This is a genomic window from Rathayibacter sp. PhB127, from assembly GCF_003751665.1.
Lineage (GTDB): Bacteria > Actinomycetota > Actinomycetes > Actinomycetales > Microbacteriaceae > Rathayibacter > Rathayibacter festucae.
The window spans coordinates 1-55,698 of record NZ_RKHW01000004.1 but is presented as its reverse complement, the minus strand read 5'-3'; the positions used below and the strand labels follow the sequence as shown (position 1 = coordinate 55,698).

Genomic DNA, 55,698 nt, shown 5'->3' with positions numbered 1-55,698 from the left:
GCAGGTACGTCTCGACGGTCGTGATCGCCCGCGAGGCGTGGCCCGTGAGGCCGCGGACGTCCCAGACGCCCAGCCCCGGCAGCGCCCACTGCTCGTCCCCGATCCGCTCGACGAGGCGGAGCAGGGCGCCGGCCGAGGCGGCGAACATCGCGGTGCTGTCCATGGACCTCATGCTGGCACGCGTCCTGGACCCCTCAGCGGGCCGAGGTGGCCCCAGAATGTCCGGATGAGCAGCCCCGCCTCGCCCGATCGTCCCGGCCGCGCCGTCCGCCCGGCCCCCACCGTGCTGACCGGCCGTCTCGTCGTCCTCGAGCCGCTCACCGAGGAGCACCTGGAGCCGCTCCGGGCCGCGATCGGCCGCCCCGAAGTGTTCGCCGCGGGCTACGGCGGCGGGCCCTCGGGCCTCCCCGACGGCGCCGAGGCGTTCCGTGCCTTCGCCCGGCGCTACTACCCGTGGGAGACCGGCAACCCCTGCGCCGTGCTCGTCGACGGCCGGGTCGTCGGCACCTCCTCGCTGACCGACTTCGACGAGCGGCGGGAGGCGGCGCACCTGGGCTGGACCGCCTACGCCCCCGAGGTCTGGGGCACGGCCGTGAACCCCGAGACGAAGCTCCTCCTGCTCGGCCTGGCCTTCGACAGCGGCTTCTCGCGGGTGAAGCTGCAGGCGGACGCGGCGAACGCGCGCTCCCGCGCGGCGATCCTCCGCCTCGGCGCGGTCTTCGAGGGCGTGCTGCGGCACGACCAGCGGCGGGCGGACGGCTCCTGGCGCGACACGGCGGTGCACTCGATCCTCGTGGAGGAGTGGCCGGCGGTCCGCGAGGGGCTCGAGCGGAGGATCGAGGCGCTATCAAGCCCGGTCCCGCCGCGCAACCCGGATGCTCCGATCGGGCGCTGAGCGGTAGGAAGGACGCATGGAACGCATCCACTACGCCGGCAGCTCGGTGCTCACCGGCAGCCGGATCGCGCACTCGCTCGTCGGCTACGCGGAGGCCCTCGCGCTGCGCAAGGGCGCGATGTCGGTCGACATCCCGATCCGGCGCTCCACCGGCGAGCTCGGCCGGGCGACCCTGCTGATCGGTCCGGCCAGCCAGCTCTTCTCGGAGACCGAGGACGACGGCGGCGAGGAGATCGTGGACGCGGCCCTGGTCGAGAGGCTCGCGAAGGAGACGGCGCGGCTCGGAGTGTCCCAGCCGCTGGCCGAGGAGGGCGACTCGTCCTCGCCGCACCTGTCCGACCTCGAGATCCCGCACTTCGATTCGGATGACGATCGACGCTGAGCGTCGGCCCCGGGGCGGTTAGAATCGCCCCGTACCGTCCGGCCGTGCCCCCGCCGGCTGGACTGCACTGCGAACGGAGACCGCCCTCATGGGCCGATTGATCTACGACTCGACTCTCGAAGCCGACTTCGACGACCGACTGCTCGCCCATCTGCAGATCGTCATCGGCTCGAAGCTGTCGCGCAACGAGTCCTTCTACCTCTCGTGGAAGGACTCGCAGTCCGTCGGCGACGGTCGCACGTCGATCTGGCTCCACCCGGCGATCCCGCTGCGCTTCAAGTACCACGGCGGCCGAGCCCCGGCCATCAACCCCGACTGGATCCGCCAGCTCCTGGCCGATTCGCACAGCGCCCACGGCCTGCGCATCAGCGAGGAGCCGCACGGCGGGGCCCGCCAGAGCGAGGAGGGCCTGCTGTGAAGCGCGTCGAGCTGATCAACGGCGGCACCCCCTACAGCCTGCACGACACCACCGCCGCGGACGTCCGTGCGAGCGTCGAGCAGGCGCTCGACGGCACCGCCTCGCGCTGGCTGACCGTCAACCAGGGCGAGGGCCAGCCCCGCGAGACGTCGATCCTGATCACGCCGGGAGTGGCGTTCTCCGTCGCCGACGTCGCGCAGTGACCGCCGCCGGCTGAGCCGCCGATCCTGAGCCACTGATCCTGAACGGCGCGTCCTGAGTCGCACGTTCCGAGCCGCCGTCCCGCACCGCTCCCGCGTCAGCCTGCGAGCAGCGGCGGGAACTCGCCCGGGATCTCGCGCGCGAGGTAGCCGGCCGGGCCGAGCCTGCGCACCAGGACCGAGTCGGCCTCGGTGTGCAGGAAGGCACCCCACGCCGCGGCGCCCTGCGGGTCGAGGCCGCGCGCGCGGAGACCGGCCGTCGCGCCGGCGAGGACGTCGCCGCTGCCCGCCGTCGCGAGGCCGGGGTGCTCGCCCTCGATGCGCACGGCGTCGCCGTCGGGCGCGGCGATCACGTTGAAGAGGCTGACGACCGCTCCGTAGCGCTGCGCGACGGCGATCGCGGCGGCCTCCACGTCGTCCACCTCCGCGCCGAGCAGCCGCGCGGCCTCCTCCGTGTTCGGCGTCAGCAGCAGGCGGCCGGCGAGGGCGCGAGCGACGCGCCGCTGCCCCGGCAGCACGCCGAGCGGGAAGGCGTCCAGGTGCACGGCGGGGACGTCGGCGAGCAGCGGAGCGATCGCGCGCAGCGTCGCGGCGGTCGCCTTCGGGTCGTCGAGCCCGGGGCCGATCAGCGCGACGTCGGCGGAGCCCAGCTCGCCCTCCAGCGCGGAGAGCCCGCGGCCCGAGATCGAGCCGCCGCGGGTCTCCTCCAGCGGCACGACGCCGCACTCGGGCAGCGCGACGGCGGTGGCGGAGGCGACGGACTCGGCGACGCAGAGGGTGATCCGGCCGGCGCCGACCCGGAGGGCCGCGATCCCGGCGAGGATCGCCGCTCCGGGCGTCTTGCGGGCGCCGCCGACCACGACCACGTCACCGCGGGCGTGCTTCGATCCCGCCGGGTCGGGCAGCGGCCAGCGCCGCTCGAGCAGGGCGCGGTCGACGACGGCGCTCCTGTGCGCGGGCTCGCTCCTGTGCCGGGTCTCGCTCATGAGTCGGTCCTTCCTCGCGGGTCGGCGACGGCGGTGTCGACGGCGGTGTCGTCCCCGGTGTCGTGGCGGGTGACCGGCGCGCTCGACTCCTCGAGGTGCGCGGTCTCGTTGAAGCGCTCGAGCGTCCAGGCGTCGCCGTCGCGGACGAGCCGGGTGACGGAGGCGTTCGCGACCGGGGTCGCCCGGCCGATGTCGAGCAGCTCGCGCTCGGTGAGGCCCTCGCAGACCGAGCGGATGATCAGGACGACGGCGTCGTGGCAGAACAGCGCCACCGGGCCGGCCGGCGCGACGACGTCGAGGTGGTCCAGGAACGAGCGCACCCGCTGGGCGAGGTCGGTCCAGGACTCGCCGCCCGGCGGGCGGTAGTAGAACTTGCCGAGCCAGTCCCGCCGCGCCGCCTCCTCGGGGAATCGCGCGCGGAAGCCCGCGGTGGTCAGGCGATCGGCGATGCCGAGATCGCGGTCGCGGAGTCGCTCGTCGAGGCGGGGCACGAGGTCGAGGCCCGCCTCCTCGAAGGCCAGCTGCGCCGTCGAGGACGCGCGCAGGTACGGCGAGGACCAGGCGGCGACCGGGGCGTTGCCGTCGGCGAGCCAGCGGCCGAGCGCGCGGGCCTGCTCGCGGCCGGCCGGGGACAGCTCGACGTCGGGGTCGCGCCGGTCGACGGCGATGTCGTGGGCGCCCTCCGCCTCGGCGGCGCTCGCCGCGATGTTGGCGACGCTCTCGCCGTGGCGCACGAGGAGGAGCTCGGTGGGGCCGGAGGTGCGCGGGCCGGTGCTGGTGGAGGAGCTCATCGCTCCATGCTCCGCTCCGCGGCCCGCCCGGCCGAGGGGGTTCCGCGCGGTGCGGAGCAGTTGCTACGCGGCTAGGGTCGGTCGGGTGAAGCTGCTGCGGACCCGACCGGCCCCGACGACCTCCCCGGCCCGCGCGACCCCGCCGGCCCTGCTGCTCGGCGCGGCGCTGGCGGTGCTCGCGCTCGCCGGCTGCACCGCTCCCGCGCCGGACGTGGTCGTGTCGAACGACGTGGCACCCCGCGAGGAGTCGCGCGACCGCGTGCTCGCGCTCGTCTCCTCCCTCGCCGGGCCGCAGGACGACGCCTTCGGCTACGCCCGGCTCGCGAGCGACCAGGCCGTCGAGGGCGTGGACCTGATCGGGATCGAGTCGTACGACGCGCTCAGCGAGGGCGGCGAGTTCGGTGCGCTGTCGTTCCGCACGCCGGTCGACGCCGCGGCCTTCCCGGACGTGGCCGATCTGCCGGAGGCCTACTGCTTCCGCGCGCCGTTCGCCGCGGCGGGTGCCGTGGTCGACGACGCCGGCGGCGGAGGCGTGGCGGTCATCGAGTGCCCGGCCGACGCCGAGACGATCACTCCGCCGGCCGAGTAGGCGCGTCCACCGCGGCGACGACCGCCGCGAGCGTCTCCGGTTCGCTGAGGATGCGGAAGTGCCCGCCGGTCTCGATCCGGACGTTCACCGCGCCCTCGAGCATGCTGCCCTCGGGGATGTGCGGGTCGAAGAGGCCGAAGACCGAGGTGATCCTCGCGTTCGCGCCCGCCCGGCTGGAGAGCAGCAGGGTCGTCGCGTCGCGGGGCGAGAAGGAGCGGAGGCTCTTCAGCAGCAGGTAGGGCGCATAGCGCGAGCCGCCGAACGGCGTGGCGACGGCGACCATCCGGTCGACGCGGCCGTCGGGGTCGAGCTCGGTCATCACGTACTTGCCGATCAGGCCGCCCTTGCTGTGCGCGACGATCACCACGTCGCGGAGGTCGTGCTCGGCGAGGTAGGCGGCCACGTCCTCCGCGGTGCTCGCGACCGGGCGGCCGTTCCAGCCGAGGCTGGTGAGCACGTGCATCGGGTGGCCGCGGCGGTGCAGCGGGTCGATGATCGGGCGGAGGAAGGCCCAGGTCTCCCAGATGCCGGGCAGCACCACGATCGGCCGCTCCGTGCCGTCGAGGTAGTCGTCGGGGGCGCGGCGGGAGACGAAGGCGCGGACCTGCCAGGCGACGGCGTAGGCGTAGTCGCGCATCCACCAGACGGCGTCGCGGACGAGGTGCGTCATGCGGGCACCGGGGACGGGTCGGCGTCGGCGGCGGGGCTGGGCCCGGCGTCGGGGGCGGAGTCGGGCGCGGCGTCCGCCGCGGGGTCGGCGTCGGCGTCGGGGGCGATGTCGGCGGCGAAGGACGCCAGCGCGAGCGCGAGCGACTCCGGCTGCGTGCGCGGGACCACGTGGCGGGAGCCGGCGAACTCGAGGAGGTGCCCGTCGGCGGCGTGGGCGAGGAGGCGCTCGCACCAGTCGCGGGTGGCGATCGGATCGTCCCGTCCGCGCACGACCAGCACGGGCGCGGTGACCGCGGCCAGCCGCCGCTGGATCGGGTAGTGCAGCATCTCGGGCAGCTGGCGCAGGTACCAGGCGAGACCGCCGCGGACGTAGTCGGCGAAGAGCAGCGCGTCGACGCCGAGCGGCTCGCCCAGGCAGTCGCGGGCGAGCGCGAGGCCCTGGCGCACGGCACCGGGGCGCTGCGGGTCGACGACCGGGCCGATCAGGACCGCTCCCGCGACGAGGCCGGGCGCGCGGGCGGCGAGCTCGACCGCCACCTGGGCGCCCATCGAGTGGCCGACGACGACCGCCCGGGTGGCGCCCTGCTCCGCCAGCGCTCTCTCGACCAGACGTGCGTGGTCGGCGATGCCGACACGGCGGCGGGGCGAGCGGTTGGCGCCGAAGCCGGCGAGGTCGACGGCGACGACGCGGCCGTGCGCGCGGAGGGCGACGGCGAGGGTCGAGAAGGTGTGGTGCGACATCCCGATGCCGTGGATCAGGACGAAGGTGCGCTCGGCGTCGGGGCGACCGGTCGCGAGGGTCCGGAGCTCGATCCCGTCGATCCGGTGGCGGACGACGGGCGAGGGGCGGGGCATGCCTCCCAGGCTAGGCACGGCGGTGCCGGCGCGCGCGGGGGTGCGCGGCGCCGGTCGGGTGGGCTAGGCGGTCGGGCGGGGCGGTCGGCGGGGCGGGGAGTGTCAAGCGGCTGCTGCTGCGGGGGAGCGGTGCCTAGCCTCGGAGCAGGACGGCGGACGCCGCCCGCGGAGGGACATCATGCGGATCGCGATCGTCGGAGCGACGGGCAACCTGGGCACGGCCCTGCTGAGGCGCCTCCAACGGGAGGACGCGGTGACGGAGATCGTCGGGATCGCCCGGCGCGAGCCGCGACCCGGAGCGGACGAGTACCGCGACGTGCGCTGGCACGAGGTCGACGTGGCCTCGAGCGACGCGGAGCGGCAGCTGCGGGAGGCGTTCACCGGCGTGGACGCGGTCGTGCACCTGGCCTGGGCGCTGCAGCCGAGCCACGACGAGCCGTTCCAGCGTCTGGTCGACGTCGGCGGGACCGCGGCAGTGCTGGCGGCCGCGGTGGCGAGCGGAGTCGGCCAGGTCGCGGTGGCGTCGTCCGTCGGCGCCTACAGCGCGGCGCCGAAGAGCCTGCGCGTGGACGAGAGCTGGCCGACCGGCGGGCTGCACACCTCGACCTACAGCCGGCACAAGGCGGCGAACGAGCGCGCGATGGACGCGTTCGAGACGGAGCACCCGGAGGTGGTGCTCACCCGGCTGCGCCCGGGGCTGGTCTTCCAGCGCGGGGCGGCGACCGAGATCGCCGGGCTCTTCGCCGGCCCGCGGTACCCGACGCGCTGGCTGCGGGCGGTCCGGCCGCCGGTCCTGCCGCTGCCGCGGACGCTGATCTTCCAGGGCGTGCACGCCGACGACGTCGCGGACGCGTTCTGGCGCGCGCTCGACCGCCGGGCCGGCGGGGCCTTCAACATCGCCGCGGAGCCGGTGCTCACGCCGCAGCGGATCGCGGACGTCGTCGGCGCGCGGCTCGTCACGGTGCCCGCGGGGCTGCTCCGCTCGATCGTGTCGGCGACGTGGCGGCTGCGGCTGCAGCGCACCGACGCGGGCTGGCTCGACATCGCGACGAACACGCCGGTCATGTCGACGGAGAAGGCGCGCACCGTCCTCGGCTGGCAGCCGACGACCACCGCCGAGGAGGCGCTGCGCGAGCTGCTCGACGGCCTCGCCGACCGCGCGACGGTCGCGGGCTCCCCGCCGCTGCGCGGCTGACCGCGGATCTCGCTACGCCCTCTGCGAGGGCTGCTCGATCAGCATGCCTACTCCGCGGCGACGCGGATCAGCACCTTGCCCGTCACGCCGCTCTCGACGGCGTCGTGGGCGGCGGCGGTCTCCTCGAGCGGGAACCAGGTCAGCGGCAGGCCGGCCTCCTCGCCGACGGGCAGGGCGCCGTCTCGCAGGGCCGCGGTGATGTCCTCGGCCGCGGCCTGGAGCGGCGCCTCGCCGACCGTGTAGAGCAGCAGGCCCTGCCAGCGGGCGTTCTTGGCGAAGCTGGGCACGATCGGGATCGTGAACTCGTCGCCGTTGTTGTTCGCGTAGTAGCCGATGCTGCCGTGGTTCGCGAGCACCTCGACGTCGAGCGCGGCGTTCTGCGTCGGCGCCACCTCGACGATCTGCTGGACGCCGTCGGGCGCGAGCTCCAGGATCTTCGCCGCGAGCTGCTCGTCCGGGTACTGCAGGACGTGCTGCGCGCCGGCGGCCGTCGCGAGCCGCGCCTTCGCGTCGCTGCTCACGGTGGCGATCACGGTCGCCCCGGCCCAGACCGCGAGCTGGATGGCGGCGTGGCCGACCGCTCCCGCGCCGCCCTGCACCAGGACGGTGCGGCCGGTGAGCGCGCCGGGGGACAGGCGGGCAGGCCCCTCCTCGTGCACGGTCAGGGCGCGGTGCGCGGTCATCGCGGGGACGCCGAGGCTCGCTCCGAGCTCGGCGCCGATGCCCTCGGGCAGGCGCACGACGTGCTCGGCTGCGAGGACGGTCGACTCCTGCGCGGAGCCGGTCGGCCGCTGGTGGGCAGCGAGGTAGAACCAGACGCGGTCGCCGACCGCGAATCCCTCGACGCCCTCGCCGACGGCGTCGATCACGCCGGCGCCGTCCTGGTTGGGAACGACCTCGTCGAAGGGCGGCTCGCCACCGGCGCGCGCCTTCCAGTCGGTCGGATTGACGCCGGAGACGAGGACGCGCACGCGCACCTCGCCGGCGCCCGGCGTGCCGGCCTCCCGGTCGACGAGCGAGAGGACGGAGGAGGAACCGGAGCGGGAGTAGACGATGGATCGCATACGACCCAGAAGCCCCGCGAGCCGCCCCCTATTCCCGCGCACCCCGTCCCGGACAGCGAGATGCCACTTGTGTACGCGACACGCCGTGAAAGGCGTACACAAGTGGCATCTCGCGGAGGCGGGAGGGGGAGTTACGAGCGGTCGCTGTCCTGCGTCACGTTCTCCTGCACCGCGTGCTTGGCCTCGCGGGCGGAGTCCTTGACGTCCTCGGCGGCGGATCCACCCGCCTCCTTGACGTTCTGCGCGGCGTCGGTCGCGGTGTCCTTCACCGAGGCGAAGGCCTGCTGCGCCGGCTCGCGCAGCTCGTTCGCGACGTCCTTCGCGGCACCGGTCACGGAGTCGACGACGGGCTGCGCCTGCTCCTTGACCTTGCCGGCCGCGTCCTTCTCGGCGTCCGAGGCCGGGATGAGCGAGGCGATCAGGAGCCCGGCGCCGAAGGCCATCAGGCCCACCGCGAAGGGATTGCCGTTCGCCTTGCTCTTCACCGAACCCGCCGTGCCGGAGAGCGAGTCGCCGGCGTCGTGCGCCGAGCCCATCACCCGGTCGCGCACGGAGCCCACGGCCGCCTTGACCTTGTCGGTCTGCCGGTCGACGATCGCGCTCGGGCTGACCTTCTCGGCCAGCGCGTCCACGTCTCCGCCGAGCTCGAGCCGCGTGCGCTCGATGTCGGCCCGGATCTCCTCGGCGCTCTTCTGAGAATCCGGAGTCCTGTTCTGTCCTGCGTCGTACGTCATCGTCCTGCCCCGTTCGGCTTGAGGGTTTCGGGAATCTGCTTGAGGGTGTCGACCGTCTCGGGTACTCCGTCGACCTGCTTGAGGCTCTTGCGGCCGACGGCGAAGAGGATCGCCGCGACGACGCCCCAGATCACGGCGACGATCACGCCCGACCAGCCGTTGCCGACCAGCGTCCCGAGCGCCCACCAGAGGGCGATCGAGAGGAAGAGCACGGCCATCAGCGCCGCGTAGCCCGCGCCGCCGAGGAGTCCGGCGCCCTTCCCGGCCTTGCCGGCCGACTCCTTGATCTCGGCCTTCGCCAGCGCCATCTCCTGGCGGATCAGCGTCGAGAGGTCGCGGGAGACCTCGCCGAGCAGATCGCCCAGGGAGGTCGAGCCCGCGCGCTCGCCGGGCGTCGGCTCAGCGGAGGCGCGATGCGCGCCCAGCGGATCGCTCACGGCCGGGTTCCGTTCGGGAAGGCGTCGTAGCCGGGCGTGATCGGCGTGCTCAGCGGGTCGGCGACGGGCTCGGTCGGCGCGAAATCGCCGCGCTCGTCGAACGAGGCCGTCGTGGTCGCGCCACCGGAGTAGTCCGCGGCGGCGGGAGCGGCGAACTCGGGTCCGGAGGTGTCCGCGGTCGCGGCCTTCTCGTCCTTCGCCTCGGCGGTCAGCGCGCGGACCAGGCGTCCGGCGACGAGGCCGGTCGCGGCGGCGATCAGGATGAACGCACCCGGACGGCGGCGCGCGAACGAGCGGACGTCGTCCAGCAGCTCGGACGGGTCGCGGTTCTCGAGCCACGAGGCGACGCCCTGGACGCGCTCGGCGGCCTGCGAGACGAGCTTCGACGCCGCGTTGTCGTCGCCACCCTCGCCGTTCGCGAGCGCGGTGAGGTCGTCACTGAAGGCGCGGGCGCCCTTGGCGGCGTTCTCCTTCTGGGCGTGCGCCTGCTCCGTGAGCTGGGTGCGGCTCTGGTCGAGGAGGTCCTTGACCTGCACCTTCGCCTCCTGGGCGACGTTGGCGGCCTCCTCCTTGCCGGTGGCGAGCACGTCGCCCGCGGCCTGCTTGGCGTCGCCGGCGACGGCGCCGGCCTGCTCCTTCGCAGCGCCCGCGGTCTCGGCGGCCTTCTCCTTGGCGGAGCCGGCGGCGTCCGAGACGCTGCCCGAGGTGCCCCCGCCGACGCTGTGCGCGCCGGAGGTCGTGTCCGTGGTCGTGTCCGACGAGTACGGCTCGGAGGTGAGCGGTGCGTCGTAGGTGCTGTCGTACGAGGGGTCGGCGGCGCGGGCGTTCGCCGCGCCGTCTCCGAACGGAGGTGAAGCGGGATCGATGTTCGACATCGTCTGTCCCTTCCAGGATCGAGAAATGGTGGTCTGCGTGCCGGCGTCGCCAGTCTGGGCAGTGCGCCGCGCACCGAGATAGGGCGTAGCGGACAGAAGGCGTGAGGGCGTACGATCCCGCGCATCCGTGCTCCGACGCCGGTGCGGCGCTTCCTGGACGTCGGCTCCGGATCCGGTGGACCGCGGCGTCAAGCCCTTCTGGCCGGCGAGGAGCGCTGCCTAGCGTCGACGGGGACGGGGGCACGACCGCCCCGTCTCCGCTTCCGGAAAGGCACCCCATGCTCAGCACTCGACCGTCCCGCACCGTGCGCGTCCTCGGCGCGCTCGGCGCCTCCGCCCTGACCATCGGCCTGCTCGCGGGCTGCACCGGCGACGCGCAGACCCCGAACCAGTCCGGGAGCGCCGTGCCGACCAGCGCCGACGACGGCTCGACCCGCACGCCCACGATGGAGCCGACGCAGACCGCGCCGTCGGACACCGCGACGCCCGTCATGTGACCCGGCCGGGAGCGGGCAACCGACGATCGTGGCACCTCGGCGATCGTCCGGGCAAGCCCCTTCCGGCTCCCAGCCGACGAGCAGAAACGGCTCCTACCTTCGGGTGACAGTTCAGCGCACGACGATCACGAAGGAGGCACCACTATGGGGCTCGATGACAAGATCAAGAACGCCGCTCAGGACATCGCCGGCAAGGCGAAGGAAGCCCTGGGCGACCACAAGAACGACGACAGCCTGAAGGCCGAGGGCCAGAAGGACCAGGCCTCGGCCTCCGCGAAGCAGACCGGCGAGGACATCAAGGACGTCTTCAAGTAGGTCTTCCCCGCACCACGACTCAGGCGGCGCCCCCTCGGGGACGCCGTCTTCGTCGTGTCCGGGCGGATGGATCTCGATACGCCGCGTCCCGCGGCTACTCGATCAGCATGAGCGGCCCATGCTGGTCGAGTAGCGCCGGAGGCGCGTATCGAGACCCGGCGCCGCCGCTACGGCTGCAGGACGACCTTGATGCAGCCGTCCTCCTTCTTCTGGAACGTCTCGTAGAGGCCGGGGGCGTCCTCGAGGGGGGCGCGGTGGGTGACGAGGTCGTTGACGCCCAGCGGGTCGCTCGAGTCCTCGACCAGCGGCAGCAGGTCGTCGATCCAGCGCTTGACGTTGCACTGGCCCATCGTCAGGGTGATCTGCTTGTCGAACATCGACTTCAGCGGCAGCGGGTCCGCCTCCCCGCCGTAGACGCCGCTCAGCGAGACCGTGCCGCCGCGGCGCACGAGGTCGAGCGAGGAGACGACCGCGGCGAGCCGGTCGACGCCGACCGTGTCCATCGCCTTCCGCGCGATCGGGTCGGGCAGCAGCCCGGCGACGGTCTGGGCGAACGAACCCATCGGCGAGCCGTGCGCCTCCATGCCGACCGCGTCGACGACCGAGTCGGGGCCGCGGCCCTCGGTGAGGTCGCGCAGCTGGTCGTTGATGTCGTCGGTGAAGTCGAAGACCTCGATCCCGTGACGGGCGGCCATCGCGCGGCGCTCGGCGACCGGGTCGACCGCGAGCACGCGGTAGCCCTTGTGCGCGCCGATGCGGGCGGCGAACTGGCCGACCGGGCCGAGGCCGAAGACGACGAGCGAGCCGCCATCGGGAACGTTCGCGTACTCGACGCCCTGCCAGGCCGTCGGCACGATGTCGCTGAGGAAGAGGTAGTTCTCGTCCGGCAGGTCGGTGCCGACGACGACGGTGTTGTAGTCGGCGAGCGGCACGCGGAGGAACTCCGCCTGACCGCCGGGGACCTGGCCGTACATCTTCGTGTAGCCGAAGAGCGAGGCTCCGGAGCCGTACTCCGTCACCTGGGTGGTCTCGCACTGCGACTGCAGGCCGCGGCGGCACATGAAGCACTCGCCGCAGGAGATGTTGAACGGGACGACGACGCGGTCGCCGACCTTCAGCTTCGTGATGCCGGCGCCGACCTCCTCGACGATGCCCATCGGCTCGTGTCCGAGGATGTCGCCCTTGTCGAGGTACGGGCCGAGCAGGCGGTACAGGTGCAGGTCGGAGCCGCAGATGGCGGTCGAGGTGATCCGGACGATGGCGTCCGTCGGCTGCTGGATGCGGGGATCGGGAACCGTCTCGACCGAGACCTTCTCGACGCCCTGCCACGTGAGTGCGCGCATGCTTCCTCCTTCTCCCGGCGCTGACGCCGGTGGTTCTCCGGCGCTCGCCGGGTACCTCCCCAGGCCACACCCGGCGGCGCGGAGTCGCGAGGGGGTTGACGGCCGGACGGCGCGGTTCGGAGGCTCTTCCCTGGCAGCGGCCGTGCCGAGCGGCGGCGATGTCGAGAGGACGTGCACCCGACGCTCACCCCGCTCCCGGCCGCGCAGTGGTGTGATGGAGGGATGGATGCTCTCTACACCGCCATCGCCCACGCCTCCGGTGGAGGACGCGACGGCCACGTCCGCACCGAGGACGACCGGCTCGACCTCGACACCCGCCCGCCCCAGGAGCTCGGCGGCTCCGGCGAGGGCACGAACCCCGAGCAGCTCTTCGCCGCCGGCTTCGCGGCCTGCTTCCTGAGCGCGCTGCACGGCTCCGGCAAGGCGCTCTCGATCGACACCACTGACGCGCAGGTGTCGGCGAGCGTCTCGATCGGCAAGAACGACGACGGCGGCTTCGGCCTCGCGGTCGAGCTCGACATCCACGTCCCGAAGGCGAGCTCGGAGGACGCGCACGCCGTCGCCGAGAAGGCGCACACCATGTGCCCGTACTCGAACGCGACCCGCGGCAACGTGGACGTCGTCCTCAACATCGTCGACTGACGCCGCCTCTCCTCGAAGGCCCCTGCCCGGTGACGGGCGGGGGCCTTCGTCGTGCCGTCGCCTTCGGCTCGTGATTCCGGCTCGGGCTCGCGGGAATCGCGAGATTCGGCGTGCCGGGGGCGCCTGCGCGAGCCGGAGGTCTGCGGCAGCGGGAGTGCGTCGCGCCGGTCCGTTAGGGTCGAGGGCATGATCGAGGAACCGTCGCGCGAGGGGTCGGACGCCGAGGCGCTGGCCGAGCTCGAGCAGATCCGTCAGAGCATCGACAACATCGACGCGGCGCTGATCCACCTGCTCGCCGAGCGCTTCAAGTTCACCCAGAAGGTCGGGCGGCTGAAGGCGGCGCACGGCCTGCCGCCCGCCGACCTCGAGCGCGAGTCGCGTCAGATCGCGCGGCTGCGTGCCCTGGCGGAGGACGCACACCTCGACCCGGCCTTCGCGGAGAAGTTCCTCGGCTTCATCGTCGCCGAGGTCATCCACCACCACGAGCAGATCGCGAGCGGCGCGGCCGACTGAGGCTCGCGGCGGGTGGGTCTCGATACGCCGCCTGCGAGGGCTGCTCGACCAGCATGGATGAGCGCCCGCCCGACACGGTGGGCGGCCGCTCACCGAGCGGCCCCCGCTTCATGCTGATCGAGTAGCCCGCGCAGCGGGCGTATCGAGATCCACCAGCGTCAGAGGTGGAGTGTGCAGACCCGGCCTGCTGACGACTGTGGGTCTCGATACGCCGCCTGCGGCGGCTGCTCGACCAGCAGGTGGCGCCTGCGGCGGCCGCTCCCTGATGCTGGCCGCCTGACCCCTCCCGCGAGATGCCACTTGTGCACGCTCGACACGGCGTGTCGCGTGCACAAGTGGCATCTCGCGGAGGGGAGGGGTTACGCCTCGACCGGGCGGGTCAGGGCTCGGACCGAGGTGACTCGGCGGCGGGCGATGGCGGCGACCGTCAGCAGGAGGCCGAAGAGCAGCCAGATCAGCAGGCCGACGACCGCGGCGCCGACGCCGCCGGTGCCCTCGACCACGCCGGCCAGCGCGTTCTGCGCGGCGGAGAGCGGCAGGAAGGCGAGGGCGTCGTCGAAGACGCCCGGGACCGTCGAGATGATGCCGGCGCCGAGGCCGATCACCGCGGCGACCATCGAGACGAAGCGGCCGAGCCCGCCGAGCAGGGCGACCAGCCCTTGGTTCACGGCGGCGAAGGACGCCCCTGCGAGCATCGCCAGCGCGGCGAAGCCGAACCAGGTCACGAGGTCCAGGCTCGCGACCGCGCTCATCACGATCGCGACGGCGAGGCCCTGCACGAGTCCGATCACGAGGGCCGGAACGTAGGAGGACAGCGCCAGCGCCGCGGAGGAGCGGGTCGAGGAGAGCGCGCGGTGCGAGAACGCGGCGAGCACGAGGAAGGTCGCCAGGGCGCCGAGCCAGAGCGCGATCGTCGCGAAGAACGGCACGCTCGACGCTCCGAAGAGGTCCGTGCTGCTGCTCGAGTTCTCCACCGGGTCGGAGACGACGTCGGCGAGGTTCTGCGACTCCGACTCGGTGTAGGTCGGCAGCTGGGCTACCGCGGCGTCGAGGCCGGTGGCGAGCGAGCGGGTGCCGTCGGCGAGCTGGAGCGCGCCGTCCGAGACGCCGCCCGCGCCGTCGGCGAGCTGCCGCGCGCCGTCCGCCGCCGAGGAGGCGCCGGTCGAGAGCTGCGCGGCGCCGTCCGCGGCCGAGGTCGCGCCGGTCGCCAGCTGCCGGGCGCCGTCGGCGGCGGAGGCGGCGCCGGTGGCGAGCTGGGACGCTCCGCCGGCCGCCGTGGCGGCTCCGGTCGAGAGCTGCGTGAGTCCGCCCGCGAGGGAGCCGGCGCCGTCGGCGACGCCGCGCGCCCCGGTCGCCGCGGACGCGACTCCGGAGACGAGCGAGGGCTGCCCGTCCGCGCCGACGCGGATCCCGGCGTCGAGCTGCGCGGTGGCGCCCGCGGCGGTCGTCGTCAGGGTCACCGGCCCGGTGGCGGAGGTCTGCGCATCGGCGATGACGCCCAGCGCGGTGAGGCACTCGGCGGTCCGGCAATCGGCGAGGACCCGCTGGAGGCCCTGCAGCGTGCCCGCTGTCGACTCCGCGGCGCCCTCGCTGAGGGTCGCGATCTGCTGCGTGCTCGCACCGAGCTCGGTCGTGCTGGCGCTGAGCGCGTCGAGGCCGTCGGCGAGCGAGCCGGCGCCGGTCGCGAGCTGCGTCGCGCCGTCGGCCGACTGCTGCGCGCCGGTCGCGAGCTGCGAGACGCCGCCCGAGAGGTCGGAGGCACCGGTGCCCACCTGCGCGACGCCGTCCGCCAGGGACGACGCGCCGGTGCCGAGCTGTGCGACGCCGTCGGAGAGCCCGGACGCGCCGGTCGCGAGGTCGTCGATGCCGTCCGCGAGCGTGCTGGTGCCGTCGGCGAGCGTGGAGGCGCCGGTGCCGAGCTGGTCGGCGCCGTCCGCGAGCGTGCCCGCGCCGTCGGCGGCCTGGCCGATCTGCTGGTTCAGGGTGTTGAAGCCGACGTAGATGTTCTCGAGGTACGCGGTGGTCAGCTGCGTGTTCAGCAGCGCCGTCGCCGTGCTGGTGACCGTCGCCGAGATGGCGTCGTCGACGAGCTTCGCCTTCTCGCTGGTGGCGATGTCGATCGTGGCCTTGGTCGCGGCGGCGGCGTCTCCGGCGTAGGAGGTCGCGGCGGCCGAGAACGAGGACGGGATCGTGACGACGGTCGCGTAGCTGCCGTCGGCGAGGCCCTTCGCCGCGTCGTCCTTGTCGGTGAGGACCCAGGTGAAGTTGCCGGTGGAGTCGGAGCCCGAGACGTTCGCCGCGGGGCTCGCGGAGCTCGCGGAGGGGGAGGGAGTGCCGGACGCGGAGGGCGCGGGCGTCGCCGCGTCCGTCTCCCCGCCAGTGACGAGCCCGGCCGCGAGCTGGCGCCCGAGCGGCACGGTCTGCCCGTTGAGCTCGACGGGGGTGTCCTCGTTCACGACCGCGGCCGTGATGGTGTCGAGGCGCTCGGTCGGGTTCCACAGCGCCCAGACGAGCAGGCCGCCGATGACCAGCGGGACGAGGACGATGCCGAGAAGGGTCACCCAGGACACCTTCTTGACGCCGCGGGGGCGTTCGAGGGAGAAGAGAGCCATCTGTCAGCGGACCTTCGCGATAGCGCGGCGCTCGGCCGCGGGGGAGACCGCGAGCTCGCCGCGGTCGGTGGGGAGGAGGTCGTCGAGCGCGTCCGCGTCGACGGAGGAGGCGATCACCGTGAAGGAGTGCTCCTTCTGCGCGGCCTTCGCGCGGGCCCGGTCGAGCTCGGCGCGGATGCCGTCGCGCAGCTGCGGATCGGTGACGGTGTCGAGGTCGTCGAGCACGAGCAGCGGCGGGGCCGTCTCGAGCGCCGCGCGGACCTCGGCCACCGGATCGGCCGCGCCGGCGAGCCGGACGAGTCCGACGCGCCCGCGGACCGCGGAGGAGCGGATCGGCACGACGAGGCCGTCGACCTTGAGCCGGCCGGCGTCGGGGGCGAGGCGCCCCGCGATCGTCAGCAGCAGCGCGGTGCGGCCCGAGCGGTGCGGGCCGTGCACGACGAGCGCGCCGCCCGCGGGCACCCGCACGTCGACGTCGCGGTAGACCGGGCCGTCGGGACCGTCGAGGCACAGCCCCTCGGCCGCGACCGCGTCGGTGGCGCCGGGCTCGGGCCAGTCGGCGAGCGCGAGCTCCTTGGTCAGGCCCTCGCCCTCCACATCGAAGGAGGGGAGCACCCGATCGAGCCAGCGCGGCATGTGCCACGCGCGGTCGCCCAGCAGGTGCAGCACCGCCGGCACGAGCGTCATCCGGACGATGAAGGCGTCGACGAACACGCCCACCGCCAGGCCGAGCGCGATCGGCTTGATGTTGGTGTCGCCCTCCGGCACGAACGCCGCGAAGACGGAGAACATGATGACCGCGGCCGCGGTGACGACCTTCGCCGAGCCGACGAAGCCCGACTCGACCGCCGCGCGGGCCGGACGGCCGTGCACGTAGTCCTCGCGCATCCGCGAGACGAGGAAGACCTCGTAGTCCATCGCCAGTCCGAAGAGCACGCCCATCAGGATGATCGGCATGAAGCTGATGATCGGGCCGGTCTTGTCCACGTGCAGCGCGTCGGCGAACCAGCCCCACTCGAAGACCGCCGCGACGGCGCCGAAGGACGCGCCGACCGAGAGCAGGTAGCCGAGCGTCGCCTTGAGCGGCACCCAGAGCGAGCGGAAGACCATCGTCAGCAGCACCAGCGAGAGCCCGACCACCAGCAGGCCGAACGGCAGCAGCGCGTTCGCGAGGGTGTCGGAGATGTCGATGCCGACCGCGGTCTGCCCGGTGACCGCGAGGTCGACCCCGTAGGTCTCCTCGAAGTAGTCGTGCTTGTCGCGGATCTCGGCGACGAGCGCCTTGGTGGCCTCGGAGTCCGGGCCGCCCTCGGGGATCACCTGGATGATCCCGGTGTCGGCGGTCTCGTTCGGGGTGGCGAGCGGCACGGAGGCGACGCCGTCCAGGCCCTCGATCTCGGTCTTGAGGTCGGCCATCAGGCCGAGCGGATCGGTCGAGCCGATGATCGTGCCGGTGACGATGAGCGGGCCGTTGTAGCCGGGGCCGAAGTTCTCGGCGAGCAGGTCGTAGGTGTCGCGCGCGGGCGTGCCCTCGGCCTGGTAGCCGGCGTCGGGCAGGGCGAGGCGGAGGCTGAGCGCGGGGATCGACGCCATGCCGAGCACGCCGACGACCGCGATGATCGTGAGGATCGGGAAGCGGGTGACGACGCGGACCCAGCCGCGGAAGAAGCCGCGCGGGACCTCGGCGTGCACGTGCGAGCCGGGGGAGGGGGCGGTCGCGTCCTCGGCGGCGTCGGGATCGGTGTGGGCGCCGGTGGTCAGAGCGGCCTTCTCGGCGCCGGAGGTCGCGGCGGCCTTCGCGGCGGCCTTCTTGGCCTTGCGCTCCTTCGGCCGGAGGCGCTCGCCGGCGAAGCCGAGCAGCGCGGGGGTGAGCGTGAGCGCGATGACCACGGCGATCGCGACTCCGCCCGCCGCCGCGATGCCCATCGTGGTGAGGAACGGGATGCCCGCGACCGAGAGGCCGGCGAGCGCGATGATGACGGTCAGGCCGGCGAAGACGACCGCGGAGCCGGCCGTCGCGGTCGCGCGGGCGGCCGACTCCTCCGGCGCCATGCCCTGCTTCAGCTGGTCCTGGTGCCGGCTGATGATGAAGAGCGCGTAGTCGATGCCGACCGCGAGGCCGAGCATCAGCGCCAGCAGCGGCGTGGTGGAGGAGATCGAGGCGAAGCGGGTCGCGATGAAGATCGCGGACATCGAGAGCGCGACGCCGAGCAGTGCGGTCACCAGCGGCATGCCCGCGGCGAGGAACGAGCCGAAGGTGAGCACCAGGACGACGAGTGCGACGAGGAGGCCGATCCCCTCCGTGACGGTGACGCCGGGCAGGCTCTGGGAGAAGAGGTCGCCGCCGAGCGAGACCACGGCGCCCGCGGGGAGCGCATCCTGGAGTGTGGTGGCCTCGGCCTGGAGCGCGTCCCGCGACGCCTCGGAGGTCGTGGTGGCGGAGCCGTCCATCTGCGTGGTGATGACCAGCGCGTTGCCGGCCTCGGAGATCGTGCCCTCGACGGTGTCGGAGTAGGGGTCGGTGACCGCGGCGACGCCGTCGATCCCCTCGAGCGCGGTGACCGCCTCGCCGACCGGGCCGCTGATGTCCGCGTCCTCGACGCTGCCGCCGTCGGGCGCGACGACGACGTAGCGCGCCGAGGTGCCGCTGACCTGGGGGAAGGTGCGCTCGAGCTGGTCCAGTGCGGTCTGCGACTGGGTGCCGGGGATCGAGAAGGTGTTGTCCGTGCCCTGGTTGAGCAGCAGCGCGCCGCCGCCCGCGAGGACGACGACGGCGAGCCAGAGGACGGCGACCAGCCGGTGGGCGCGGAACACCCAGCGGCCGAGTCGGTAGAGCATCGACGACACGCGTGTCTCCTGACGACGGGGGAGCGGAAAGGGACACGACTCTGTGCTCGGAGAGCGTGATCGTGCCGTCAGCACGAACGCGCAGGAGGCGATCTGCTCGACGCACGACCGTGCTCGATACACGAACGTATCCGATACGCGAATGTATCCGATACAGTGATGTATCTCAACACCGCCGACGCCCGCCCGGGAAGGACTCAGGATGACCGACTCCGTCGAGACCTCCCGCCGGGGTCGGACGCGCGAGCGGCTCCTCGACGCCGCATACGACGTCTTCGCCGAGACCGGCGTGCACACGGCCTCGGTCGAGCAGATCTGCGAGCGCGCGGGGTTCAGCCGCGGCGCCTTCTACTCCAACTTCTCCACGAAGGAGGAGCTGTTCTTCGCGCTGATGCAGCGGGAGAACGGCGCCCGCCTGGACGGGCTGGTCGAGCAGATGGGGCGCACGATCCCCAAGGTCGCCGAATCGGACGAGCCGCTGACTCCCGAGACGCTCGCGGTCGTCATCCTCGACTTCCTGCAGGGGCCATTCACCGACAGCCGGCGCTGGTGCGTCGTGCAGTCCGAGTTCGAGCTGCTCGCGCTGCGCGACGCGGCGATCGCTCCGCAGTACAGCGCCTTCCGGGCGGGCTTCGACGCGACCCTCGTCGACATCGTGCGGGGGGCGCTGCAGCAGGTGCACCGCGACTTCTCGCTGGCGCCGACCACGGCCGTCCGCCTGCTGATCGCGAGCTACGACGACGCGGTGAAGACCTCGATCCTCGAGGGCGACTCGGAGGAGGCCGCGCTCGAGCGGCTCCGGGCGACGCTCACCGACGTGGTGCTGGCGATCTCGGCGGAGCGCTAGGCCGGGTGGGCCGGTCCGTCGGGCGCTGAGCCGTCGGGCGCTGGGTCGTCGGGCGCTGAGCCGTCGGGCGCTGGGTCGTCGGGCGCTGAGCCGCCGGGCGCTGAGCCGTCGGCGCAACCGGTCCCGGTGGTGCCCGCGCGCGAGGAGGATGGACCCATGGAACTGCGCCAGCTCGAACACTTCCTCGCCGTCGCGAAGGAGCAGCACTTCACCCGCGCGGCGAGCGCCCTGCAGATCTCGCAGTCGGGCCTCTCGGCGTCGATCCGCGCGCTCGAGAGCGAGCTCGGCAGCCCGCTGTTCACCCGGAGCACCCGCCGGGTCGAGCTGACGCCGGCCGGCCGGGCGATGCTGGCGGAGTCGGAGCAGTCGGTCGCCAGCGCGCTCGCCGCCCGCGACGCCGTGCTGGCGGTGCAGGGCGTGCTGCGGGGGAGTCTCGCGGTCGGCACCGAGGAGTGCCTGGGCGGCGTGCACCTGCCGCGCGAGCTCGCGACCTTCCGGGAGCAGCACCCGGGCGTCGGGCTGCGGCTGACCCACGACGGGTCCGGCACGCTGCTCGACGCGGTGGGCAGTGGGCGCCTGGATCTCGCGCTGGTCGCCGACATCGGCGCGGTGCCGGCCGGAGTGGTGACGCGGCCGCTCGCCAGCGAGGGCTTCGCGGTGCTCGCGCATCCGGAGCATCCGCTGGCCGACCGGCCGGTCTGCCGCATCCCGGACCTGGAGGGGCAGACGATCGTCGGCCTGCAGGAGCACTGGGGCGCGAGCCACCTCGCGGCCCAGGCGTTCGCCGCGCACGGCCTGGCGTTCGAGGTGGAGCTCGAGGTCAACGACGTGCACACCCTGCTCGACCTCGTCGAGTACGGCATGGGCGTGGCGGTCGTGCCGGCGCACTTCGCCGAGAAGCGGCCGGCCGGCCTGCGCGCCGTGCCGCTGGAGGACCCGCTGCTGGTCTGGCGCACCATGGTCGCGCTGCCGGAGCGGCCGACGGCGGCGGCGCGCGCCTTCGTCGCGGCCCTGCCGGGCGCCTCCGCCGCCCGCTGACCGACGGCCCGCGCGGGGCCCCTTCCACGCTGATCGAGCAGTCCTCGGATTCGCCCCTTCATGCTGATCGAGTAGCCCGCACAGCGGGCGTATCGAGATCCACCGTCGTCCGCTGGGTGGGTCTCGATACGCTCTGCGCGCTGCTCGACCAGCATGCGTGCGCCGCCCGGTGGTCGCGCGTGCATCGCGCTCGCGCCCCGTTCATGCTGATCGAGTAGCCCGCGGAGCGGGCGTATCGAGATCCGCAGCGCGTCAGTCGAGCGAGGCGAGCTCCTCCGCCGTCAGCTCCAGGTCGGCCGCCGTCGCCGAGTCGCGGATGCTCTCGGGGCGCGAGGAGCCGGGGATCGGGATGACGGTCGGCGACTTCGCCAGCTCCCAGGCGAGGCAGACGACCTGCGGCGAGACGTCGTGCGCCTCGGCGACGGTGGCGAACGCCGCGAACGACGTGCCCAGCTCGGCGGCCGAGGTGATGCCGCCCAGCGGGCTCCACGGCAGGAAGGCGAGGCCCAGCTCGGCGCAGAGCTCGAGCTCCGGCTCGCTGGAGCGGAACTTCGGCGAGAACTGGTTCTGCACGGAGACCAGGCGGTCGCCGAGGATCCCGTGCGCCTCGCGGATCTGGTCCGGGTCGGCGTTCGAGATGCCGGCGCGGAGGATCACTCCCTCGTCGAGCAGCTCGGCGAGCGCGCCGATCGAGTCGGCGTAGGGCACCTCGGGGTCGGGGCGGTGGTACTGGTAGAGGCCGATCGCGTCGACGCCGAGGCGCTGCGCGGAGGCGCGGGCCGCCTCCTTGAGGTACTCGGGGCGGCCGTCCTGCGTCCAGACTCCCGGCTCGGGGCGGAGGTGCCCGCCCTTGGTGGCGACGAGCACCCCGGAGGTGTCGCCGCCGTAGCCGCGGAGCGCCTCCGCGATGAGCAGCTCGTTGTGGCCGAGGTCGGCGTCGCCGCCCTGGTGGTAGGCGTCGGCCGTGTCGATGAGGGTGACGCCGGAGTCGAGGGCGGCATGGATCGTGGCGATCGACCGCTCGCGGTCGGGGCGGCCCTCGATCGACATCGGCATGCCGCCGAGTCCGATGCTGCCGACGCTGATGTCGCCGATGCTGCGCTGCTTCATATGTGCTTCCTTCGTGGTCGATGTCATGGGGGGATGCATGCTGGTCGAGTAGCCGCGTCAGCGGCGTATCGAGACCCACCGTCGTCAGCAGGGCGGGTCTGCAGACTCGACTTCTGACGCTGGTGGATCTCGATACGCCCGCTGCGCGGGCTACTCGAGCAGCATGAGATTCGCACGGTGCGCGGGCCGCTCGATCAGCATGAAAGGGGAGCGCCCCGCTCGATCAGCATGCGGGCGCGGGCAAGCCGCTCACCAGGCGTAGTCCTCCGGCGCCGTGCGGTGTCCGGGGAAGATCTCGTCGAGGCGGGCCAGGTCGGCGGGCTCGAGCGCGATGTCGACGGCCGCGACGGCGCTCTCGAGCTGCTCCATCGTGCGCGGCCCCGTGATCGGACCGGTGACACCCGGCTGGTGCAGCAGCCAGGCGAGCGCGAGCTCCCCCGGCGCGATCCCGCGCTCGCGGGCGAAGGCCTCGTACTGCTCCAGCGCGGGGCGGTTCTTCTCGATCGCCTCGAGCGAGCGGGCGGAGGCGCGACGGCTGCCCGACTCCGTCTTCTCGATCACGCCGCCGAGCAGGCCGCCCTGCAGCGGCGACCAGGGGATGACGCCGAGCCCGTAGTGCTGGGCGGCGGGCAGGACCTCGCGCTCGATGTCGCGGACGAGCAGGTTGTAGATCGACTGCTCGGAGGAGAGGCCGGTGAAGCGGCGGTCGCGGGCCGCCTCCTGCGCCTGCGCGATGTGCCAGCCGGCGAAGTTGCTCGAGCCGACGTAGAGGACCTTGCCCTGCTGCACGGCGACCTCCATCGCCTGCCAGATCTCGTCCCACGGCGTCGTGCGGTCGACGTGGTGGAACTGGTACAGGTCGATGTGGTCGGTCTGCAGGCGGCGCAGGCTGTCGTCGAGCGCGCGGCGGATGTTCAGAGCGGAGAGCCGCCCGCCGTTGGGCCAGGAGTCGCGGCCGCGCTCGGCGCCGGGGGCGGCGTGCTGCTCCATGTCGCCGTAGAGCTTGGTCGCGAGGACGGTGCGCTCGCGGCGCTCGCCGCCCTGCGCGAACCAGCGGCCGACGATCTCCTCCGTCGCGCCGCGTCCGCCCTCGCCGCCGTAGACGTTCGCGGTGTCGAAGAAGTTGACGCCGAGCTCGTGGGCGCGGTCCATGATCGCGAACGAGTCGGGCTCGCTGGTCTCCGGGCCGAAGTTCATGGTGCCCAGGACGGCGCGGGAGACGGACAGACCGGTGCGGCCGAGATTCGTGTACTGCATGCCTCCAGTTGACGCCGTCGCGGGCCCGGTGTCCAACAGGGCGGTGCGATGGGATTCAGCGCCCCCAGCGGTCAATGCAGGGCGGGCGGATGCGACGGTCCGGCCCGGGGGTGGTCACGGGCTGGAGCGCGATCAGCCATTTCTCAACGGCGCAGGCGAGGCGGGCGCGGAACTTCTTGCTCGAGAGCGGCGGCATCCTCCGCAGCAGCTCGGCAGTGACGAGGGCGACGGTCTCACTGCCCGGATCGCTCCGGCCTTGCGCGACCAGGATCTCTGCGAGGTCGACGCGCCAGTGCTCCAGGTGGATCGGCCCGGCCAGGGAGGGCGGCGTCGCCGCCATCACCCGGGAGAGAAGGCCGGCTGTCGCGGTCATCCGGGCGAGCTCGACGGCCGTCACACCGAGCTCCTCCTTCAGCCCGTCCCCGGTCGCCGTGGTCAGAGCGAGCGGATCCTCGAACCCGAGTCGCGTGAGGATGAGCCGGTGCGGAGCGTAGATCGGCAGATCCCACAGCCCGAGTCGGTCTCCGCCGCCGACGAGTCCGTCCACGACGGCGCCTCCGCGCAGATTCGAGACCTCGGGATCCTGCCGGATCCACCGCCGGAGCTCGAGCGACGTGAACGCCGACCGGAGGCGGAAGGCGGCTTCGCCCGCCTTGTCCTCGCCGAGGGCGGACAGAGCGGCGTTGTACGACCCGTAGGGATCGAGGGGCTGCCAGGGAGGTGGCGCGCCGGTGCAGTCGTCCCGGACCAGGTCCTGTTCTCGCACTCCGTACTCCGCCAGGACGGCCTCCCGGAGGTTCTCGAACCTCGTCTTCGTCGTGAGGAGCAGCGGGTCCTGCTCGCGCACCCGGTCGTCGACCTCCGCCCGCTCCAGGAGCGTACTCATCTGCCGGAAGCGCCGGCCGAGATCGCGGGGCGCCCGCTCGCTCGGCCGAGCGGAGTGCAGGTTGATCAGCACCGAGAAGTAGGTCATCAGCACACGCTGGGTGAGAAGCCGGTGCTCGGGCTGGTCGCGCATGCTCTCCGCCCTCGCCCGCAGCGAGTCCCGGTACCGGCGGAGGATGAGCGGGTCGTTCGAGCGCCGGTGGAGGAGGTGCTGGAGCGCAATGTCCGCTCCTCGGTTGCCCGGATCGATCTGCAGTGCCCGGCTGAGGAGGAGGACCGCCCGATCGGTGTCGTGCGCGAAGGTCGTCGTCGCGACGAATTGGAGGCCGACGCTGCGACCGTCCGTCGCTCCACCGAGACCCTCGAAGCCGGGATGCGCGCGGCTCAGGGCGATCACGACGACCCCCGCAGCGAGCGCGCACAGCATCGACCGCTCGGCTTCGGCGTCGTTCTCGCCGAAGAGACCGTGCTCGGACGGATCGCTCGGCGTTCTCAGCACAGCGGTCTGCACCGTCCGGCCGTTCCGGCTGATGACGACGCTCGCCGAATGCTCACCCGTGAACTGGAGGTCGACCTTCCAGGGTGCGCTGCCGACCAGCGCCGACAGTACCGCGAGCGCAGCCTTCGCCATGGCGTTGGCCGGCGCCGGAAGGAGGAAGGAGTCGGCGAGGGAGCTGACATCCGATCCGCGCGGCGTCTCGAGTCCGGCCGGTGGGCTGTTCCCGAACCGGCCGAGCACGGCGACCAACTGCGTCGTCCGCGCCGCGCTGAGATCGCGGTCTCCGTCCTTGTCGGTCGCCGACACCGAGATGCGCTTCCTCCCGATCAGGTGCGCGGCAGCGAAGATCACGGCGAGGAGCAGTGCGGCGAGGAAGCCGAGAAGGAGCGGCAGGACGAGCTCGAGCTGACGCGCTGTCCGAGCATCGACCCCCAGGTGCCCGATCGAGATCAGCGCGATCAGGAGGGCACCGACGAGTGCGCCGCCGGATGCGAACGCGAGCCCTCTCTGGGTGGCGTCCGACCGCATGCCTGGATTAGGGAGAGGAAGCAGCGTCGCTGCTCGAACGGCGATCACGAACGTGAGCAGGATCGCCCCGACCGCGGCCAGAACCGACGGAAGGAGCGGCTGCAGCCACGCCCCGGAGAAGGCGGCCCAGCCGCGTTCGAGATCTCCGGATGTGCCCGCCGGGCCCTCGGACTGCATCGAGAGCGCACTCTCTCGTTCCGCCGTGCACAAGCGGGCTGCTGCAGCCTTCGCGGCGGCGTCGGCACCGTCGGGGGAGGCGCGGACCTTGTCGATCAGGGCGAGAGCCTCGGCCGGTCTGCCGGCGTCGGTCAGTTCCTGGGCCGCGTCGCAGACCGCGTTGTTGTCGGATCCGAGGGTCGCGGGCTCCGGCGAGGCGGTCTGCGCGGGGGTCGACCGCGTCGTGGTCGTGGTGGTGGTCGTGGTGGTCGCGGGCTCCGGCTGGCCCGGTGTCGTGACCGTGGTCGTCTCCTCCACGGTGGTGCTGCTCGGGGAGGCCTCCTCGGCCGGCGCGGGGGCGGCCAGCAGACACGTGAGCACGCCCGACGCGAGGACGGCGAGGACGAGCCGCGCCGCTGCGGACCGCTCAGGGCGGAGGCGACGTGGGCGAGGGGCCGCAGTGTCGTCGACCGTGCGTGTCGTGCAGTGCGGAACAGGCATCGTCGCCTCCTGCGCACAGTGTGATCCTCAGGGAGATCGGAGGCAATACTCGAGCGCGTCACAGTTCGGGCAGGTTCTCGGGCCCGAGAGGGCGGAAGAGGCGGCTGCCGTGCGGGTTAGAGTCTGGGAGTGGCATCGAAGACGACTCAGCGCATCGTGATCGTGCTCGCGAGCACCCTCCTGCTCGCCGGCTGCACGTCGGCGGCCGACATCCCGGACGCGGCGCCGACCGCCGAGGCCGGTGCCGCGAGCTCCGCGACCGCCTCGACCGCGCCGAGCGCCGATGCCGAGACCGGTCCTCGTCCCGTGCCGAGCGTCTCGCTCGCGCCGGTGCCCGTCGCCGCGACCGGCGAGTGCGTGATCTCCGACCTCGCCGGCGGCGGCTCGATCGGGGACGTCGACCTCGAGGTCGTGCGCGACCGGGGGACCCGCGAGGGCGCCGCCGGGACGACGCGCACCGCGACCGACGGCACGCCCGCCGCGTACGTGGTCGCGGCCGGCGACAATCCCGCCCGCATCGCCGACCGCTTCTGCGTCAGCGCCGACTACCTCGACGCCCTGAACTCGGTCCGCCGCGACGGCGTCACCCTGAGCAGCCTCTTCGGCGGCGACACCCTCAACCTCAGCCCGTCGACGGTGCTGACCGTCGGCGACCAGAACGGCCGCGTCCTCGACAACGCCGAGCCCGAGCCGCTGCCGACCCAGGCCGGCTGACCCGGCCCTCCCCGCCGATCGAGCAGCCGCCGTGCATGCCGATCGACGCGCCCGCCGAGTCATGCTGATCGAGTAGCCCGCGAAGCGGGCGTATCGAGATCCACCACTGTCAGAACCTGAGTCTGCAGACCCATCTTTCTGAGGACGGTGGGTCTCGATACGCCCCTGCGGGGCTGCTCGACCACCATGGGCGGCGCGTCGGTCAGAGCCCGATCACGCGGACGAGCACGGCCGAGAGGGCGACCGTGCCGGCGAAGCCGGTCGTCCGGGCCCGGCGCTTCGACGGATCCTCGAGCCAGGGCAGGGCGTGCCAGCGCACGACGGCGCCGAACGCCCCGGCCGCCGCCAGCGCCACGAGCGCGAACCACGGCACGAGGGTCACCAGCGTCCAGTCGGCGAGCACCCGCACCAGCAGCAGCACGAGCGCCGACTCGACGCCGCGGGTGAGCACGCGCAGGCGGTCGCGGTCGAGGTGCTTCGCCGTGCGGCGCCAGGGGATGCTCCCGAGCGCGAAGCGGCCGACGGTGAAGACCGTGACGGCGAGGGCGATCAGCGTGGCGAGGATCATGCCTCCTCCTCCAGGACGTGGGCGAGCAGGTCGAGGCCGAGCGCGTCGACCGAGGTCGCGGTGCTCGAATTCACGAAGACGGCGACGCCGCGCTCCCGGTCCATCGCGAGCATGGTCGCGTAGCCGGCGGTGCCGCCGTTGTGCCAGGTCGTCGAGCCGCCGCCCTCCGCTGGGGAGGTGAACCAGGCGAGGCCGATGCGGTCGCCGTCGCCGGCGTCGAAGCGCGGCTCGAGGACGGTCGCGGCCGGGACGCCGAGCGCCGGGTCGTCGGTGAGCAGGGCGCTCGCGTACCGCGCCATGTCCGCGGCGGTCGAGCGGACGCCTCCGGCCGGCGCGTAGCCCTCGAGTGTCCACGGCCCGACCGAGCGGCCGCTCTCGGAGTAGCCCGTAGGCGCGTCCGGCGTGAGCGCGTCCGCCGAGACGGGGACCGAGCTGCCGGTCATCCCGAGCGGCGCGAAGATCCGATCCCGGACGAGGTCGGCGTAGTCGGCTCCCTCCGCCCGGGCGAGGGTCTGCCCCAGGACGGCGACGCCGAGGTTCGAGTACGCGACCTCGTCCGTCCCGCCGCCGCCGGCGCTCGCCGCCTGGCGCAGCACGTCGTCCGGCGAGAAGGTCGTGTACGGATCGACGCCGCGCAGCTGCGCGACGAGCGTCGCCGCCAGGTCGAGCGGGGCCGAGGAGAGGCGCGGGAGCCCGGAGCGATGGCTCGCCAGCTCCTCCAGCGTGCCGTCGAAGCCGCCCAGCTCCGCGTGGTCGCCGGCGCGATCGGCGAGGGCGACCGTCCCGGCGTCGGCGCTCTGCGCGAGGAGCAGCGCCGTCATCGTCTTGGTCACCGAGCCGATCTCGACCTCCGTGCTCTCGTCGGCGCCGAGTCCGGCGAACCGGACGCCGTCGGGAGTGACGACCGCGGCGACGAGCCGGTCGCGGGTGCCGTCGGCCCGCTCGGACAGCCACTGCGCGATGGCGGCGTCGCCCGTGCGCTCGTCCGAGAGCCGGGGGGCCTGCGGGCGCAGCAGCACCCCGCCGGCGAGCACGGCGACGGCCGCGGCGGCGGCGATCAGGCGGGTGCGGGTTCTCATCGGGGACCTCCTGCGGCGAGAAGGATCGTCAGCAGGGGCACCAGCCGCTCGGGCGGGATGCCGTAGCGCCCGCGCCCGCGCGCCTCGAGCCAGCCCGCCGCGACCAGCTGGTTGACGTGGTGGTAGATCTGGCCGGTCGTGCCGGCCCCCTCGCTCTCGGCGAGCTGCGCGACCGTCTCGACTCCGCCCGCGACCGCCTGCAGGAAGCGCAAGCGCACCGGGCTGCCCAGCGCGGCCAGCGCCGCCGGGCCCGGGCTCGACCCCCAGTCGCGCTCGAAGAACGCGTCGGTGCTGAGGCCGTACTGCCACTCGACCGGTCCGGACGGGGTGGCGACGGCCCCCGCGAACACGACCCCGCCCGGCGAGGGCAGCCGCTCCTTGAGCGCGGTGAGCGCCCAGAACGGGTCGTCCTGCGCCGGGGCGCCGGTGGCGGCGGTGCCGGGAGGAGCCGCGACGAGCGCGTCCCCCTCGAGCCGCGCCACCCGCTCCCGCAGCTCGTCGAGCTCGCCGGCGAGATCACGTTCGGAGGTCATACCTCCACTATTGCAAACATTCCGTAATCCCGTAACACCGGAACCCCGGCGCTGCTCCCGCGCGCCCATTCCTCAAGAGTTGTCGTACGCACTCTTCGAGTACGACAACTTCTGCGGACCCGCGACGTACCCGCGGGGCCTCGCCCGCCCCTCTCCTCGAAAGTTGCGGTAGTCGAGCGCGACTACCGCAACTTCTGGAGACTCGGGCGGTGGGCGTCGGCGCGCGGTGGGGTTGACTCCTCCGAAGTTGCGGTAGTGGCGCGCGACTACCGCAACTCTGGGTGACTCGCTCGAGCGAGCCGGGTGGTGGTGGGGCGAGTCCTCGAAAGTTGCGGTAGTCGGGTGCGACTACCGCAACTTTTGGAGGGTCAGGGTGGACGCCGGGAGGGCCGTCCGCGTCAGGCGAAGCGGGAGGGCAGCACGGCGCCGTTCACGGCGCGCAGCTCCTCGAGGGGCACCGTGAAGAGGCCCTGGACCTCGACGACGGGGGACTCGGCGTCGGTGACGCCGATCCGGAGGACGGGGTAGCCGCGGCCCTCGCAGAGCCCGCGGAACTTCACGTCGTCCTCGCGCGGCACGGACACGAGCACGCGGCCGGTCGACTCCGAGAAGAGGGCGGCGGTGGCGTCGACGCCGTCGCGCTCCATCAGCTCGTCCAGCCAGATCCGCACGCCGACCCCGAAGCGCAGCGCGGACTCGGCCAGCGCGACGACGAGGCCGCCGTCGGCGAGGTCGTGCGCGGAGGCGATCAGCGACTCGGTCGAGCCGGCCGCGATCAGCTCGGCCAGCGCCTTCTCGGCGGCGAGGTCGAGCTGCGGGGGACGCCCGCCGAGGTGGTCGTGCACGGTGCCGGCCCAGGCGGAGCCGTCGAGCTCGTCGCGGGTGACACCGAGGAGGTAGACGTTGTCGCCCTCGTCCTGCCAGCCGGAGGGGATGCGGCGGGCGACGTCGTCGATCACGCCGAGCACGCCGACGACGGGGGTCGGGAAGATCGGCACGTCGCCGGTCTGGTTGTAGAACGAGACGTTGCCGCCGGTGACGGGGATCTCCAGCTCGAGGCAGGCGTCGGCGAGCGCGCCGACGGCCTCGCGGAACTGCCACATCACCTCGGGGTTCTCCGGGCTGCCGAAGTTGAGGCAGTCCGAGACGGCGACGGGCGTCGCTCCGGTGACGGCGACGTTGCGGAACGCCTCGGCGAGCGCGAGGCGCGCGCCCTGCGCGGGGTCGAGCTGGCACCAGCGGCCGTTGGCGTCGGTGGCGACGGCGAAGCCCAGTCCGGACTCCTCGTCCACGCGGACCATGCCGCCGTCGTCGGGGTAGCTCAGCGCGGTGTTGCCGAGCACGTAGCGGTCGTACTGCGAAGTGATCCAGCTCTTGTCGGCGAGGTTCGCCGAGCCGAGCAGCGCGAGGGTCTCGGCGCGGAGGGCGTCGCCCTCGGTCGAGCGCGGCAGGCGCGAGGAGGAGTCGGCCTGCAGGGCGTCGAGCCAGGCGGGGTAGGCGATCGGGCGCTCGTAGACCGGGCCGTCGACGGCGACGGTGCGCGGGTCGACGTTGACGATCTCCTCGCCGTGCCAGTTGATGATGAGGCGGCCGGAGTCGGTGACCTCGCCGAGCACGCTGGTCTCGACGTCCCACTTGCGGACGACCTCCAGGAACGCGTCGAGCTTCTCAGGGCGGACGACCGCCATCATCCGCTCCTGCGACTCCGACATCAGGATCTCCTCGGCCGTCAGCGAGGGATCGCGCAGCAGCACCGAGTCGAGCTCGATGAACATGCCGCCGTCGCCGTTGGAGGCGAGCTCGGAGGTGGCGCAGGAGATGCCGGCCGCGCCGAGGTCCTGGATGCCCTCGACGAGGTCCTTGCGGAACAGCTCGAGGCAGCACTCGATGAGCACCTTCTCGGCGAACGGGTCACCGACCTGGACGGCCGGGCGCTTGGTCGGGCCGCCGTCGGCGAAGCTGTCGGAGGCGAGGATCGACGCGCCGCCGATGCCGTCGCCGCCGGTGCGCGCTCCGAAGAGCACGACCTTGTTGCCGACGCCGCGGGCGTTGGCGAGGTGCAGGTCCTCGTGGCGGAGGACGCCGACCGCGAGCGCGTTGACGAGCGGGTTCCCCTGGTAGACGGAGTCGAAGTACGTCTCGCCACCGATGTTCGGCAGGCCGAGGCAGTTGGCGTAGAAGGAGATGCCGGCGACCACGCCGTGCACGACGCGCGCGGTGTCGGGGTCGTCGATGTCGCCGAAGCGCAGCGCGTCCATCACGGCGACGGGGCGGGCGCCCATCGAGATGATGTCGCGGACGATGCCGCCGACGCCGGTGGCCGCGCCCTGGAACGGCTCGATGTAGCTGGGGTGGTTGTGGCTCTCGATCTTGAAGGTGACGGCCCAGCCCTCGCCCACGTCGACCACTCCGGCGTTCTCGCCCATGCCGACCATGAGGTTCTTCTTCATGGCGGGCGAGACCTTCTGCCCGAACTGGCGGAGGTACATCTTCGACGACTTGTAGGAGCAGTGCTCGCTCCACATCACCGAGTACATCGCCAGCTCGCCGCTCGTGGGGCGCCGGCCGAGGATCTCGCGGATGCTCGCGTACTCGTCGGGCTTCAGCCCCAGCGCCGCGTAGGGCTGCTCCTTCTCGGGAGTGACGGCCGCGTTCGCGGTGGTGTCGGGAACGGCGATGCGGGCGTCTGCGGTGCGGCTGTCTGCCATGTGCTGGAGGCTCCAGGAGAGAGGGTGGGGATGCGCGACGATCCTACCGGGGCGGGCGGTCGGCGCTCGGGGGCGGCCTCTCGGCGTCCTTCCCGTCGATCGGGCGCCGCCTAGGATCGGCCGGGTGGAGCGGGGGATCGGCACGGCGCGCGGAAGCGAGACGGCGCGGGCCGTCGGCACGACACGCGGAACCGGCACGGCGAGGGCCGCGGCCGTCCTCGCGACCCTGCTCTGGGCGCTCTGGCAGTGCTTCGGCAACCTGGGCGCCGCGAACATCTCCTCGGACGAGCCCGCCTACCTCTCCGTCGGCTGGAGCTACCTGCACGGCGACATGACGCCCAATCTCGAGCACCCGCCGACCGCGAAGTACCTGATCGGACTCGCGCAGGTCGTGCTCGGCGAGGGCCTGCTCGCGGGGCGGATCGCGGCCGGCGCGGCGACCCTCCTCACCGGCGTGATCCTCTGGTTCTGGTTGAAGCGCGAGCTCGGCACCGTCCTGGCGCTGATCCCGGCCGGCCTGTTCCTCCTCTTCCCGCGGACCACCGCGACCGGCGGCACCCGGATCGACCGGCTCGCGCTCCTGGAGCCGTTCATGGTGCTCTTCGCGGTCGCCGCGATGGCCGCCGCCTGGACCTGGGCGCGACGCGGGGCGGCGGGGGAGCGCAGTGGTCGGCTGATCGCCGTCGCCGGCGTCCTCTTCGCGCTGTCGGTCACCTCGAAGCTGACGACCCTGGCGCTGGCGCCGGTGTTCCTCGTGCCGCTGCTGCTGATCGGCGACCGCCGCCGGGCGCTCCGGGGCTTCGCGGCCTTCGCGCTCGCCTTCCTCGTGACCGCGGTGCTCGCCTACCTGCCGGTGCACCCGGTCGAGGCGATCCGCTACCTGCTCGACTTCCAGAGCGAGCACAACGCGAGCGGGCACATGATCGACGTCGCGGGGGCGCCGTACCGCTTCCCACCGTGGTGGGCGAACCTCTGGTTCATGCTGTCGGGCGTCGGTCCGGCGGCGCTCGCCGTGCTCGTGCTGGGCGGGCTGCTGGCGCTGCTCGCGCCGCGGCGGCGGGCGCTGGTGCTGTACCTGGCGGGCGCGACGCTGCTCCTGCTGGTGTTCCACCTGCTGATCAGCGCCGTCGCGCTGCCGCACTACTACGTGGCGTGGGCGTGGCTGCTCTGCGTGCTGGCCGGGGTGGGGATCGCCGAGGCGCTGCGCGACGGGCTCGTGCTGCCGTGGCGGATCGCGCGGCCGGCCGGTGTCCTGCTGCTGGTGGCCTCGCTGGTGATCGCGGCGGCGACCTCCGTCGGCATCGCGCAGGAGCGGCCGACCGGGATCGCGCGGGTGGCGGCCGCGCTGCACGAGCGCGGGCTCGACGGCGGGCTGGTGCTGGTGCAGGGGATGTCGTCGGGGGTCTACGTGCCCTACATCGGCGATCGGTACACGGCGGATCCGGCGTCGGAGGGGATCGTCGCGATCGCGATCGAGGAGTCGGCGCGCTTCCCGCTGGATCCGCGGGTCGAGGAGTACCTGGCGACCGATCCGACCGTGGTGCAGCTGGACGAGCTGCGGCTGGTGCTCACGGACGGCCCGCTGCCGGCGGAGTGACCGGGGTGTGCGCGGTTGCGCTGCACAACATCAGCTGAGAAGGGGGTGCCTCCGCTGTGGGGCGAGGGACCCCCTTCTCAGCTGATGTTGCGCGCGGGAGTTCGTGATCAGGCGGATCGGCAGGGCCCGGAGTCGACGGTCGCGGTCAGCGCCGGCGCCTCGGCGGCCACCGGTCCGAGCACCGAGAGCGGGATCGCGTAGCCCACGTTGTCGACCGAGGCGGCCTTGCCGAACACGACGCCCGAGACGGTGCCGTCGAGGGAGAGCAGCGGTCCGCCGGAGTTGCCCTGGTTCACGAGGGCCGCGAGCGTCAGCACCTCGCGCGAAGTCGGCGCGCCGTCGACCATCAGCGAGACGGTGGCGTCGGAGGAGATCTGCGCGGCGCCGAGCGTCAGCGGACCGCCGAACGGGTAGCCGGCCACCACGCCGTCATCGCCGGCCAGGACCGCGTCGTCGAGGGCGAGCGGCGCGGCGGAGAGCCCGTCGACCGCGATGACGGCGAGGTCGGCGGCGGCGTCGAGGTAGACGACGCGGCCGGTGCGCGGCGGCTCGTTCGGCGCCTCGACCACGGGCTGCGAGACTCCGGCCACCACGTGCGCGTTGGTGATCACCCGGTCGTCCGAGACGACGAAGCCGCTGCCCGTGACACCGACATCGCACGCCCAGGCGGTGCCGGAGACGCGCACCACCGAGTCGGTCGCGGTCGCGACCTCGGGGTCGTCCGTCGCGACGCTGGGGATGACCGGCGCCTCGGTCGGGGCGTCGAGGGCCTCGACGATCCAGGAGGTGCCCTCGTCGACGACGGTCGACTGCAGCTGCGCGAGGAAGCCGCGGACCGGGTCGGGCGTGAGGTCGTCGATGGTGCGGATGACGGTGGAGCCCGCGACGGACGTAGTGACCAGTGGGACGCCGAGCAGCGAGACCGCCGAGGTGACGGCGATCCAGACCAGCCCGGTGATGGCGACGCCGGCGACCCCGCCGGCGAGGCGATCGAGCAGGCCGAGCTTGACCTTGTCGGCGCCGCGGCCGAACACGGCGCCGATGGTCGCGCCGATCGCGTAGCCGACGCCGAGCAGCAGCACCGCGGTGCCGATCACGGCGAGCAGCCGCCACTCGCTGCCGGCCGCCCAGACGGAGACCGCGGGAACGGCGAAGGAGGCGGCGATCGCCCCGGCGACCACCCCCGCCAGGCCGCCGAGTGTGCGGAGGAAGCCGCGGCGCAGACCGTCGACGAGCGCGCCGATGAGGCTCAGCACGACGACGGCGTCGACGATCACGGATGCGCCCATGCGGAACTCCTCGCGGGTCGGGATCCTCCAGCATGACCGACCGCGGTTGCGGGGACACCCGGAGGACCCTGCGAGTCCCGGGCTCGGCACGCTGGTCGAGAGGACGCGGCTGGGCCGCGCGATGCCGGTCGAGAGGACGCGGCTGGGCCGCGCGATGCCGGTCGAGAGGACGCGGCGGGGCTGCGACATGCTGGTCGAGTAGCCCCGCAGGGGCGTATCGAGACCCGTCGTCCTCAGCAGGCCGGGTCTGCAGACTCTCCTCCTGGCGATGGTGGATCTCGATACGCCCGCTCCGCGGGCTACTCGATCAGCATGACTTCCCCGTACGTGCCGCCTAGAAGAAGGAGATGCAGTACGGCGCCGCGATCGGCGCGAAGAAGCGGTCGACGCTCTCGTGGTCCGCTTCCGCCAGCGTCACCGCTCCGGCCCGCGCCAGCGTGGACGGGCGGGCGGAGCCGAGCAGCAGCGTGCCGAGGTCGGCGACGTCCAGCGACAGGGTCGCCGCGTCGTCGCTGCGCTCCACCCGGCCCTCGCCGCCCTCGACCGTGATGCGGTAGGTCCCGTCGACGAGGCCGAGCTCGTCGCGGACCGCGAGCGCCAGCGTGCCGTCGCTCGTCCACGGCCGCGCACCGAACGCCGCCGCCACGTCGAGCACGCGGGTCCAGATCAGGTCGGCGACCTTCGTCACCTCCACGACGCGCGCGTCGCGCAGCGCCCAGGTCAGCGGGTCGTCGACGGGAGCCATGTCCCAGGTGACGGTCGAGGCGAGGTCGACGGCGCCGAGGAAGCCCCAGAGCCCGAGGTAGGCGTCGGCGGTCGCGGCGACCAGGTCGACGACTTCGAGGGTTCGGTCGTCCTCGTCCGGCCCGACGGCCTTGTAGGTGACGTAGCCGTCGAGCCGGCCGTCGGCGTCGAGGTGCACGGCGGAGCGGACGGCGCGGCCCGGCGCGGTCTCGCCGGGCTCGGTGCCGACGGCGTTCGCGGCGTAGCGCGACTGCCGGGTCAGCGAGCCGGGGGTGCGCGCGTGAAAGGCGCGGAAGACCTCCTCGACCCGCGACTGCAGCCAGGTCGTCGCGACGACCTCGACGCGGCCGGCCGGCTCGACCTGCAGAGCGAAGCGCGGGCCGGTGTCGACGCGGATCGAGCGGGTGAACGCCGAGCGGCCGAAGCCGAACCGGCGGTAGATCGAGGCCTCGCTCGCGGTGAGCACGGCGACCGCGGCGCCCGATTCGCGGGCCAGGCGCAGGTCGTCGGTGATCATGGCGCGGAGGATCCCGCGGCGACGGTGCGTGGCCCGGACAGTGACCTGCGAGACGAGGTGCGCGGCGAGCTCGCGCCCCCGGCCGACCTGCAGCGACCCGGGGAACGCGGCGTAGGTGGCGACCGGGACGGACTCGCCGTCGATGCCCTCGGGGGAGGCTGCGTCGTGCACCGCGGTCAGCTCGCGCTGGTCGGCGACCATGTGCTCGGCCCAGTCGCGCCACTGCTCCGGCGTGTACTCCTTCTCGTGGAACCCCGCGTTGATCGCGGTGCCCCAGGCGGCCGTGGCGGCGTCGGGTCCGCCCTCGGTGGTCAGGGCGGCGGGGAAGCGACGGAATTCGAGACCGGGAAGGGACATCCGTCCAGCTTAGGCACCCGGCCTGCGCGGGTGCTCCGGGGGCCGGAGCGGCGGTCGCTCGGCGCACGCCGCGTGCTCGCGGGTCCACCTCCGGCTCGTGGAACCGCGTCGGGCTCGCTGCATCCGCCCGTTTTCGCGAGCCGAGGGCGTTTCCACGTGCCGGAGGTGCGGCCCGGGGAGCTCCGGCTCGCGGAACCGCGTCGGGCTCGCTGCATCCGCCCGTTTTCGCGAGCCGAGGGCGTTTCCACGTGCCGGAGGTGTGGCCCGGGGAGCTCCGGCTCGCGGATTCGGGTCGGGCTCGCTGGATCCGCGCGTTTCGGCGTGCCGAAGGTGTTTCCGCGTGCCGGAGGTGTGGTCGGGGGAGCTCCGGCTCGTGGAAACGGGTCGAGCTCGTCCGATCAGCAGGCTTCCGCGTACCGAGGGTGATTCCGCGTGCCGAGGGTGATTCCGCGTGCCAGAGGTGCGGCCCAGGAGCTTCGGCACGCGGAATCACGTCGGGCTCGCTGGATCCGCGCGTTTCGGCGAGCCAAGGGTGTTTCCGCGTGCCGGAGGTGCGGCCGGGCGAGATCCGGCTCGCGGATTCGCGTCCGGCTCGCCGGATCAGCGGGTTCCCGCGTGCCGAGGCCGGTTCCGCGTGCCGGAGGTGGTCAGAGGGCGCGCCAGCGCTTCTCCAGCGCGTCGTCGACGGCCTCCGCCAGTCCGGCGAGCGCCCCGGGGTCCGGCGCCGCCGCCACGACGCGCGCGCAGGCCGCCGCGATCACCGCGCGCCGCCGCGGCAGCGTCGCCGTGAACCCGCAGTCGCGCAGCAGCAGGAGCACCCGCTCGGCCGGAGCCTCGACCGCCAGCGCCAGCAGCAGCCGCCGCTCGAACGGCGCCTCCGGCACCATCAGCCGCCAGAAGCCGTCCGCGTCCTGGAACGCCGCCGGCGGATCCGGCACCCGGGCCAGCAGCGCGAGCGCCGCGGCCAGCCCGTCCATGTCCGCCCGCGCGACGAGCCCGCGCAGCCGCGACTCCACATCCGTCCCGGGACCCGGCCCGAGCGTCACCGCGGCGAGCGCGCGCGCGTCGAGCCGTCGCTCCGTCTGCTCGTCCGGCACCGTCTCGTCCGCCGACCACCACGAGAGCAGCGGAGTCGCCGCCACGGCGAAGTCGCCTGGCCGCCGCTCCAGCGCGATCAGCAGGTCCTCCGACGCGGCCAGCGCCACCAGTGCGTCGACGTCGACCGCGAGCACGGTCCCCGAGATCGACGGCAGCACGAGGTGCCGCCCCGACGGCGGCACGATCTCCGCCCGGGTCCGCGCGCCGGGCCCGCGGGTGCTCGCACGCAGGATCGCCGCCTCGAGCGTGTCCGAGCCCGTGTCCGCGCCCGTCCGCGCCGCATCGCCCCCGAAGATCCGTCCACCGCGCGCCATCCCGCCACGCTACCGTCGGCGGCATGACCCGCCTCGTCGCCCTCCTCCGCGGAGTGAACGTCAACGGCCGCACCGTCCGCAGCGCGGACCTCGCCGCCACCGTCGCGAGCGTCGGCGGCACGGCCGTCCGCACGGTGCTCGCCAGCGGCAACGCCGCCTTCGACTCCGACCGCGACCCCGCCGAGCTGAAGCCCGCGCTGGAGGCGGCCCTCGGCGAGCGCTTCGGCTACGACGCCTGGATCGTCCTCGTCACGCAGGAGGCGCTCGCCGCGGCGGCCGCCGCCTACCCGTTCGAGCGGATCGACGAGACCGCGCACCCCTACGTCGTCTTCGGCTCCGACTCCGCCGCCCTCGACGCGGCGGAGTCCGCGGTCGGCGCGACCGACCCGGATGTCGAGCTGCTCGCCCGCGGCGACGGCGTCCTCTACTGGCGCTGCCCGAAGGGCTCCTCCACCGACACTCCGGCCGCGAAGATCCTGGCCCGTGCGGTCTTCCGCTCGACCACGACGACCCGGAACCTCCGCACCGTGGAGAAGCTCGTCACCGCCTGAGATGCGGACCGCGCAGCCCTTTCCGGCTGAGAACTCGCACATTCTTTGGTTAGGCTGTCCTTAGTGCACGGCGTCCGTCGCCCGTTGCGCGCCACGACCACAGCCTTCCGAAAGGGAACAATGCCCCGCGCCACCAAGTCGCTCGCGCTCGTCGCGACCGCCCTGCTCACCGTCGGCCTCGCCGGCTGCTCGTCCGCCGCGGCCGGCTCCGACACCGCCGACAGCGACTTCACCCCGATCACCATCGAGCACGCGCTCGGCACCACGACCATCGAGTCGCAGCCGGAGCGCGTCGCGACCGTCAACTGGGCCAACCACGAGGTCCCGCTCGCGCTCGGCGTGGTCCCGGTCGGCATGGCCGCCGCGAACTTCGGCGACGACGACGGCGACGGACTGCTCCCCTGGGTGTCCGAGAAGCTCGAGGAGCTCGGCGGCGAGACTCCCGTCCTCTTCGACGAGACCGACGGCATCGACTTCGAGGCCGTCGCCGACACGCAGCCCGACGTGATCCTCGCCGCCTACTCCGGCCTCACCCAGGAGGACTACGACACGCTGACCGAGATCGCGCCCGTCGTCGCCTACCCCGAGACCGCCTGGGGCACCTCCTGGCGCGACACCATCACCTTCAACAGCGAGGCGATGGGCATGGCCGACGAGGGCGCCGCGCTGATCGGCGAGCTCGAGACCGAGATCGAGGAGAAGGTCGCCGCGCACCCGCAGCTCGCCGGCGCCTCGGCGATGTTCCTCACCCACGTCGACCCGACCGACCTCAGCCAGGTCAGCTTCTACACGACGCACGACACCCGCCCGGCCTTCTTCGAGGACCTCGGCCTGACCACGCCGGAGAGCATCGCGACCGCCTCGGCCACCACCGACGCGTTCTCGCTCACCCAGAGCGCCGAGCAGGCCGACGCGTTCAACGACGTCGACGTCATCGTCACCTACGGCGACGACGAGCTCGTGAACACCCTCAAGGCCGACCCGCTGCTCTCGCAGATCCCGGCCGTGCAGAACGACGCCATCGTCCGCCTGCCTTCCACGCCGCTCGGCACCGCCGCGAACCCGACCCCGCTGTCGATCTCGTACGTGCTGGACGACTACCTCGCCATGCTGGCCGAGGCCGCGGACAAGGCGGCGTGATCCACTCCCTCCCGACTGCGTGAGCTCCCACCGCGTGACCCTCACCGCACCTCCCGTCTCGGGTGCCGCCGCCGTGCGGCGCCCGAGGCGTCTGCGCGCCCTCTGGCTGCTCGTCTCGCTGCTGGTGCTGGCCGGCGTCGCGGTGGTCTCGGTGATGATCGGCTCGCGCGACGTGGCCTGGAGCGACGTGGTCGCCGCGTTCGGCGGCTCCACCGACGGCTTCGGGCAGGCCGCGGTCGCCAAGCGCCTCCCGCGCACCGTCCTCGCCGCGATCGCCGGCGCCGCGCTCGGGGTCGCCGGCGTGCTGATGCAGGGCGTCACCCGCAATCCGCTCGCCGACCCCGGGATCCTCGGCGTCAACACCGGCGCCTCGCTCGCGGTCGTCACCGGCATCGTCTTCTTCGGCCTCTCGACCGCGACCGGCTTCATCTGGGTCGCGATCGGCGGCGCGGCCGTCGCCGCCGTCTTCGTCTACGTCGTCGGCTCGCTCGGCCGCGGGGGAGCGACGCCGCTCAAGCTCGCGCTCGCCGGCGCCGCCACCTCCGCCGCGCTCGTCTCCGTGATCAGCGCGATCGTCCTGCCGCGCGCCGACCTCTCCGGCGGCATCCGCTCCTGGCAGATCGGCGGGGTCGGCGGCGGCACCTTCGCGAGCATCGGCCAGGTCCTGCCCTTCCTCGCCGTCGGACTCGTGCTCTGCGTGCTCTCGGCGAAGAGTCTCAACACCCTGGCGCTCGGCGACGAGCTGGCGGCCGGCCTCGGCGAGCGCGTGGCCCTGGCCCGCGGCGCGGCGGCCCTCGGCGCCGTCGTCCTCTGCGGAGCGACCACCGCGGTCACCGGGCCGATCGGCTTCGTCGGCCTGGTCGTCCCGCACGCCTGCCGGCTGCTCGTCGGCGTCGACCACCGCTGGCTGCTCCCCTTCTCCGCGGTCGCCGGCGCGGTCCTGCTGATCGGCGCGGACGTCGTCGGCCGGATCGTCGCGCGCCCGAGCGAGATCGACGTCGGCATCATCACCGCGCTGATCGGCGCCCCTGTCTTCATCGCGATCGTCCGCCGGCAGAAGGTGCGCGAGCTGTGACCGCCGTGCAGTCCCGGCCCGCGGCCCGTTCCGCCGCACCCTCCGCCACGGCCCTCGCCGTCGCGGCGAGCCGTCGCCGCCGCGGGGCCCGCCGCCGCACCGTGGTCGCCGTGCTCGTCGCGCTGCTCGTCGTCGTCTTCGCCGTCTCGCTGATCGTCGGCCAGACGATCTACTCGCCGGCCGAGGTCGTCCGGGTGATCCTCGGCGAGCAGGTCCCCGGCGCCTCCTTCACGGTCGGACGCCTGCGGCTGCCGCGCGCGATCCTCGGCGTGCTCGTCGGCCTCTGCTTCGGCCTCGGCGGCGTCGCCTTCCAGACGATGCTGCGCAATCCGCTGGCCAGCCCCGACATCATCGGCATCAGCGCCGGGGCGAGCGCCGCCGCGGCCTTCGCCATCGTGACGCTGTCGCTCGGAGCGACGCAGGTCTCGGTCCTCGCCATCGCCGCGGGCCTCCTCGTCGCGCTCGTCGTCTACGCCCTCTCCTACCGCAGCGGAGTCGCGGGCACCCGGCTGATCCTGATCGGGATCGGCGTCGCCGCGATGCTCGACAGCGTCACCGCCTACGTGCTCTCCCGCGCCGCCGCCTTCGACTTCCAGGAGGCCAGCCGCTGGCTCACCGGCAGCCTCAACGGCGCCCGCTGGAGCGAGGTCGTGCCGGTGCTGATCGCCGTGGTCGTCCTCACCCCCGTCCTGCTCGCCCGCTCGCGCGACCTCTCCGGCACCCAGCTCGGCGACGACACCGCCTCCGCGCTGGGCATCCGGGTGAACCGCACCCGCCTCGTCGTGATCGTCGCCGCCGTCGGCCTGATCGCCTTCGCGACCGCGGCGGCCGGCCCGATCGCGTTCGTCGCCTTCCTCTCCGGCCCGATCGCCGCGCGGCTGGTCGGTCCCGGCCGCTCGCTGCTCATCCCGTCGGCGCTGGTCGGCGCGCTGCTCGTGCTCGTCGCCGACTTCGTCGGGCAGTACGCGCTGGGCCTGCGCTACCCGGTCGGCGTCGTCACCGGCGTGCTCGGCGCGCCGTACCTGATCTACCTCATCGTCCGCAGCAACCGATCGGGAGGCTCCCTGTGACCGCCGAGCACACCCTCACCGTCGACGCGCTCACCCTGGGCTACGGCGACCGCACCGTCGTCGAGGGACTCGACCTCGTCGTCCCGCCCGGCCGGATCACCGCCATCGTCGGCGCGAACGCCTGCGGCAAGTCGACCCTCCTGCGCTCGATGTCGCGACTGCTGGCGCCGCGCGCCGGCACCGTGCTGCTCGACGGCAAGGCCGTGCACAGGACGCCCGCGAAGCAGCTCGCGCGCACGCTGGGCCTCCTGCCGCAGTCGCCGATCGCTCCGGAGGGGATCACCGTCGCGGATCTCGTCGGCCGCGGCCGCCACCCGCACCAGGGCATCCTCAGCCGCTGGAACGCGCACGACGACGAGGCCGTCGCGACCGCGCTCGACGCGACCGACACCGCTGCCCTCGCCGACCGCGCGGTCGACGAGCTCAGCGGCGGCCAGCGCCAGCGGGTCTGGATCGCGATGGCCCTCGCCCAGGAGACCGACCTGCTGCTGCTGGACGAGCCGACCACCTTCCTTGACGTCAGCCACCAGGTCGAGGTGCTCGACCTCCTCGTCGACCTCAACCGCAACCGCGGCACGACGGTCGTGATGGTCCTGCACGACCTCAACCTCGCGGCCCGCTACGCCGACCACCTCGTCGCCCTCGCCGGCGGCACCGTGCACGCCGCCGGCACCCCCGCCGAGGTCCTGACCGAGGACACGGTCCGCGCCGTCTTCGGCCTGGACAGCCGCATCATCACCGACCCCACCTCCGGCACCCCGCTGATGCTCCCGCTCGGCCGCCACCGCCTGACCGCCGGCCCGGACGAGGCCGACCTGCAGCCCCTCGGCTGACCGCCCGGCGCGGGTCTCCTCCCCAGGCGAAAGATTCCTCCGCTCTCCACGAAGTTCAAGCCCACCCTGACTCTTGAGCAGCAGGGAGGGCTGGAATACCCTGATGACCATGACGAGCGGACCCCGGGTCCTCGCGGCCCGCGCCTACCGGGACGGCACTCCCTGGTGGACCATCGAGATCCCCGAGCTGACGTCGACCGCGCCGAACGGAGTCGAGATCGTCGCGACCGGAGGCGCGGTCTCGACCCGGGGCATCCCGGCCGCCGCCCGCGAGCTCGCCGCCGTGCACCTCGACGTCGGCGTCGACGAGGTGGACGTGCGGGTGACCGTCGAGGCGCCGCCCGAGGTCCTCGCGATCTGGAACGAGGGCGCCCGCGCCGAGGAGGCGGCCCGCGCCGCACTGCGGCACGCCGGCGTACTCCGCCGCGAGGCCGTCCGGACCCTCCGCGCCGACGGCTACACCGTCGAGGCCGTCGCGGCCGCCCTGGGGATCAGCCCCGCTCGCGTCTCGCAGCTCGCGGCCACCCCCGATGCAGGGGACGCCCTCGCGGAGACCGCCTGACGAGCAGCGCAACGAAGGCCGAACGCCCGGGATCGCCCGGAGATCCGCGGATCCGGTCGTGCAGCCCTCGTTCCGCAGGCGACTCCGCGGCCACTGGCGCGCACCGGCCGCGCAGACCGTCCGGGGCCCGCAGATGTCGGACGTGTAAACGGTTCCAGACGGCGACCGGGGGGCGTATACGATACCCGGTGTCCGCGCGGACGGCCTGTCGACGGCGGAGCCCGCCGCACCCGTGCCCCGACCAGAGGTCCTCCCCGCTGTGACTGCTTCACCGACGCGCCCCGACGCCTCCGCCCTCGGCCGGGCGAAGGCGCTGCTCTTCGACCTCGACGGGGTGCTCACCCCCACCGCCGACGTGCACATGCAGGCCTGGGCCCGCCTCTTCACGCCCTACCTCGAATCGCGCGGCATCGCCGAGGGCTACACCGACGCCGACTACTTCCGGTACATCGACGGCCGCCCCCGCTACGACGGCGTCCGGGCGCTGCTCGCCTCGCGCGGCATCACCCTCCCCGAGGGCTCGCCCAGTGACGACCCCGCCCTCGAGACCGTCTGCGGTCTCGGCAACCGCAAGAACGACGCCTTCAATCAGACCCTCGCCGAGAACGGCGTCGCCCCGTACCCGGGCTCGCTCGCCCTGGTCGACGCCGCGATCGCCGCGGGCGTCGAGGTGGCCGTCGTCACCTCCTCCCGCAACGGCGTGCCGGTGCTCGAGGCCGCGGGGATCCGCGACCGCTTCGAGGTCGTCGTCGACGGCCTGCTCGCCGCCCGGGACTCGATCGCCGGCAAGCCCGCGCCGGACACCTACCTGCACGCCGCGCAGCTGCTCGGGCTCACCGCCGCCGATTGCGTGGTCGTCGAGGACGCCCACTCCGGAGTCGCCGCCGGCCGCGCGGGCGCCTTCGGCCTCGTCGTCGGCGTCGACCGCGGCGTCGGCCGCGACACCCTGCTCGAGCACGGCGCCGACATCGTCGTCGACGACCTGGCCGAGCTGCTCCCCTTCCTCCCCTCCGCCCCCGCCCCCGAGGACGCCGCATGAACCCCATCACCTCCGACCCGCTCGACCGCAACCGGTTCCCGGTCGACGAGTGGTCGCTGATCGAGACCGAGTTCGCCACCGAGCTGCAGGGGCGCACCGAGACCCTCTTCGCGACCGGCAACGGCTACCTGGGCCTGCGCGGCAACGTCGAGGAGGGCCGCGACGGCTACGCCTACGGCACCTTCATCAACGGCTTCCACGAGACCTGGCCCATCCGGCACGCGGAGGAGGCGTTCGGCTTCGCCCGCGTCGGCCAGACCATCGTCAACGTGCCGGACGCGAAGATCATCCGCCTCTACGTCGACGACGAGCCGTTCGTGCTGAGCGAGGCCGACGTCCTCGCGTACACGCGCCGCCTCGACTTCGCGAACGGCGTGCTCACCCGCGAGCTGGAGTGGCGCACCCCCTCGGGCAAGCGCGTGCTGATCCGCTCGCGCCGCCTGGTCTCCTTCACCGACCGGCACCTCGCGATCCTCGACTACGAGGTCGAGATGCTCGACCACGACGCCTCGGTGCTGATCTCGAGTCAGATCCTCAACCGCCAGGACGGCGTCGACGAGTACCACGCGCCCTCGGGCAGCGAGGCGGCCGGCTTCGACCCGCGCAAGGCCGAGTCCTTCGAGGACCGGGTGCTGCAGCCGCAGCTCAAGCGGGTCAGCGGCACGCGCTACCTGCTCGGCTACCGCACCACCAACTCCCGGATGACCGTCGCCTGCGGTGCCGAGCACGTGCTCGAGACCGAGAACGAGTGGGACCAGACCTCTCAGATCGACGACGACCTCGCCAAGCACGTCTACCGCGTGAAGGCGAAGGCCGGCGTCCCGGTGCGCCTGGTGAAGACGCTGACCTACCACACCTCGCGCGGCGTCCCCGTGCGCGAGCTCGCCGACCGCTGCGACCGGACGCTCGACCGCGCCCGCGAGACCCCGGTGGAGGAGCAGTTCAGCAAGCAGCGCGAGTGGCTCGACGACTTCTGGACCCGCTCCGACGTGCAGATCGACGGTCAGCCGGCGATCCAGCAGGCCACCCGCTGGAACCTCTTCCAGCTCGCGCAGTCCACCGCCCGCACGGACGGCGGCGGCGTCGCGGCCAAGGGCGTCTCGGGCTCCGGCTACGGCGGGCACTACTTCTGGGACACCGAGGTCTACGTCCTCCCGTTCCTCAGCTACACGGCCCCGCTCGTGGCGCGGAACGCCCTGCGCTTCCGCCAGAACATGCTCGAGGCGGCCCGCTCGCGCGCGGCCGAGCTCAACCAGCGCGGCGCGCTCTTCCCCTGGCGCACCATCAACGGCCAGGAGTCGTCGGCCTACTACGCCGCCGGCACCGCGCAGTACCACATCGATGCGGACATCTCGTATGCGCTGATGCAGTACGTCGGAGCGACCGGCGACGACGACTTCCTCGCCCGCGGCGCGATCGACATCCTGGTCGAGACCGCGCGGATGTGGGCCGACCTGGGCTTCTGGCGCAGCAACGGCGACGACCACTTCCACATCCACGGCGTCACCGGGCCGGACGAGTACACGACCGTCGTCAACGACAACCTGTACACGAACGTGATGGCCCGCTCGAACCTGCGCGCGGCCGCCCGCGCCGTCGAGCTGCTGAAGGCCGTCGAGCCGTCGGCCTACGAGCGGATGGTCGCCCGGCTGCTGCTGGACGAGGACGAGGTCATCGAGTGGGCCCGCGCGGCCGACAAGATGCACATCCCCTTCGACGCGCGCGCCGGCATCCACCCGCAGGACGCGGCGTTCCTCGAGAAGGAGCTGTGGGATCTCGAGAACACCCCGGCGTCCAAGCGCCCGCTGCTGCTGCACTTCCACCCGCTGGTGATCTACCGCTTCCAGGTGCTCAAGCAGGCCGACGTGGTGCTCGCGCTGCTGCTGCAGGGCAACGAGTTCACCGCGGAGCAGAAGCGAGCCGACTTCGAGTACTACGACGCCCTGACCACCGGCGACTCGACGCTGTCGGCGGTCGTGCAGTCGATCATCGCGGCCGAGGTCGGCTACAGCGACCTGTCGCGGCACTACTTCCTCTCGGCGCTGTTCGTCGACCTCGCCGACCTGCACCGCAACACCGCCGACGGCATCCACGTCGCGTCGACCGGAGGCGTCTGGTCCGCGCTGGTCTACGGCTTCGGCGGGATGCGCGACCACGGCGGGCGGATCACGCTCGACCCGCGCCTCCCGGACGACTGGGACCGCCTGACCTTCCGCATCACGCTGCACGGCACGCGGGTGCGGGTCGAGGTGACCCAGGAGGCGGTGCTGCTGACCGTCGAGGACGGCGACGCCGCGGCGATCACCGTCCGCGGCGAGCGCGTGCACGTCGAGTCCGGCAACCCGGTCCGCGTCGGCCTCGGCCACCAGGGCCCGCGCCTCACCGGCGCGCCGACCACCTCCGACATCGAGGGCACCCGCCGCTCCGACGGCACCGTGATCACCGCCTCCATCCCCACCATCTCGATGACCCCGGAGCCCGAGGTGCTGACGGGCCCGTAGCCCCTCCTCGCGACCGAGCGGCTGCGCAGCCGCCCCCTCACTGATCGAGCGGCTGCGCCGCGCTCCCTCTTCGACGCACCGGTCCACGGAGCGGGCGCCGTCCATGCTGATCGAGTAGCCCGCGCAGCGGGCGTATCGAGATCCACCACCGCATGCACGCGGGGTCTCGATACGCCCCTTCGGGGCTGCTCGACCAGCATGCTGCGCAGCACGCATCGCGCCTCCCGAGGCGCCCGGCCGCACCCAGCGCCGCCCGACGCGCCTCCGCGGAGCCGCCCCTCCGGCCGCTGCTAGCGTCGCCCGATGGTCATGAGCAGTACTCGGTTTCCCTCGGCGGCGCAGCCGACCGTCGCGGTCGTCAGCGACTACGCGCTCGACTACACCGGCGGCGCGCAGACGGCGATGGTCGCGGAGTGCCGGAGCCTCGTGGAGGCGGGTGTCCGCGTCCTGCTGGTCGTCCCCCGCTCCGCCACGACGCTGCCGCTCGACGGCATCGACGTCCGCCCGATCCCGGCACCCCGGATCCCCGTCGCGCAACTGCCGGTCGTCCGCAACTCCCGCCGCACCCGGGCCCTGCTCGAGCGGCTGCTCCGCGACGAGGGGGTCGGCGCCGTCCACGTCCACTCCGAGTTCGGCCTCGCGGTCGCCGCACTGGAGGTCGCCGCGGCGCTCTCGATCCCCTCGGTCGCCACAGTGCACACCTTCTTCTGGCGCGGCGTGCCCGGTCGCGCCGGCCGCATGCTGGCCCCGCTCGCCGCGGCCTACGTCGCCGCCGTGACCGGTCGCCGCCCGCGCCCGCGACGCGGCGGCGACGACCGCCTCGGCGCGCTCCTCCGCGACGTCACCCGGAGCGCCGCCGCCCGGGCCGATCTCGTGATCTCCCCCTCCGCCCACCAGGCCGAGGCGCTCCGTCGCGCCGGCCTGCCGTGGGTGGCGGTGCTGCCCAACACCGTGATCCCGCGGGAATCGGGCCCCGGTGACGTCGCGGACGTCGCGCCGGACGGCTCGGGTCCGCTCCGCCTGCTCTGGGTCGGCCGGTGCGCACCGGAGAAGCGGCTCGTCCCCTTCGTCGAGGCCTGCCTCGCCGTCCTCGCCCGCGACCCCGACGCCCTCTGTGTCGAGATCATCGGCACCGGTCCCTCGCTCGCCCGTGCGGTCCGGCTCGCGGCGGGTTCTCCGGCCGTCGTCTTCCGCGGCTTCGTCGAGAACCGCCTCATCGGCGACGCCGTCCGCCGCTCCGACCTCGTCGCCCTGACCTCGTCCGGCTTCGACAATCAGCCGATGGTCGTGGTCGAGGCGCTGCAGGGCGGCCGCGGAGTCCTCTACGTCGACCCGGCCCTCACGGAGGGCCTCGACGGCCCGGGACTTCTCGCGCCCGTCGAGCCGACCGCCTTCGCCGAGTACCTGGAGCGGCTCTGCCGCGACCGCGCCCCGGTCCACGCGGCGGCCGCGGCGGCCCGGGACGCCTTCACCGATTTCGCGCCCGAGGCGCACGCCGCGGCCGTCCTCGCGCTCTACGGCGCAGCGCGCGAGATCGCGGGTCTGCGCGCCGCGCAGGAGTAGCGCGGCCGGGCGTCAGGCCGTGGCGACCAGCGCGCGCACCGCGGAGGTGAAGAAGGCGAGCCCGTCCACGCCCGAGCGCATCGCCGCCGGGGTGTCCGGGCCGAAGCCCGGCTCGACCGCGTGCTCGGGGTGCGGCATCAGGCCGACGACGTTGCCGCGCGCGTTCGCGACTCCGGCGATGTCGTTCATCGAGCCGTTCGGGTTCGCGCCGAGGTAGCGGAAGACCACGCGGCCCTCGCCCTCGAGCTCCGCGAGCGTCTCGGCCGAGGCGATGTAGCCGCCCTCGCCGTTCTTCAGCGGGATGGTGATCTCCTGGCCGGCCTCGAAGTCGCTCGTCCACACGGTGGCGGCGTTCTCGACGACGAGCCGCTGGTCGCGGCAGACGAAGGAGCCGACGTCGTTGCGGATCAGGCCGCCGGGCAGCAGGTGCGCCTCGGTCAGCATCTGGAAGCCGTTGCAGATGCCGAGGACGGGGGTGCCGGCGTTCGCCGCGTCGATCACCTCGCGCATGATCGGCGAGTGCGAGGCGATGGCGCCGCAGCGCAGGTAGTCGCCGTAGGAGAAGCCGCCGGGCAGCACGATCGCGTCGACGCCGTCGAGGTCGTGGTCGCCGTGCCAGAGGGCCACCGGCTCCGCGCCGGCGAACCGGACCGCGCGCTGGGCGTCGCGGTCGTCGAGCGAGCCGGGGAAGGTGATGACGCCGATGCGCATGCTCACGCCTCCGGGTAGTGGATGCCGACGACGTCCTCGATCACCGAGTTCGACAGCATGTCGTCCGCCAGGGCGGCGATCGAGGCGCGGACCTCGTCGGTCACCTCGTCGACGGTGATCTCGAAGCGCTTGCCCACCCGCACGCCCGTGACGGCGGAGTGGCCGAGGCGCGAGAGCGCGCCGGCGACGGCCTTCCCCTGCGGATCGAGCAGCTCGGCCTTGGGCATGACTTCAACGACGATCGTGGGCACCGTGTTCTCCGGAGTCTCGAGGGGCTGTGCGGATCTCCGCGCGCCCATCGTACCCGCCCGGCTTTCCGGCGATCCGTCCCGGGATCGCCCGTCTCGACGGGCCGTCCGCTCAGGCCGCCGCGGTCACCCGCAGGGTGTTCGCCCACGGGTCCTCGAAGGACAGCGTCCGCCCGTCGTCCGCGGTCGCGATGCTCGCGCTGCGCAGGCGCTCGCCGAGCGCGCCCAGATCGTCCGCCGCCGGCACCACGATCTCGACCTGCCCCAGCCCGAGCGCGAGCTGCCGCCGACCGGCGCCGAGCGAGTTCCAGGTGTTCATCGCCATGTGGTGGTGGTAGCCGCCGGCCGAGACGAAGAGCGCCTGCCCGCCGTAGGCGATCGTCGTCTCGAAGCCGAGCCGGTCGACGTAGAACTCCTTCGCCGTCGCGACGTCGCCGACGCTCAGGTGCACGTGGCCGACCGAGGCGCCGCCGAGCCGCGGCTGCGCGATCGCCTCCTCGGTCAGGTGCTCCTGGAGGAACGCGTTCGGGTCGAGGAAGAGCGTCGACATCTCGATCCGCCCGTGCGTCCAGGACCACTGGCTGCGGTCGCGGTCCCAGTAGAGCTCGACGCCGTTGTGCTCCGGGTCGTCGAAGTAAAACGCCTTGCTCACCAGGTGGTCGGAGCTGCCGGTGAAGGAGCCGGGGTGCCGGGTCGCGACGCTGTGCACGGCGGCCGCGAGCGCCGCCTCCGACTCGAAGAGGATCGCGGTGTGGAACAGGCCGGCGCTGCGCGGGGCGGCGTGCCGCAGCTCCGGAGCGTGCTGGAGGATCACCGCGGGGACGCCGCCGCGGCCGAGCACCGCGACCGAGCCGTCCTGCGAGAGCAGATCGAGCAGGACGGCGTCGCGGTAGTAGGCGACCATCGCGTCGAGGTCGGCGACGCGCAGGGTGACCGCCCCCATCACGGTGTCGGGGGCGAGCAGGTCGGGCGAGGAGGTGGTCATGCCGGTCATGCTAGGTCCAACTCAGTTGTAGCCACAACTATTTCCTGGCGAGAGGAAGTCGAGGAGACGGTGTCGCCGGGTTCATAGGATGGCCATAGGCAGCGTCCAGCCCGCGCGATGCGGCGGGTCGTCGAATGGAGTCCGGTCGCCGTCAGGGGCGGCCCCGGCCACGAGGACGCATCATGAACGAGTCACCCGAATCCCACGGCGCCGAGCGCGAGCCCGCTGCCACCGCGACGGACCCCACCGGCGCCGAGGAGCGCCAGGCGCTCCGGACCGACGACCGCCGCCGCCGCCGTCGCGCCCTGATCGCCGGCGGTGCCGGGCTCGCCCTGCTGATCGGCGTCACCGCGGGCGGCGTCTCGCTCGCCGGCCGCTCCGAGTCCGCCTCGGCCGCCTCGTCGAGCGCCGCCAGCACCATCGTCTACCCCGGCGGCTCCCGCGGCTCCTTCGGGGGCGGCATCGTCGTGCTGCCCTACTCGGGCGGGTCCTCCTCGGGCGGATCCTCCTCGGGGTACGGCTCCGGCAGCGGGTCGGTGTACGGGTACGGCTCGGGCTCGGGCGGCACCGGCTCGGGGACCTCCGGCTCCACCTCGACGTCCACGGCGACCGACGCCGTCCCCGCGAGCACCGCGCAGACCGCCGGCGTCGTCACGATCACCTCCGACCTCACCTACGAGGGCGCGACCTCCGCCGGCACCGGCGTCATCCTCACCTCCGACGGCATGATCCTCACCAACAACCACGTCGTCGAGGGCTCCACCAGCATCACCGTCACGGTCGAGAGCACCGGGCAGGCGTACACCGCCCGCGTCGTCGGCACCGACAAGACCAACGACATCGCGGTGCTCCAGCTCGAGAACGCCTCGGGTCTCACCCCGGCGACCCTCGACACCGACGGAGTCGCGGTCGGCGACGCTGTCACCGCCGTCGGCAACGCGAAGGGGACCGGCAATCTGGTCGCCGCGGCCGGCACCGTCGAGGCCCTCGGCCAGAGCATCACCACCCAGGCCGAGACCGGCATCACCGGCGAGAAGCTCACCGGCCTGATCCAGGTCGACGCGGACATCGTCGCGGGCGACTCGGGCGGCCCGCTGGTCGACACGGCCGGGAAGGTCGTCGGCATCGACACCGCCGCCTCCAGTGGAACCGCGGACATCACCGGCTTCGCCATCCCGATCTCGAAGGCCCTGGACATCGTCGCGACGATCGAGGCGGGCGCCGACACGTCGACCGTCGCGATCGGCTACCCGGCCTTCCTCGGCGTCTCGCTGCCGTCCGGCACGACGGCGGGCACCACCTCCGGAGCCGTCTCGGGCGCGAGCGCCGCGGCCGGCGCTCTGATCGCCGGCGTGATCGAGGGCACCCCCGCTGCCGCCGCGGGTCTCGTGGCCGGCGACGTCGTCACCGCGGTCGACGGCACGGCCGTCGCCTCCGGCGACGCCCTCTCCGCGGACCTCGCCCAGCGCGAGCCCGGCGAATCGGTCACCCTCACCTGGACCACCGCCGCCGGCACCTCGCAGTCCGCGACCGTCACCCTCGTCGAGGGTCCGGTCGCCTAGGAGCGGTCCGCTTCGCGGGCTCGTTCATCAGCGAGAAGCATGCTGGTCGAGGAGCCGCGGAGCGGCACACATGTTGGTCGAGTAGCCGCGGAGCGGCGTATCGAGACCCGCCGTGCCCAGCAGGGCGGTCTGCAGACCCGCGTGCTGACGGGGTTGGATCTCGATACGCCCGCGGCGCGGGCTGCTCGATCAGCATGGACGGGCCGCTGCGCGGGCTGATCCGCGGGCATGAACACGGCTGAGCGCGCCGCTCCATCCGCGGCGAACATGCTGGTCGAGTAGCCGCGGAGCGGCGTATCGAGACCCGCCCGCCAGTACGCGCCCGCGGCGCCCGCACTCCGACCGCGACGCGCCGTTGTTTTGAACTATTCAACACAACTCGGTAGCCTTGTCCCCATGACGATGACGGACGACCGGCTGAGAGCCTCCGGGCTCAAGGCCACCGCGACCCGGCGGGCCGTCCTGCAGGCGCTCGAGGGGCACCCGCACTCCGACGTCGATCAGCTCCTCGCGCGGGTGCGCGTCGATCTGCCCGACACCTCGGCCCAGGCCGTGTACGGGGTCCTCGCCGCCTTCACCGAGGCCGGCCTCACCCGCCGCATCGAGCCGGAGGGTCACGCCCGCCGCTTCGAGCTCCGGGTCGGCGACAACCACCACCACGTCGTCTGCCGCAGCTGCGGCGCCGTCGCCGACGTCGACTGCGTCGTCGGCCGGGCACCCTGCCTGCACCCGTCGTCGTCGAGCGGCTTCGCCATCGACACGGCCGACATCACGTTCTGGGGCACCTGCCCCGACTGCCTCGCGCAGGCCGAGACCCGGCCGGCGCCCGCCATCACCGCCGCGGAGGGCCTCCCCGCTCCCCGCCGACAGGAGGACTCATGACCGAGGAACGATTCACGACGACCGATGCCGGAGCCCCCGTCGCCAGCGACGAGCACTCGCTCAGCGTCGGAGCCGACGGCCCCATCGCGCTCCACGACCACTACCTCCTCGAGAAGCTCGCGCAGTTCAACCGCGAGCGCATCCCGGAGCGCGTCGTCCACGCCAAGGGCGGCGGCGCCTTCGGCCGCTTCGTCACCACCGGCGACGTCAGCGCGTACACCCGCGCCGCGCTCTTCCAGCCCGGCGTCGAGACCGAGATGCTCGCGCGCTTCTCCACCGTCGCCGGCGAGCAGGGCTCGCCCGACACCTGGCGCGACCCGCGCGGCTTCGCGCTGAAGTTCTACACGAGCGAGGGCAACTACGACCTCGTCGGCAACAACACCCCGGTGTTCTTCCTCCGCGACGGCATCAAGTTCCCCGACTTCATCCGCTCGCAGAAGCGCCTGCCCGGCACCCACCTCCGCGACCACGACATGCAGTGGGACTTCTGGACCCTCTCGCCCGAGTCGGCGCACCAGGTCACCTGGCTGATGGGCGACCGTGGACTGCCGAGCTCGTGGCGGCACATGGACGGCTTCGGCTCGCACACCTACCAGTGGGTCAACGCCGCCGGCGAGCGCTTCTGGGTGAAGTACCACTTCAAGACGAACCAGGGCATCGAGATCCTCAGCCAGGAGCAGGCCGACCAGATCGCCGGCGAGGACGCGGACTTCCACATCCGCGACCTGTCCGCTGCGATCGACCGCGGCGACCACCCCTCGTGGACCCTCTCCGTCCAGGTCATGCCGTACGCCGACGCGGAGTCCTACCGGTTCAACCCGTTCGACCTCACCAAGGTCTGGCCGCACGCGGACTACCCGCTGATCGAGGTCGGCACGATGACCCTCGACCGCAACCCGGAGAACTACTTCGCGCAGATCGAGCAGGCGACCTTCGCCCCCTCGAACTTCGTGCCCGGGATCGAGGCCAGCCCCGACAAGATGCTGCTCGCCCGCATCTTCAGCTACGCCGACGCGCACCGCTACCGCGTGGGCACCAACCACGCGCAGCTGCCGGTCAACGCCGCGAAGTCGCCGGTGCACTCGTACTCGAAGGACGGCGCGATGCGCTTCGACTTCCAGCGCTCCGAGGTGCCCGTCTACGCGCCGAACACGATGGGCGGCGCGCACGCCGACCCCGCCCGCGCGGCGGAGGGCCCCGGCTGGGAGACCGACGGTGCGCTCACGCGGGCCGCGGCGACCCTGCACCCCGAGGACGACGACTTCGGCCAGGCCGGCACGCTCTACCGCGACGTCCTCGACGACGACGCCAAGGCGCGACTGGTCGCGAACATCGCCGGCCACGTCTCCAAGGTGACCCGCCCGGAGCTGCGCCGGCGCGTGCTCCAGTACTGGGCGAACGTGGACAGCTCGCTGTCGCAGCGCGTCGCCGAGGCCCTCGAGCCCTCCGCCCCCGGCGCGGACGTCTCGCCGGAAGAGGTCGGCATCCACGCCTGACCCCCTGGTGCGCGGTACCGGCTGATCCCGGTGCCGCGCGCCTCCGCCCGGTCCCCCGGACCGAGCGCCCCCGAGCAGCGGGCGGCGCGGGCTGTCGCATGCGGCCCCGCGCCGTCCGCTTCCCCGTCCGAGGGAGTCATCCCTTCGAGCGCGGCCGCGTCATCCCGGGAACCCGAGGCGTCGCTGCCAGTCGGTGAGCACTTCCCCGCTGACGTCGAAGAGCTCGGAGCCCCGGTGCGGAGCATCGATCTCGGTGGTCGTCACGCGCACCCCGCTCGGCAGGATCTCCACGATCGCGGCCCCCGACGCGGCGATCGACCGCTCGTGCTCCGGCCCGGCGAGGACGTCGGTCCGATTCGCGGCACCGGGAGCGACCACCACCGGAGCCGGGAGGGTCGTGTCGACGAAAGCGTGGTGCCAGTGGCCGGCGAGCACCGCCCGGAGCGTCGATCCCTCGACCGCCTCCCAGAAGTCGTGCGGATTCGCGAGTCCCATCCGCCGGTGCAGCGGGGTGACCGCCTCGATCGGAGGGTGGTGCAGCACCACGACCGTCGGTGTCTCCGGATCCTCGGCCACTCGATTCCGCAGCCAGGCCAGGGTCGGCTCGGTGAGGAGTCCCCAGGACGCTCCGCCCGGAACGGAGGAGTCGAGCACGAGGATCCGCACCCCGCGCACGACGACCTCGGTGTTCCAGGGCCCGTCGGAGCCGAAGCCCTCGCGGGTGTCGTGATTGCCGAGGGCGAGCACGAGCGCGGCATCCCGCTCGGCGCACCACTCCTCGAGCCTCGCGCGCAGGACCCGGTACGACTCGGGATCGCCGTCGTCGCTGAGATCACCGGACACCACGACGGCGTCGAGGTCGGCGCCGGCGGAGTGGGCGGCGAGCACCGCGTCGAGAGCGGCGCGCGGATCGACGATGCGGTTGTACCGGGCAGCGGGGTCGGCGAGCAGGTGCGTGTCCGAGAGGTGAAGGATCCGCACGGCGCGGGGAGCGGACTCCTCGAGGATCGCGTCGGCCCGCGCTCCCGCCGCCTCGATCCGCTCCGCGTTCCGCTCGTCGGGCCCGTCGGCCCAGGCGATCGCCTCCTCCAGGGTCTTGCCGAAGCGGAGGTGCCGGGCGACCAGTCGCCGTCGGCGGAGGGCCGGCTCGACCCGCAGGTGCAGCGTCAGATCGAGGAGGCCCGCGACCTCATCCCAGCCGTCGTCCTCGAGCAGCAGATAGTTGCCCTCGACCAGGACGACGGTCCGCTCGCCCACGGGGAGGGCGAGGGAGTCCGGCACCGCCTCCTCGATCGAGCGGTCGAAGGAGGCGACCCGCACGGTGCCGCCCGGCTGCGCGGTCCGCAGACTCCGCAAGGCCCCGACGAACCCGTCGACGTCGAAGGTGTCCGGCGCGCCCATCCGCTCCCGCCGGCCGAGTTCGCGCAGACGCTGCTGAGGCAGGTGGTACCCGTCGAGCGGGAGGACGAGCGCTCCGGGAAGGCGAGCACGCAGCCGCTCGGCGATCGTGGACTTGCCGGCGCCCGGCGATCCGATGACTCCCACCAGGAGGAGACGCCGGTCCGACGCCGCCGTGCGGATCGCGGCGACCGCATCCTCGAGGGAGGCGAGCAGGGGACGGGGCTGGTCGGGGAGAGACATGCGCCCATTGTGGCCAGCAGTACCGGGGCGGAAGAGGGCCGACCGGGCGATCGGTGGAGAGCTCCGGCATCCGCGTCCTGGGGAGGACCTGCAGCGCGACACGCCCGGGATGAGCGGTTTCGGGGGCCCGGTTTGACAGTGCCGGGATCGGGCCGTAACTTATTCCAAGTCGCCACACAGGCCGCAGGGAAACGGAAGAACAGGGCTCCTCAGGGAGCACGGTTCAACGTCCCGGCCTCATTCGGCACCATCCACTCGGCAAGACAGTCCTTCGGGTCACGTCTGCCGTACGGATGTAAAGCCTTCGCAGGATCCTTCGGGTCCAGCAACTTCGCCGCCCGGCGATGGACTCAGGTCCGGAACCGAGCAACGTCGGAGCGCCTACGAGCGCAACGGCATCGCGAAGAAGCCGGATTTGACACGGCCTGCGGATGTGCTAAGTTAGTCAAGTTGCCACGGCGGCTGAGAGAACAACTTCTCCAGCTTAGCGAAGTCTTCCGACTAAGGCAACATCTTCGATCACTTCCGTTGTGAAGCACCTTTTCAGGTGTGGAGGCGGGATGTGTCCGATTCTTGAGAACTCAACAGCGTGCACTATGTTCAATGCCAAATTTATAACCCCGTCCGGGTCTTGTGATCCG

52 protein-coding genes (1 of these 52 only partly in view) are annotated in these 55,698 nt (G+C 73.1%); 26 read left to right on the top strand and 26 right to left on the bottom strand.

What is annotated here, in order from left to right; translation table 11 throughout:
* Positions 1-163, bottom strand: partial view of a maleylpyruvate isomerase N-terminal domain-containing protein gene (locus EDF22_RS16755; RefSeq protein WP_221180963.1) — the beginning only. It extends 446 nt beyond the left edge of the window; the window shows 163 of its 609 coding nt (coding positions 1-163); it begins with the start codon at positions 161-163; its stop codon lies beyond the left edge, outside the window.
* Between the two features lie 63 nt (positions 164-226).
* Here EDF22_RS16755 and EDF22_RS16750 point away from each other — a divergent pair, with 63 nt between their 5' ends.
* The 4 genes from EDF22_RS16750 (at position 227) to EDF22_RS16735 (ending at position 1,898) form a co-directional block, all read left to right on the top strand.
* Entirely contained in the window at positions 227-895 is a 669-nt protein-coding gene (locus EDF22_RS16750; protein ID WP_123706005.1) for a GNAT family N-acetyltransferase, read from the top strand.
* Between the two features lie 16 nt (positions 896-911).
* The gene (locus EDF22_RS16745; protein ID WP_123706004.1) at positions 912-1,277 is read left to right on the top strand and encodes a hypothetical protein; all 366 of its coding nucleotides are present in this window, start codon (positions 912-914) and stop codon (positions 1,275-1,277) included.
* Positions 1,278-1,365: 88 nt separating this feature from the next.
* Positions 1,366-1,695: an ATP-dependent DNA ligase gene (locus EDF22_RS16740; RefSeq protein WP_123447118.1), complete on the top strand. Its 330-nt coding sequence runs from the start codon at positions 1,366-1,368 to the stop codon at positions 1,693-1,695.
* Positions 1,692-1,898 carry a hypothetical protein gene (locus EDF22_RS16735; RefSeq protein WP_123706003.1) on the top strand — a complete coding sequence of 69 codons (207 nt, stop codon included), beginning with the start codon at positions 1,692-1,694 and terminating at the stop codon, positions 1,896-1,898. The genes EDF22_RS16740 and EDF22_RS16735 overlap by 4 nt, the downstream gene beginning before the upstream one ends.
* 95 nt (positions 1,899-1,993) lie before the next feature.
* On the opposite strand, the gene EDF22_RS16730 is transcribed toward EDF22_RS16735, so the two are convergent.
* Entirely contained in the window at positions 1,994-2,881 is an 888-nt protein-coding gene (locus EDF22_RS16730) for an ADP/ATP-dependent (S)-NAD(P)H-hydrate dehydratase (RefSeq protein WP_123706002.1), read from the bottom strand.
* Complete coding sequence (locus tag EDF22_RS16725) at positions 2,878-3,672, bottom strand: histidine phosphatase family protein (RefSeq protein ID WP_123706001.1); 795 nt, start codon at positions 3,670-3,672, stop codon at positions 2,878-2,880. The genes EDF22_RS16730 and EDF22_RS16725 overlap by 4 nt, the downstream gene beginning before the upstream one ends.
* Before the next feature lie 85 nt (positions 3,673-3,757).
* On the opposite strand from EDF22_RS16725, the gene EDF22_RS16720 reads away from it, so the two are divergent.
* On the top strand, positions 3,758-4,261 hold the full coding sequence (locus tag EDF22_RS16720; protein WP_123706000.1) for a hypothetical protein: 504 nt from the start codon (positions 3,758-3,760) through the stop codon (positions 4,259-4,261).
* Here the strand turns inward: EDF22_RS16720 and EDF22_RS16715 are convergent.
* Both EDF22_RS16715 and EDF22_RS16710 read right to left on the bottom strand, forming a co-directional pair.
* Positions 4,242-4,931 (bottom strand): triacylglycerol lipase, encoded by a 690-nt coding sequence (locus EDF22_RS16715; protein ID WP_123705999.1) that lies wholly within the window; start codon positions 4,929-4,931, stop codon positions 4,242-4,244. The two genes, EDF22_RS16720 and EDF22_RS16715, sit on opposite strands and share 20 nt — an antisense overlap.
* Positions 4,928-5,785 carry an alpha/beta fold hydrolase gene (locus tag EDF22_RS16710; protein WP_123705998.1) on the bottom strand — a complete coding sequence of 286 codons (858 nt, stop codon included), beginning with the start codon at positions 5,783-5,785 and terminating at the stop codon, positions 4,928-4,930. Before EDF22_RS16710 ends, EDF22_RS16715 begins: the two co-directional genes overlap by 4 nt.
* A 178-nt stretch (positions 5,786-5,963) precedes the next feature.
* On the opposite strand from EDF22_RS16710, the gene EDF22_RS16705 reads away from it, so the two are divergent.
* Positions 5,964-6,980, top strand: a complete 1,017-nt coding sequence (locus EDF22_RS16705; RefSeq protein ID WP_123705997.1) for an NAD-dependent epimerase/dehydratase family protein — start codon at positions 5,964-5,966, stop codon at positions 6,978-6,980.
* A 47-nt stretch (positions 6,981-7,027) separates the two neighbouring features.
* On the opposite strand, the gene EDF22_RS16700 is transcribed toward EDF22_RS16705, so the two are convergent.
* The 4 genes from EDF22_RS16700 to EDF22_RS16685 all read right to left on the bottom strand — a co-directional run bounded on the left by EDF22_RS16700 (position 7,028) and on the right by EDF22_RS16685 (position 10,090).
* Positions 7,028-8,044, bottom strand: a complete 1,017-nt coding sequence (locus EDF22_RS16700) for an NADPH:quinone reductase (protein ID WP_123705996.1) — start codon at positions 8,042-8,044, stop codon at positions 7,028-7,030.
* A gap of 131 nt (positions 8,045-8,175) precedes the next feature.
* Entirely contained in the window at positions 8,176-8,778 is a 603-nt protein-coding gene (locus EDF22_RS16695) for a DUF3618 domain-containing protein (protein ID WP_123705995.1), read from the bottom strand.
* Positions 8,775-9,215, bottom strand: coding sequence for a phage holin family protein (locus tag EDF22_RS16690; RefSeq protein WP_372487831.1), 441 nt, complete (start codon positions 9,213-9,215; stop codon positions 8,775-8,777). Before EDF22_RS16690 ends, EDF22_RS16695 begins: the two co-directional genes overlap by 4 nt.
* Positions 9,212-10,090, bottom strand: coding sequence for a hypothetical protein (locus EDF22_RS16685; RefSeq protein WP_123705994.1), 879 nt, complete (start codon positions 10,088-10,090; stop codon positions 9,212-9,214). The genes EDF22_RS16690 and EDF22_RS16685 overlap by 4 nt, the downstream gene beginning before the upstream one ends.
* Positions 10,091-10,368: 278 nt before the next feature.
* Here EDF22_RS16685 and EDF22_RS16680 point away from each other — a divergent pair, with 278 nt between their 5' ends.
* Positions 10,369-10,587 carry a hypothetical protein gene (locus EDF22_RS16680; protein WP_123447108.1) on the top strand — a complete coding sequence of 73 codons (219 nt, stop codon included), beginning with the start codon at positions 10,369-10,371 and terminating at the stop codon, positions 10,585-10,587.
* A gap of 144 nt (positions 10,588-10,731) precedes the next feature.
* Entirely contained in the window at positions 10,732-10,902 is a 171-nt protein-coding gene (locus tag EDF22_RS16675; RefSeq protein WP_123447107.1) for a CsbD family protein, read from the top strand.
* A gap of 167 nt (positions 10,903-11,069) precedes the next feature.
* Here EDF22_RS16675 and EDF22_RS16670 read toward each other — a convergent pair whose 3' ends face one another.
* Positions 11,070-12,245 carry a zinc-dependent alcohol dehydrogenase gene (locus EDF22_RS16670; RefSeq protein ID WP_123705993.1) on the bottom strand — a complete coding sequence of 392 codons (1,176 nt, stop codon included), beginning with the start codon at positions 12,243-12,245 and terminating at the stop codon, positions 11,070-11,072.
* 222 nt (positions 12,246-12,467) lie between these two features.
* On the opposite strand from EDF22_RS16670, the gene EDF22_RS16665 reads away from it, so the two are divergent.
* Both EDF22_RS16665 and EDF22_RS16660 read left to right on the top strand, forming a co-directional pair.
* Positions 12,468-12,887 (top strand): organic hydroperoxide resistance protein, encoded by a 420-nt coding sequence (locus tag EDF22_RS16665; RefSeq protein WP_123705992.1) that lies wholly within the window; start codon positions 12,468-12,470, stop codon positions 12,885-12,887.
* Between the two features lie 186 nt (positions 12,888-13,073).
* On the top strand, positions 13,074-13,400 hold the full coding sequence (locus tag EDF22_RS16660) for a chorismate mutase (RefSeq protein WP_123447104.1): 327 nt from the start codon (positions 13,074-13,076) through the stop codon (positions 13,398-13,400).
* A 359-nt stretch (positions 13,401-13,759) separates the two neighbouring features.
* Here EDF22_RS16660 and EDF22_RS16655 read toward each other — a convergent pair whose 3' ends face one another.
* On the bottom strand, positions 13,760-16,012 hold the full coding sequence (locus EDF22_RS16655) for a YhgE/Pip domain-containing protein (protein WP_123705991.1): 2,253 nt from the start codon (positions 16,010-16,012) through the stop codon (positions 13,760-13,762).
* A 3-nt stretch (positions 16,013-16,015) separates the two neighbouring features.
* Entirely contained in the window at positions 16,016-18,859 is a 2,844-nt protein-coding gene (locus EDF22_RS16650) for an MMPL family transporter (protein ID WP_185039055.1), read from the bottom strand.
* A 202-nt stretch (positions 18,860-19,061) separates the two neighbouring features.
* Here EDF22_RS16650 and EDF22_RS16645 point away from each other — a divergent pair, with 202 nt between their 5' ends.
* Both EDF22_RS16645 and EDF22_RS16640 read left to right on the top strand, forming a co-directional pair.
* On the top strand, positions 19,062-19,706 hold the full coding sequence (locus tag EDF22_RS16645; protein ID WP_123447102.1) for a TetR/AcrR family transcriptional regulator: 645 nt from the start codon (positions 19,062-19,064) through the stop codon (positions 19,704-19,706).
* A gap of 156 nt (positions 19,707-19,862) precedes the next feature.
* Entirely contained in the window at positions 19,863-20,744 is an 882-nt protein-coding gene (locus EDF22_RS16640) for a LysR family transcriptional regulator (protein WP_123705990.1), read from the top strand.
* Positions 20,745-20,996: 252 nt separating this feature from the next.
* Here the strand turns inward: EDF22_RS16640 and EDF22_RS16635 are convergent, their stop codons facing one another.
* From EDF22_RS16635 to EDF22_RS16625, 3 genes are all read right to left on the bottom strand, one after another.
* Positions 20,997-21,854: an aldo/keto reductase gene (locus EDF22_RS16635; RefSeq protein ID WP_123705989.1), complete on the bottom strand. Its 858-nt coding sequence runs from the start codon at positions 21,852-21,854 to the stop codon at positions 20,997-20,999.
* Positions 21,855-22,103: 249 nt separating this feature from the next.
* On the bottom strand, positions 22,104-23,111 hold the full coding sequence (locus tag EDF22_RS16630; protein ID WP_123705988.1) for an aldo/keto reductase: 1,008 nt from the start codon (positions 23,109-23,111) through the stop codon (positions 22,104-22,106).
* Positions 23,112-23,166: 55 nt separating this feature from the next.
* Positions 23,167-25,560 carry a hypothetical protein gene (locus EDF22_RS16625; protein WP_148059220.1) on the bottom strand — a complete coding sequence of 798 codons (2,394 nt, stop codon included), beginning with the start codon at positions 25,558-25,560 and terminating at the stop codon, positions 23,167-23,169.
* A gap of 249 nt (positions 25,561-25,809) precedes the next feature.
* Between EDF22_RS16625 and EDF22_RS16620 the strand changes: the two genes are divergently transcribed.
* Positions 25,810-26,394 (top strand): hypothetical protein, encoded by a 585-nt coding sequence (locus tag EDF22_RS16620; RefSeq protein WP_123705986.1) that lies wholly within the window; start codon positions 25,810-25,812, stop codon positions 26,392-26,394.
* 202 nt (positions 26,395-26,596) lie between these two features.
* Here EDF22_RS16620 and EDF22_RS16615 read toward each other — a convergent pair whose 3' ends face one another.
* The 4 genes from EDF22_RS16615 to purL form a co-directional block, all read right to left on the bottom strand.
* A complete protein-coding gene (locus EDF22_RS16615) occupies positions 26,597-26,962 on the bottom strand; it encodes a hypothetical protein (RefSeq protein WP_123705985.1) in 366 nt (121 codons plus the stop codon).
* Entirely contained in the window at positions 26,959-28,041 is a 1,083-nt protein-coding gene (locus tag EDF22_RS16610) for a serine hydrolase (protein ID WP_123705984.1), read from the bottom strand. Before EDF22_RS16610 ends, EDF22_RS16615 begins: the two co-directional genes overlap by 4 nt.
* Positions 28,038-28,574 carry a helix-turn-helix transcriptional regulator gene (locus EDF22_RS16605; RefSeq protein WP_123705983.1) on the bottom strand — a complete coding sequence of 179 codons (537 nt, stop codon included), beginning with the start codon at positions 28,572-28,574 and terminating at the stop codon, positions 28,038-28,040. The genes EDF22_RS16610 and EDF22_RS16605 overlap by 4 nt, the downstream gene beginning before the upstream one ends.
* Positions 28,575-28,972: 398 nt before the next feature.
* Positions 28,973-31,282 (bottom strand): phosphoribosylformylglycinamidine synthase subunit PurL, encoded by a 2,310-nt coding sequence (gene purL / locus EDF22_RS16600; protein WP_123447094.1) that lies wholly within the window; start codon positions 31,280-31,282, stop codon positions 28,973-28,975.
* Between the two features lie 124 nt (positions 31,283-31,406).
* Between purL and EDF22_RS16595 the strand changes: the two genes are divergently transcribed.
* Positions 31,407-32,879 (top strand): glycosyltransferase family 39 protein, encoded by a 1,473-nt coding sequence (locus tag EDF22_RS16595; protein WP_185039052.1) that lies wholly within the window; start codon positions 31,407-31,409, stop codon positions 32,877-32,879.
* Positions 32,880-32,986: 107 nt separating this feature from the next.
* Here EDF22_RS16595 and EDF22_RS16590 read toward each other — a convergent pair whose 3' ends face one another.
* From EDF22_RS16590 to EDF22_RS16580, 3 genes are all read right to left on the bottom strand, one after another.
* On the bottom strand, positions 32,987-34,168 hold the full coding sequence (locus EDF22_RS16590) for a MarP family serine protease (RefSeq protein ID WP_185039048.1): 1,182 nt from the start codon (positions 34,166-34,168) through the stop codon (positions 32,987-32,989).
* A gap of 334 nt (positions 34,169-34,502) precedes the next feature.
* Positions 34,503-35,786, bottom strand: a complete 1,284-nt coding sequence (locus EDF22_RS16585; RefSeq protein ID WP_123705980.1) for a GNAT family N-acetyltransferase — start codon at positions 35,784-35,786, stop codon at positions 34,503-34,505.
* A gap of 647 nt (positions 35,787-36,433) precedes the next feature.
* A complete protein-coding gene (locus EDF22_RS16580; RefSeq protein ID WP_123705979.1) occupies positions 36,434-37,198 on the bottom strand; it encodes a DUF2254 family protein in 765 nt (254 codons plus the stop codon).
* A 23-nt stretch (positions 37,199-37,221) separates the two neighbouring features.
* On the opposite strand from EDF22_RS16580, the gene EDF22_RS16575 reads away from it, so the two are divergent.
* The 9 genes from EDF22_RS16575 (at position 37,222) to EDF22_RS16535 (ending at position 47,532) form a co-directional block, all read left to right on the top strand.
* Positions 37,222-37,749 (top strand): DUF1697 domain-containing protein, encoded by a 528-nt coding sequence (locus EDF22_RS16575; RefSeq protein WP_123705978.1) that lies wholly within the window; start codon positions 37,222-37,224, stop codon positions 37,747-37,749.
* 120 nt (positions 37,750-37,869) lie between these two features.
* Positions 37,870-38,889 carry an iron-siderophore ABC transporter substrate-binding protein gene (locus tag EDF22_RS16570; protein ID WP_123705977.1) on the top strand — a complete coding sequence of 340 codons (1,020 nt, stop codon included), beginning with the start codon at positions 37,870-37,872 and terminating at the stop codon, positions 38,887-38,889.
* Between the two features lie 19 nt (positions 38,890-38,908).
* Positions 38,909-39,964, top strand: a complete 1,056-nt coding sequence (locus tag EDF22_RS16565) for an iron ABC transporter permease (protein ID WP_260303522.1) — start codon at positions 38,909-38,911, stop codon at positions 39,962-39,964.
* Positions 39,961-41,034 (top strand): FecCD family ABC transporter permease, encoded by a 1,074-nt coding sequence (locus EDF22_RS16560; protein WP_397459921.1) that lies wholly within the window; start codon positions 39,961-39,963, stop codon positions 41,032-41,034. The genes EDF22_RS16565 and EDF22_RS16560 overlap by 4 nt, the downstream gene beginning before the upstream one ends.
* Entirely contained in the window at positions 41,031-41,867 is an 837-nt protein-coding gene (locus tag EDF22_RS16555) for an ABC transporter ATP-binding protein (protein WP_123705976.1), read from the top strand. Before EDF22_RS16560 ends, EDF22_RS16555 begins: the two co-directional genes overlap by 4 nt.
* Before the next feature lie 109 nt (positions 41,868-41,976).
* Positions 41,977-42,429 carry a hypothetical protein gene (locus EDF22_RS16550; RefSeq protein ID WP_148059219.1) on the top strand — a complete coding sequence of 151 codons (453 nt, stop codon included), beginning with the start codon at positions 41,977-41,979 and terminating at the stop codon, positions 42,427-42,429.
* 259 nt (positions 42,430-42,688) lie between these two features.
* Complete coding sequence (locus EDF22_RS16545; RefSeq protein ID WP_123705974.1) at positions 42,689-43,468, top strand: HAD family phosphatase; 780 nt, start codon at positions 42,689-42,691, stop codon at positions 43,466-43,468.
* The gene (locus tag EDF22_RS16540) at positions 43,465-45,969 is read left to right on the top strand and encodes a glycoside hydrolase family 65 protein (protein ID WP_123705973.1); all 2,505 of its coding nucleotides are present in this window, start codon (positions 43,465-43,467) and stop codon (positions 45,967-45,969) included. Before EDF22_RS16545 ends, EDF22_RS16540 begins: the two co-directional genes overlap by 4 nt.
* Positions 45,970-46,278: 309 nt before the next feature.
* On the top strand, positions 46,279-47,532 hold the full coding sequence (locus EDF22_RS16535) for a glycosyltransferase family 4 protein (protein ID WP_185039028.1): 1,254 nt from the start codon (positions 46,279-46,281) through the stop codon (positions 47,530-47,532).
* A gap of 12 nt (positions 47,533-47,544) precedes the next feature.
* On the opposite strand, the gene purQ is transcribed toward EDF22_RS16535, so the two are convergent.
* The 3 genes from purQ to EDF22_RS16520 all read right to left on the bottom strand — a co-directional run bounded on the left by purQ (position 47,545) and on the right by EDF22_RS16520 (position 49,476).
* Complete coding sequence (purQ, locus tag EDF22_RS16530; protein ID WP_123447083.1) at positions 47,545-48,243, bottom strand: phosphoribosylformylglycinamidine synthase subunit PurQ; 699 nt, start codon at positions 48,241-48,243, stop codon at positions 47,545-47,547.
* 2 nt (positions 48,244-48,245) lie between these two features.
* The gene (gene purS, locus EDF22_RS16525) at positions 48,246-48,494 is read right to left on the bottom strand and encodes a phosphoribosylformylglycinamidine synthase subunit PurS (RefSeq protein ID WP_123447082.1); all 249 of its coding nucleotides are present in this window, start codon (positions 48,492-48,494) and stop codon (positions 48,246-48,248) included.
* Positions 48,495-48,603: 109 nt separating this feature from the next.
* On the bottom strand, positions 48,604-49,476 hold the full coding sequence (locus EDF22_RS16520; RefSeq protein WP_397460173.1) for a VOC family protein: 873 nt from the start codon (positions 49,474-49,476) through the stop codon (positions 48,604-48,606).
* A gap of 182 nt (positions 49,477-49,658) precedes the next feature.
* Here EDF22_RS16520 and EDF22_RS16515 point away from each other — a divergent pair, with 182 nt between their 5' ends.
* The 3 genes from EDF22_RS16515 (at position 49,659) to EDF22_RS16505 (ending at position 53,416) form a co-directional block, all read left to right on the top strand.
* Complete coding sequence (locus EDF22_RS16515; protein ID WP_221180962.1) at positions 49,659-51,038, top strand: S1C family serine protease; 1,380 nt, start codon at positions 49,659-49,661, stop codon at positions 51,036-51,038.
* 396 nt (positions 51,039-51,434) lie between these two features.
* Positions 51,435-51,920, top strand: a complete 486-nt coding sequence (locus EDF22_RS16510; RefSeq protein ID WP_185020575.1) for a Fur family transcriptional regulator — start codon at positions 51,435-51,437, stop codon at positions 51,918-51,920.
* The gene (locus tag EDF22_RS16505) at positions 51,917-53,416 is read left to right on the top strand and encodes a catalase (RefSeq protein WP_123705970.1); all 1,500 of its coding nucleotides are present in this window, start codon (positions 51,917-51,919) and stop codon (positions 53,414-53,416) included. Before EDF22_RS16510 ends, EDF22_RS16505 begins: the two co-directional genes overlap by 4 nt.
* A gap of 159 nt (positions 53,417-53,575) precedes the next feature.
* On the opposite strand, the gene EDF22_RS16500 is transcribed toward EDF22_RS16505, so the two are convergent.
* Positions 53,576-55,057 carry a metallophosphoesterase gene (locus EDF22_RS16500; protein ID WP_123705969.1) on the bottom strand — a complete coding sequence of 494 codons (1,482 nt, stop codon included), beginning with the start codon at positions 55,055-55,057 and terminating at the stop codon, positions 53,576-53,578.
* Positions 55,058-55,698: the final 641 nt, after the last annotated feature.

Bases quoted from the DNA above. Each gene is read 5' to 3' on its own strand.
- EDF22_RS16675 (WP_123447107.1), top strand. From the start codon at position 10,732: ATGGGGCTCGATGACAAGATCAAGAACGCCGCTCAGGACATCGCCGGC.
- EDF22_RS16705 (WP_123705997.1), top strand. From the start codon at position 5,964: ATGCGGATCGCGATCGTCGGAGCGACGGGCAACCTGGGCACGGCCCTG.
- EDF22_RS16745 (WP_123706004.1), top strand. From the start codon at position 912: ATGGAACGCATCCACTACGCCGGCAGCTCGGTGCTCACCGGCAGCCGG.
- EDF22_RS16740 (WP_123447118.1), top strand. From the start codon at position 1,366: ATGGGCCGATTGATCTACGACTCGACTCTCGAAGCCGACTTCGACGAC.
- EDF22_RS16635 (WP_123705989.1), bottom strand. From the start codon at position 21,854: ATGAAGCAGCGCAGCATCGGCGACATCAGCGTCGGCAGCATCGGACTC.
- EDF22_RS16520 (WP_397460173.1), bottom strand. From the start codon at position 49,476: ATGACCACCTCCTCGCCCGACCTGCTCGCCCCCGACACCGTGATGGGG.
- EDF22_RS16725 (WP_123706001.1), bottom strand. From the start codon at position 3,672: ATGAGCTCCTCCACCAGCACCGGCCCGCGCACCTCCGGCCCCACCGAG.
- EDF22_RS16630 (WP_123705988.1), bottom strand. From the start codon at position 23,111: ATGCAGTACACGAATCTCGGCCGCACCGGTCTGTCCGTCTCCCGCGCC.
- EDF22_RS16570 (WP_123705977.1), top strand. From the start codon at position 37,870: ATGCCCCGCGCCACCAAGTCGCTCGCGCTCGTCGCGACCGCCCTGCTC.
- EDF22_RS16640 (WP_123705990.1), top strand. From the start codon at position 19,863: ATGGAACTGCGCCAGCTCGAACACTTCCTCGCCGTCGCGAAGGAGCAG.
- EDF22_RS16575 (WP_123705978.1), top strand. From the start codon at position 37,222: ATGACCCGCCTCGTCGCCCTCCTCCGCGGAGTGAACGTCAACGGCCGC.
- EDF22_RS16715 (WP_123705999.1), bottom strand. From the start codon at position 4,931: ATGACGCACCTCGTCCGCGACGCCGTCTGGTGGATGCGCGACTACGCC.
- EDF22_RS16540 (WP_123705973.1), top strand. From the start codon at position 43,465: ATGAACCCCATCACCTCCGACCCGCTCGACCGCAACCGGTTCCCGGTC.
- EDF22_RS16585 (WP_123705980.1), bottom strand. From the start codon at position 35,786: ATGTCCCTTCCCGGTCTCGAATTCCGTCGCTTCCCCGCCGCCCTGACC.
- EDF22_RS16660 (WP_123447104.1), top strand. From the start codon at position 13,074: ATGATCGAGGAACCGTCGCGCGAGGGGTCGGACGCCGAGGCGCTGGCC.
- EDF22_RS16730 (WP_123706002.1), bottom strand. From the start codon at position 2,881: ATGAGCGAGACCCGGCACAGGAGCGAGCCCGCGCACAGGAGCGCCGTC.
- EDF22_RS16550 (WP_148059219.1), top strand. From the start codon at position 41,977: ATGACGAGCGGACCCCGGGTCCTCGCGGCCCGCGCCTACCGGGACGGC.
- EDF22_RS16510 (WP_185020575.1), top strand. From the start codon at position 51,435: ATGACGATGACGGACGACCGGCTGAGAGCCTCCGGGCTCAAGGCCACC.
- purL (WP_123447094.1), bottom strand. From the start codon at position 31,282: ATGGCAGACAGCCGCACCGCAGACGCCCGCATCGCCGTTCCCGACACC.
- EDF22_RS16615 (WP_123705985.1), bottom strand. From the start codon at position 26,962: ATGATCCTCGCCACGCTGATCGCCCTCGCCGTCACGGTCTTCACCGTC.
- EDF22_RS16645 (WP_123447102.1), top strand. From the start codon at position 19,062: ATGACCGACTCCGTCGAGACCTCCCGCCGGGGTCGGACGCGCGAGCGG.
- EDF22_RS16680 (WP_123447108.1), top strand. From the start codon at position 10,369: ATGCTCAGCACTCGACCGTCCCGCACCGTGCGCGTCCTCGGCGCGCTC.
- purQ (WP_123447083.1), bottom strand. From the start codon at position 48,243: ATGCGCATCGGCGTCATCACCTTCCCCGGCTCGCTCGACGACCGCGAC.
- EDF22_RS16505 (WP_123705970.1), top strand. From the start codon at position 51,917: ATGACCGAGGAACGATTCACGACGACCGATGCCGGAGCCCCCGTCGCC.
- EDF22_RS16590 (WP_185039048.1), bottom strand. From the start codon at position 34,168: ATGGGCGCATCCGTGATCGTCGACGCCGTCGTCGTGCTGAGCCTCATC.
- EDF22_RS16500 (WP_123705969.1), bottom strand. From the start codon at position 55,057: ATGTCTCTCCCCGACCAGCCCCGTCCCCTGCTCGCCTCCCTCGAGGAT.
- EDF22_RS16665 (WP_123705992.1), top strand. From the start codon at position 12,468: ATGGATGCTCTCTACACCGCCATCGCCCACGCCTCCGGTGGAGGACGC.
- EDF22_RS16750 (WP_123706005.1), top strand. From the start codon at position 227: ATGAGCAGCCCCGCCTCGCCCGATCGTCCCGGCCGCGCCGTCCGCCCG.
- EDF22_RS16605 (WP_123705983.1), bottom strand. From the start codon at position 28,574: ATGACCTCCGAACGTGATCTCGCCGGCGAGCTCGACGAGCTGCGGGAG.
- EDF22_RS16685 (WP_123705994.1), bottom strand. From the start codon at position 10,090: ATGTCGAACATCGATCCCGCTTCACCTCCGTTCGGAGACGGCGCGGCG.
- EDF22_RS16700 (WP_123705996.1), bottom strand. From the start codon at position 8,044: ATGCGATCCATCGTCTACTCCCGCTCCGGTTCCTCCTCCGTCCTCTCG.
- EDF22_RS16535 (WP_185039028.1), top strand. From the start codon at position 46,279: ATGAGCAGTACTCGGTTTCCCTCGGCGGCGCAGCCGACCGTCGCGGTC.
- EDF22_RS16695 (WP_123705995.1), bottom strand. From the start codon at position 8,778: ATGACGTACGACGCAGGACAGAACAGGACTCCGGATTCTCAGAAGAGC.
- EDF22_RS16515 (WP_221180962.1), top strand. From the start codon at position 49,659: ATGAACGAGTCACCCGAATCCCACGGCGCCGAGCGCGAGCCCGCTGCC.
- EDF22_RS16580 (WP_123705979.1), bottom strand. From the start codon at position 37,198: ATGGCGCGCGGTGGACGGATCTTCGGGGGCGATGCGGCGCGGACGGGC.
- EDF22_RS16710 (WP_123705998.1), bottom strand. From the start codon at position 5,785: ATGCCCCGCCCCTCGCCCGTCGTCCGCCACCGGATCGACGGGATCGAG.
- EDF22_RS16670 (WP_123705993.1), bottom strand. From the start codon at position 12,245: ATGCGCGCACTCACGTGGCAGGGCGTCGAGAAGGTCTCGGTCGAGACG.
- EDF22_RS16655 (WP_123705991.1), bottom strand. From the start codon at position 16,012: ATGGCTCTCTTCTCCCTCGAACGCCCCCGCGGCGTCAAGAAGGTGTCC.
- EDF22_RS16610 (WP_123705984.1), bottom strand. From the start codon at position 28,041: ATGAGAACCCGCACCCGCCTGATCGCCGCCGCCGCGGCCGTCGCCGTG.